Annotated in this window: 49 protein-coding genes (2 of these 49 cut by a window edge); 22 read left to right on the top strand and 27 right to left on the bottom strand. The window is 55.5% G+C overall.

Translation table 11 applies throughout. From position 1 onward, the window contains the following. The 4 genes in view from SH421x_RS03990 to SH421x_RS03975 are tightly spaced (at most 11 nt apart) and all read right to left on the bottom strand, a layout consistent with a single transcriptional unit that may run on beyond the window. Positions 1 to 1846 carry the 5' portion of a DUF1549 domain-containing protein gene (locus tag SH421x_RS03990; protein ID WP_488854105.1) on the bottom strand. Its footprint begins 914 nt before the window's first position, so 1846 of the gene's 2760 nt are visible here — the first part of the coding sequence; the start codon lies at positions 1844 to 1846; its stop codon lies off the left edge, out of view. A gap of 3 nt (positions 1847 to 1849) precedes the next feature. After that, positions 1850 to 2557 carry a hypothetical protein gene (locus tag SH421x_RS03985; RefSeq protein ID WP_488854104.1) on the bottom strand — a complete coding sequence of 236 codons (708 nt, stop codon included), beginning with the start codon at positions 2555 to 2557 and terminating at the stop codon, positions 1850 to 1852. Then, positions 2554 to 3123: a hypothetical protein gene (locus tag SH421x_RS03980; protein ID WP_488854103.1), complete on the bottom strand. Its 570-nt coding sequence runs from the start codon at positions 3121 to 3123 to the stop codon at positions 2554 to 2556. The genes SH421x_RS03985 and SH421x_RS03980 overlap by 4 nt, the downstream gene beginning before the upstream one ends. An 11-nt stretch (positions 3124 to 3134) precedes the next feature. After that, positions 3135 to 3692: an RNA polymerase sigma factor gene (locus SH421x_RS03975; RefSeq protein ID WP_488854102.1), complete on the bottom strand. Its 558-nt coding sequence runs from the start codon at positions 3690 to 3692 to the stop codon at positions 3135 to 3137. Positions 3693 to 3941: 249 nt separating this feature from the next. Between SH421x_RS03975 and SH421x_RS03970 the strand changes: the two genes are divergently transcribed. The 3 genes from SH421x_RS03970 to SH421x_RS03960 are packed head-to-tail and all read left to right on the top strand — an operon-like array spanning position 3942 to position 8083. Continuing rightward, on the top strand, positions 3942 to 5822 hold the full coding sequence (locus SH421x_RS03970; protein ID WP_488854101.1) for an ABC transporter permease subunit: 1881 nt from the start codon (positions 3942 to 3944) through the stop codon (positions 5820 to 5822). 30 nt (positions 5823 to 5852) lie between these two features. Then, the gene (locus SH421x_RS03965; RefSeq protein WP_488854100.1) at positions 5853 to 7118 is read left to right on the top strand and encodes a CNNM domain-containing protein; all 1266 of its coding nucleotides are present in this window, start codon (positions 5853 to 5855) and stop codon (positions 7116 to 7118) included. After that, positions 7115 to 8083 carry a CNNM domain-containing protein gene (locus tag SH421x_RS03960; protein ID WP_488854099.1) on the top strand — a complete coding sequence of 323 codons (969 nt, stop codon included), beginning with the start codon at positions 7115 to 7117 and terminating at the stop codon, positions 8081 to 8083. Before SH421x_RS03965 ends, SH421x_RS03960 begins: the two co-directional genes overlap by 4 nt. 9 nt (positions 8084 to 8092) lie before the next feature. Here the strand turns inward: SH421x_RS03960 and SH421x_RS03955 are convergent, their stop codons facing one another. Further along, positions 8093 to 8317, bottom strand: a complete 225-nt coding sequence (locus tag SH421x_RS03955; protein ID WP_488854098.1) for a hypothetical protein — start codon at positions 8315 to 8317, stop codon at positions 8093 to 8095. Positions 8318 to 8481: 164 nt separating this feature from the next. Then, a complete protein-coding gene (locus SH421x_RS03950) occupies positions 8482 to 9369 on the bottom strand; it encodes a tetratricopeptide repeat protein (protein ID WP_488854097.1) in 888 nt (295 codons plus the stop codon). A gap of 207 nt (positions 9370 to 9576) precedes the next feature. On the opposite strand from SH421x_RS03950, the gene SH421x_RS03945 reads away from it, so the two are divergent. After that, positions 9577 to 10014: a hypothetical protein gene (locus SH421x_RS03945; protein ID WP_488854096.1), complete on the top strand. Its 438-nt coding sequence runs from the start codon at positions 9577 to 9579 to the stop codon at positions 10012 to 10014. Between the two features lie 13 nt (positions 10015 to 10027). Here the strand turns inward: SH421x_RS03945 and SH421x_RS03940 are convergent, their stop codons facing one another. From SH421x_RS03940 to SH421x_RS03915, 6 genes are all read right to left on the bottom strand, one after another. Then, a complete protein-coding gene (locus SH421x_RS03940) occupies positions 10028 to 11737 on the bottom strand; it encodes a serine/threonine-protein kinase (RefSeq protein ID WP_488854095.1) in 1710 nt (569 codons plus the stop codon). Positions 11738 to 11745: 8 nt separating this feature from the next. Further along, a complete protein-coding gene (locus SH421x_RS03935) occupies positions 11746 to 12336 on the bottom strand; it encodes an RNA polymerase sigma factor (RefSeq protein WP_488854094.1) in 591 nt (196 codons plus the stop codon). 713 nt (positions 12337 to 13049) lie between these two features. Beyond that, positions 13050 to 13535, bottom strand: coding sequence for a hypothetical protein (locus tag SH421x_RS03930; RefSeq protein WP_488854093.1), 486 nt, complete (start codon positions 13533 to 13535; stop codon positions 13050 to 13052). 80 nt (positions 13536 to 13615) lie between these two features. Then, positions 13616 to 14371, bottom strand: coding sequence for a hypothetical protein (locus tag SH421x_RS03925; RefSeq protein WP_488854092.1), 756 nt, complete (start codon positions 14369 to 14371; stop codon positions 13616 to 13618). A gap of 738 nt (positions 14372 to 15109) precedes the next feature. Then, a complete protein-coding gene (locus SH421x_RS03920; protein WP_488854091.1) occupies positions 15110 to 16879 on the bottom strand; it encodes a DEAD/DEAH box helicase in 1770 nt (589 codons plus the stop codon). A gap of 76 nt (positions 16880 to 16955) precedes the next feature. Beyond that, positions 16956 to 17534, bottom strand: a complete 579-nt coding sequence (locus tag SH421x_RS03915) for a hypothetical protein (protein ID WP_488854090.1) — start codon at positions 17532 to 17534, stop codon at positions 16956 to 16958. A gap of 253 nt (positions 17535 to 17787) precedes the next feature. Here SH421x_RS03915 and SH421x_RS03910 point away from each other — a divergent pair, with 253 nt between their 5' ends. Together SH421x_RS03910 and SH421x_RS03905 are read left to right on the top strand one after the other, a co-directional pair. Further along, positions 17788 to 18240, top strand: coding sequence for a hypothetical protein (locus SH421x_RS03910; protein WP_488854089.1), 453 nt, complete (start codon positions 17788 to 17790; stop codon positions 18238 to 18240). Positions 18241 to 18414: 174 nt separating this feature from the next. Further along, positions 18415 to 19383, top strand: coding sequence for an alpha/beta hydrolase family protein (locus SH421x_RS03905; RefSeq protein ID WP_488854088.1), 969 nt, complete (start codon positions 18415 to 18417; stop codon positions 19381 to 19383). 386 nt (positions 19384 to 19769) lie between these two features. On the opposite strand, the gene SH421x_RS03900 is transcribed toward SH421x_RS03905, so the two are convergent. Beyond that, entirely contained in the window at positions 19770 to 20240 is a 471-nt protein-coding gene (locus tag SH421x_RS03900) for a hypothetical protein (RefSeq protein ID WP_488854087.1), read from the bottom strand. 22 nt (positions 20241 to 20262) lie between these two features. Further along, the gene (locus SH421x_RS03895) at positions 20263 to 21315 is read right to left on the bottom strand and encodes a DUF1559 family PulG-like putative transporter (RefSeq protein ID WP_488854086.1); all 1053 of its coding nucleotides are present in this window, start codon (positions 21313 to 21315) and stop codon (positions 20263 to 20265) included. A 557-nt stretch (positions 21316 to 21872) separates the two neighbouring features. On the opposite strand from SH421x_RS03895, the gene SH421x_RS03890 reads away from it, so the two are divergent. The 9 genes from SH421x_RS03890 (at position 21873) to trmB (ending at position 32677) form a co-directional block, all read left to right on the top strand. Then, on the top strand, positions 21873 to 23006 hold the full coding sequence (locus tag SH421x_RS03890; RefSeq protein WP_488854085.1) for a hypothetical protein: 1134 nt from the start codon (positions 21873 to 21875) through the stop codon (positions 23004 to 23006). Positions 23007 to 23247: 241 nt separating this feature from the next. Next, positions 23248 to 24687, top strand: a complete 1440-nt coding sequence (locus SH421x_RS03885) for an aldehyde dehydrogenase family protein (protein WP_488854084.1) — start codon at positions 23248 to 23250, stop codon at positions 24685 to 24687. Between the two features lie 95 nt (positions 24688 to 24782). Next, complete coding sequence (locus SH421x_RS03880; RefSeq protein WP_488854083.1) at positions 24783 to 25931, top strand: iron-containing alcohol dehydrogenase; 1149 nt, start codon at positions 24783 to 24785, stop codon at positions 25929 to 25931. A 220-nt stretch (positions 25932 to 26151) separates the two neighbouring features. Beyond that, the gene (locus tag SH421x_RS03875) at positions 26152 to 27510 is read left to right on the top strand and encodes a methyl-accepting chemotaxis protein (RefSeq protein ID WP_488854082.1); all 1359 of its coding nucleotides are present in this window, start codon (positions 26152 to 26154) and stop codon (positions 27508 to 27510) included. 295 nt (positions 27511 to 27805) lie between these two features. Further along, positions 27806 to 28204, top strand: a complete 399-nt coding sequence (locus SH421x_RS03870) for an STAS domain-containing protein (RefSeq protein ID WP_488854081.1) — start codon at positions 27806 to 27808, stop codon at positions 28202 to 28204. Between the two features lie 125 nt (positions 28205 to 28329). Further along, positions 28330 to 31218: an MMPL family transporter gene (locus SH421x_RS03865; protein ID WP_488854080.1), complete on the top strand. Its 2889-nt coding sequence runs from the start codon at positions 28330 to 28332 to the stop codon at positions 31216 to 31218. Between the two features lie 117 nt (positions 31219 to 31335). Beyond that, positions 31336 to 31434 carry a 50S ribosomal protein bL37 gene (locus tag SH421x_RS03860; protein WP_488854079.1) on the top strand — a complete coding sequence of 33 codons (99 nt, stop codon included), beginning with the start codon at positions 31336 to 31338 and terminating at the stop codon, positions 31432 to 31434. 76 nt (positions 31435 to 31510) lie between these two features. Continuing rightward, positions 31511 to 32005, top strand: coding sequence for a 3-hydroxyacyl-ACP dehydratase FabZ family protein (locus tag SH421x_RS03855; protein ID WP_488854078.1), 495 nt, complete (start codon positions 31511 to 31513; stop codon positions 32003 to 32005). 27 nt (positions 32006 to 32032) lie between these two features. Continuing rightward, a complete protein-coding gene (trmB, locus tag SH421x_RS03850; RefSeq protein ID WP_488854077.1) occupies positions 32033 to 32677 on the top strand; it encodes a tRNA (guanosine(46)-N7)-methyltransferase TrmB in 645 nt (214 codons plus the stop codon). A gap of 2 nt (positions 32678 to 32679) precedes the next feature. Here the strand turns inward: trmB and SH421x_RS03845 are convergent, their stop codons facing one another. Genes SH421x_RS03845 through SH421x_RS03835 form a run of 3 tightly spaced genes read right to left on the bottom strand, consistent with a single transcriptional unit; the run spans position 32680 to position 33569 of the window. Then, entirely contained in the window at positions 32680 to 33009 is a 330-nt protein-coding gene (locus SH421x_RS03845; RefSeq protein WP_488854076.1) for a PF20097 family protein, read from the bottom strand. Continuing rightward, complete coding sequence (locus tag SH421x_RS03840; protein ID WP_488854075.1) at positions 33006 to 33296, bottom strand: type II toxin-antitoxin system RelE/ParE family toxin; 291 nt, start codon at positions 33294 to 33296, stop codon at positions 33006 to 33008. Before SH421x_RS03840 ends, SH421x_RS03845 begins: the two co-directional genes overlap by 4 nt. Beyond that, positions 33297 to 33569 (bottom strand): hypothetical protein, encoded by a 273-nt coding sequence (locus SH421x_RS03835; protein ID WP_488854074.1) that lies wholly within the window; start codon positions 33567 to 33569, stop codon positions 33297 to 33299. 99 nt (positions 33570 to 33668) lie between these two features. Between SH421x_RS03835 and SH421x_RS03830 the strand changes: the two genes are divergently transcribed. From SH421x_RS03830 to nirB, 4 genes are all read left to right on the top strand, one after another. Next, the gene (locus tag SH421x_RS03830) at positions 33669 to 34685 is read left to right on the top strand and encodes an aldo/keto reductase (protein ID WP_488854073.1); all 1017 of its coding nucleotides are present in this window, start codon (positions 33669 to 33671) and stop codon (positions 34683 to 34685) included. A 133-nt stretch (positions 34686 to 34818) separates the two neighbouring features. Continuing rightward, entirely contained in the window at positions 34819 to 37065 is a 2247-nt protein-coding gene (locus tag SH421x_RS03825) for a S9 family peptidase (RefSeq protein ID WP_488854072.1), read from the top strand. Positions 37066 to 37103: 38 nt separating this feature from the next. Continuing rightward, on the top strand, positions 37104 to 38660 hold the full coding sequence (locus tag SH421x_RS03820; RefSeq protein WP_488854071.1) for a TrkH family potassium uptake protein: 1557 nt from the start codon (positions 37104 to 37106) through the stop codon (positions 38658 to 38660). Between the two features lie 261 nt (positions 38661 to 38921). Beyond that, positions 38922 to 41924 (top strand): nitrite reductase large subunit NirB, encoded by a 3003-nt coding sequence (nirB, locus tag SH421x_RS03815; protein ID WP_488854070.1) that lies wholly within the window; start codon positions 38922 to 38924, stop codon positions 41922 to 41924. Positions 41925 to 41949: 25 nt separating this feature from the next. On the opposite strand, the gene SH421x_RS03810 is transcribed toward nirB, so the two are convergent. The 8 genes from SH421x_RS03810 to SH421x_RS03775 form a co-directional block, all read right to left on the bottom strand. Then, a complete protein-coding gene (locus SH421x_RS03810) occupies positions 41950 to 42165 on the bottom strand; it encodes a hypothetical protein (RefSeq protein ID WP_488854069.1) in 216 nt (71 codons plus the stop codon). Continuing rightward, positions 42132 to 42722, bottom strand: a complete 591-nt coding sequence (locus tag SH421x_RS03805) for an ATPase (protein WP_488854068.1) — start codon at positions 42720 to 42722, stop codon at positions 42132 to 42134. Before SH421x_RS03805 ends, SH421x_RS03810 begins: the two co-directional genes overlap by 34 nt. A 52-nt stretch (positions 42723 to 42774) precedes the next feature. After that, positions 42775 to 44421, bottom strand: coding sequence for a multiheme c-type cytochrome (locus SH421x_RS03800; RefSeq protein ID WP_488854067.1), 1647 nt, complete (start codon positions 44419 to 44421; stop codon positions 42775 to 42777). A gap of 104 nt (positions 44422 to 44525) precedes the next feature. Continuing rightward, on the bottom strand, positions 44526 to 45689 hold the full coding sequence (locus SH421x_RS03795) for a DUF1573 domain-containing protein (RefSeq protein ID WP_488854066.1): 1164 nt from the start codon (positions 45687 to 45689) through the stop codon (positions 44526 to 44528). Between the two features lie 103 nt (positions 45690 to 45792). After that, positions 45793 to 48030 carry an O-antigen ligase family protein gene (locus tag SH421x_RS03790; protein ID WP_488854065.1) on the bottom strand — a complete coding sequence of 746 codons (2238 nt, stop codon included), beginning with the start codon at positions 48028 to 48030 and terminating at the stop codon, positions 45793 to 45795. Further along, positions 48027 to 49190, bottom strand: a complete 1164-nt coding sequence (locus SH421x_RS03785) for an MraY family glycosyltransferase (protein ID WP_488854064.1) — start codon at positions 49188 to 49190, stop codon at positions 48027 to 48029. The genes SH421x_RS03790 and SH421x_RS03785 overlap by 4 nt, the downstream gene beginning before the upstream one ends. Before the next feature lie 83 nt (positions 49191 to 49273). Continuing rightward, complete coding sequence (locus SH421x_RS03780) at positions 49274 to 49819, bottom strand: DUF4416 family protein (RefSeq protein WP_488854063.1); 546 nt, start codon at positions 49817 to 49819, stop codon at positions 49274 to 49276. Between the two features lie 135 nt (positions 49820 to 49954). After that, complete coding sequence (locus SH421x_RS03775) at positions 49955 to 51307, bottom strand: outer membrane beta-barrel protein (RefSeq protein WP_488854062.1); 1353 nt, start codon at positions 51305 to 51307, stop codon at positions 49955 to 49957. Positions 51308 to 51815: 508 nt separating this feature from the next. On the opposite strand from SH421x_RS03775, the gene SH421x_RS03770 reads away from it, so the two are divergent. Next, a complete protein-coding gene (locus tag SH421x_RS03770; protein WP_488854061.1) occupies positions 51816 to 52847 on the top strand; it encodes a DUF1559 domain-containing protein in 1032 nt (343 codons plus the stop codon). 98 nt (positions 52848 to 52945) lie between these two features. Here SH421x_RS03770 and proS read toward each other — a convergent pair whose 3' ends face one another. After that, positions 52946 to 54466 carry a proline--tRNA ligase gene (gene proS, locus SH421x_RS03765; RefSeq protein WP_488854060.1) on the bottom strand — a complete coding sequence of 507 codons (1521 nt, stop codon included), beginning with the start codon at positions 54464 to 54466 and terminating at the stop codon, positions 52946 to 52948. 269 nt (positions 54467 to 54735) lie between these two features. On the opposite strand from proS, the gene SH421x_RS03760 reads away from it, so the two are divergent. After that, positions 54736 to 55707, top strand: coding sequence for a 3'-5' exoribonuclease YhaM family protein (locus SH421x_RS03760; RefSeq protein WP_488854059.1), 972 nt, complete (start codon positions 54736 to 54738; stop codon positions 55705 to 55707). Between the two features lie 447 nt (positions 55708 to 56154). After that, positions 56155 to 56472 carry a glycosyltransferase family protein gene (locus SH421x_RS03755; RefSeq protein WP_488854058.1) on the top strand — a complete coding sequence of 106 codons (318 nt, stop codon included), beginning with the start codon at positions 56155 to 56157 and terminating at the stop codon, positions 56470 to 56472. Between the two features lie 321 nt (positions 56473 to 56793). On the opposite strand, the gene SH421x_RS03750 is transcribed toward SH421x_RS03755, so the two are convergent. Continuing rightward, positions 56794 to 57671, bottom strand: partial view of a DUF1501 domain-containing protein gene (locus SH421x_RS03750; RefSeq protein WP_488854057.1) — the 3' portion only. 580 nt of this gene lie beyond the right edge of the window; 878 of the gene's 1458 nt are visible here — the last part of the coding sequence; its start codon lies beyond the right edge, outside the window; it ends in the stop codon at positions 56794 to 56796.

Below are 57671 nucleotides of genomic sequence, written 5' to 3'. Positions count from 1 at the left end.
CGACGATTCCGACATTGAAATAGGCGGCCCACACTCGATTGACCAGTGCTTTGGCGAAGTAGGGATTCGTATCACTGCGAAGCCAATTCATCAGCGGCTCTCGGATATCTTCTACCTGCGAGAGATCAACTTGGGTTTCGCCCAGGATGTTGGCCATCATCTCCGGCTTCGGCATGTTCTTCGTTCGCTTGCCGCGATTGGGCTGACGGAAAACAGAAGCGGTCGGCAGCAAATCGACTTCTGGAAACGGCACCGTGTTTCCCTGCTGCAGCTTCTTGGCGATATTGCGACGAATCTCGCCACCGTTTCTCCCCTCAACGTCTAACTCTTTCATCATCGCCGTATATTCTTCAAACGCTGGGTCGGTGCGACGCGGCTGTCGCGCGAAACGAGCCTGCGCGAAGAAGGTTTTGAAGTCGTCAAAGTCCTGCTTCGACCAGACATCAAACGGATGCTTGTGGCATTGGGCACACTGAATTCGAATCCCCATGAAGGTGTAGGCAAAACCAATCGCGCGATCTTCCGGCGTGCGGAAGTTAAGCCGAGCCCAATAGTGTGTCAGCGTGTCACGGTCAGCGTAGGATCCATTTTTGCGATAGAGATCACTCATCTCTTCACAATATTCGCGATACGAATCGCCAGGCTCACGGCTGCGGGCCATAATAATGCCGGTGGCAAGTTCGTCGTACGGCATGTTTTGCTCGACGCGACGATAAACCCAGTCGTACCATTCCTGGCTTGGTCCCAGTCGAACCGGCGAGACGTTGTTTAATTGTTGGTCATTGTTGCCGGTGATGTCGCAAAGCAGTGTCGTCCACTTGGCGACATAGGCGGTCGTATCGAGCAATTCATTGATCTTGGCCTGGCGTTTGGCAGGATCTTTGTCGGCGACGAAAGCTCGAATTTCGTCCGGCGTCGGCAGCGTGCCTGCGATATCGAGATTGACGCGTCGTAAAAACTCTTCGTCAGCGGCGACCGGTGACGGCGTAATCCCTAACTTGCGCAATTTGCCGACCACCAGCTCATCAATCTTGGTAGTCGCGGCAACTTGCGGATAACTGGTTCCCACCAGATCGGTTACCGGACGAAGGACCGGAACCGAAATGACCGCTTTGTCATAGGCGACGATGACATGCGTGTCACCTCTTTCACCTGCGCTGATAACCCCGTCCCCATCGACTGCGGCGATTTCGCCATCATTGGTCGTATAACGGCAGAGCGGCGTGACATCTTCTCGCGAGCCATCGGCCCAGACGGCGATCGCTTTCAGCTGCGCCGTTTGCGATTCGGCGCCAAACAGCACTTCGGCCGGAGTCACTTCTAGGCGTTCCAGCTTGGCGACTTCGTCTTTGTCAAACTTGGCGCCAGCGGCGATCCAGTTTTTAAAGACGCGATGCTCCCAACTTCCTAGCTTGTAACGTTCGCCCCCTTCGTGGGTAAACTCATCGGTCGGTTTGGCGATGATCAGACTGTCGTCAATCGCAGCCGTGTCAACGCGAGGCGCGTCCCCTTTGGACATGGCATCATGGTCGGCTTGAAAGTCATAGCCAAACAGCGACAGTTGGAAACCGCCGCGTCCCTGGAACGAACCATGGCACGAGCGCCCGTTACAGCCCAACCGACTCATCAGCGGAATCACATGCCGTTGAAAGTCCGGTACTTCATCCACGTTTTCGTCGGCGAACCGCTGATCCAGCGTTGGTAGATCGGCAGCGCGGACCTCGGCAATGCCGAAGCAGCAGAGCCAAGCGAAGGTCAAACCGGCGAGGGGCGCGAGCAAGCGGTGCGTCATCGAAAACTCCTTGTTCGATTCGGTCGAACCGACGTCAGTCATTAAGGCGTGCATCGGTTATTCTTTCGGCGTTTCGCTGTTAGCAGGGGTCGTTTTACGTGCGCGAGATCCTTTTTTCGCCGCTGGATCAATCGCTCTTAGACGCTGTTCGACCATGGTCGAAACATCCCCGTCCATCCGTTCTAACTGTGAGTTAAGAAACTCAAGCCGCTGCGAAACGCGTTTTTTTTCTAGCTCTAGCAACTGTCGCTGGGACGTAATCTGCTGAGCGATTTCTTCGCGTAGGCGATCACGTATCGACTCATCGCTGGGGGACATTTGCAATTGAGCAGTCAGCAATTGAATCCGTGACTTTGATTTCCAGTTGGCCAGCTCCAACTCGTAACGCTCAGGTTGACGTTGTTCGATCAGGCTTAGCTTTTCGCTGACGCGAGACAGTTCGCGGATTGCAATGTCATACTGGCGCGGCTTCAAACGTTTCAGGGGGCGTAACAGGGTCGCCAGTTCGGGATGGTGCTTTTGCACCAGCGCGTATGCCAGTTGCTCACGACGCAATTTTTCGCTCTCACTTGCCGCAACATCTTTGACTTCTTTTGCCGGTTTCTTCTCTGCCGAATTCTTACTTGCCGGTGTTGTTTCGAGTGAAACGGTCCTTTGAGCAATAGCTCGAAGTCTCGTTTCGCCGGGCTTTTGGGCCGCAGCAGAAGAAACCATCAGCACGGTAAGCAAGCCTAACGAAAGGCTAATCAAGGGACGATCGCTCATTGCTGCACCTCGGCGGTGACCGCTTCGCGATCGAGATCGTCGTCTTGTTCCAGCGCGACGGCAGCCAACATCCAAGCCGGCGGCGTGTTCCAGGTCGTGTCGTCATCGCCATCCCAGACAGTAACTTCCAGCTGAATCCCTTCGAGCTGCGGATTTAACTCTTGTTCAGTGACAAGCAGATCATCTCCCCCCATCAGTTCATTAACAGCAACAGACGAATCAATCCAGGACTGCGCCAAGCGCGTGTCGGCGTCGTCATTCCAGGGAGCCAAGATCACCAATCCACCCGCGATCGCGAACACAATCGAAGCGGCCAATACATAGGGCCAACCCGAAAGAGAGCGGCTAGGTGTGACAAGCAGTGCAGAATCACCGGGTGTCGGCAGTTCAGCGGGTAGAGCCATCATCGCAGCCGTCAGCTCAACGACATCGGCTAGACGTTCGCATGCCGCGACATCCTGGGCCAACAGCAGCTCAAACGCTTCGGTCTCGGCCGGCAAAAGTTCGCCAGAGAGATACCGCACCGCGGTGAGATCAAAATCGTCTTGTTCCGAAAATTGGCTCATAAGTCTGGTGGTCAGTTTTCGCGTTTTGTTTGTTGATCAAGTTTGGCGAGTGCTGTTTTCAGTTTGGCGAGGGCTGTTCGCATTCGGCCCAGCGCCGTCCCCAACGGGATTTGCAACTGTTCGGCGATTTCGGCAAAGGTTCGTTCTTCGTAGGTTCGCAGATAAACGATCTGCTTTAAGTCATCGGGCAACCGGTCAATCGCCTGGCGAACGTGGTCGACCAATTCGGTGCGAACTAGTTCGGTTTCTGGTGCTGCAGAGTCCCAACCTTGGTGCAGCCACTGTAAACGCTGATCCACTTTACGACCCACGGCCAAGCGGCGGCGGATCGACAATGCCTCGCGGTAGGCGACTTGGTAGAGCCAACTCTTACGAGCAGTGGGCTCTACCGAACCGCCGTATGCGGCAAATTTGACAAAAGTGGCCTGAACCACATCCGCCGCAGTCGGCGCGTCACGCACCACACCCCAAACGAACCGTTGGAGACGTTCTGCATGTTCGCGGTAAGACGTTTCGACGACGGCAGCATCAATCGGCGCCTCTTCGAAAGCGGGTTCGTCGTTGCTCAAAGGCTCGTTCTGTCTTGTTGGATCGTCGCGATGAACCACAGCTAAGAGCCGCAGACCAGGATCGTTATTGGCGAAATCTGTCGAAATCGCACCAAAAAACCCACTTGGGGGGATTTAGCAGGGTGTGCAACAGGAAAACACCTGAGGTTTTAACACGCTAACCGTGTCGTCGGCGTCCTAATTTGCCGGGTCTCCAGCTATAATCGGAGCTTTCTCCGCTCACCGCTCCCTTCGACCAAGGACCGCACGTTGTTTATCGGGCCCGTCTTTACGCGAGAAGCCGCCGTTACACCGCGGCGGAGCAAGTTTTACACCTATCGCACGGTTTACGTGGCTGGCCTTTTTTTGCTGATGTGCACCGCTTGGCTGGTGATGGCCGGCACGCAGATCATCCGCAATGTGGGCGATATGGCCCGGTTTGGCGCGGTGCTGTTTCAGATTTTAGCGCCGATTCAGCTGAGCCTGGTGATTTTCTTTGCCGCTTTTTCGTCGGCCAGCGCCGTCGCGCAAGAAAAAGACAAAAAGACGCTCATCCTACTGCTGATGACCCGTTTAAATAACTCAGAACTGGTCCTGGGCAAAATGCTGGCCAGCTTACTGAACGTGTTAGTGCTGATTTTGGCGGCGCTGCCGCTGTTTACGGCAGTTGTGCTGTTTGGTGGAGTTTCGCCTTCGCAAATCTTCTATGTCTTTCTGGTTACTTTTGTCACAGCAATCGCCGCAGGCAGCTTGGGATCGACGCTGGCATTGTGGCGCGAGAAAACGTTTCAAACGTTGTCGCTGACCGCGCTCGCAATCGTCTTTTGGCTTGGATTTTGTGAAGCGATCGCTGCCGGCGCATTGAACTGGCTGATCGGCGACCGACCGCTAGGGATGGCTCCTGACACGCTGGCCACCGCGTTGAGCCCGATTCGGGCGGTCCTGGAGGCGGCGCGGCCTTTCCCGACGGTGTCGATCGAACTCGGAGCGCTCGGCAATCCGATTTGGCTCTATCTGGTAATTGCCGCCGGAACCACGCTGGTGCTTAACGGTCTTGCCATCGCACTGGTTCGCGTCTGGAATCCTTCCAGAGAAGCTCGGCGAGACTTTGGTCCCAAGGCCGAAACGCAAGAGTCCATCTGGGGCGCCGAACATGACCTAGCCCAAAAACAAGGGAAACCTACCGCCGACGCCGAAGAGGCCCGCCGCTCTGAACATGTTGACGCGCGGACGCGGAAGATGCAGTCGAAACATCGCGAAGTGTGGGATAATCCCGTTTTGTGGCGTGAAACGCAGACCTGGGCGTACGGTCGCAAAGTGATCATCATCCGAATCGCCTATCTGCTGCTAGTCGCAGCGGCGGCAGTTGCGTTGCATCAATTGATCCTTAGTAATGCGGCCAAGTCGATCGTCGATCAAATGGGAGCAATCATTCCGGACGCAGCCCAAGCGCTGACGCCGCTGTATCTGGTCAGCATGGTGATTGTTAACGCATTGGCGGTCACCTCAATCACTAACGAACGCGATGGACGCTCCCTGGATATTTTGCTGGTGACTGATCTGACTCCGCGCGAATTTATTTTTGGCAAACTCGCAGGCGTCTTGTGGGTGACCAAAGAAATGGTAATCGCGCCAATGCTGCTAACGCTTTATCTGTGGTGGCAAGGCGGAATGTATACCGAAAATCTCGTCTTCCTAACGCTTGGTCTGGCGGTGATGTATCTGTTTGTCACGACGCTCGGCATCCACTGCGGCATGATTTACTCCAGCAGCCGGGTCGCGATCGGCGTCAGCTTGGGGACGGTCTTCTTTCTGTTCCTGGGGGTGATTACCTGTATTTTGCTGATGATTTCGTTTAGTGATTCGTTTCACTTCCAACTCTTCCCGTTCCTGGGATTTATCGCCGGTGGCGGACTCGGCCTGTATGTGGCGATCGGCCATCGTAATCCATCGCCGGCGATCGCAACGGCGGCGTTTGTGGTGCCGCTAGCAACGTTCTACGCGATTACGACGTTGCTGCTGAACAAAAATTTGGAAGTCTTTCTGGTGACTGCCTTCTCCTACGGCTTTACGACATTCGCTATGCTGATTCCAGCGATTTATGAATTTGACGTCGAAATGGGGAGAACGTCTGGGCAAGATGACTCGTAACGAGAATCGCCCTCACGCCGGAGACAGGTCATGGATTTAATTTCGGCGATGACGCCGTGGTTGATCTTCATGGCGGCGTTGCTCGCGCTCTCAGCAATTTTTTCGGCGGCCGAAGCGGCTTTCTTCTATCTTAAAATAGAGGATCGGCGGAAGCTCGCTTCGGGGACTGCGACCCAGCAGATCGCTGCCCAACTACTTAACGATCCTGATCGCTTACTCTCGGCCGTCCTCTTCTGGAATCTGGTCGTTAACGTGCTGTACTTCAGCCTGGCCTCGGTCGTCGGCATTCGGATCGAAAGAGAATTTGGGGGCGCCGCAGCCGCTGGGTTCGCCGCTGGATCGCTGATGGTGATTATTTTCTCCAGCGAGATGCTGCCGAAAAGCCTCGCCGTGTTGCGTGCTCCGGCGATCGCAACGCTGTTAGCGCTGCCGGTCACTTTGGCGGTTCGAGCCGCCGATCCCATTCTGCCGCTGCTGCGCACCGTGATTACGCTCTCGCGCCGGCTGATCTGGCCAGGCTTCAAGCCTGAACCTTACTTGCAAGTCTCTGACCTGGAGCGGGCGATTGTGTTTTCAACCGAAAACGCCACGTTGCTCGAACAAGAACAAGTCGCGTTGCAAAACATCGTCTCGTTATCAGAAATTACGGTGAACGAGCTGATGCGACCGCGAAGACAATACCGTTCGTTCCGTCCGCCGGTCTCTCGCGCCGATCTAGCGGGAGAAGTTCCGCCGAGCGGCTATCTACTAGTGACCGAGTCAGACTCGGAAGATGTTGCCGGCGCCTACAATTTGATGACTGCGACCGAGCTGCCTGAAGAAAACCTAGAGCGACTCGCGTCGCCAGTCTTGTATGCTCCCTGGTGCACCAAAGCGGCGGTGGTGTTGCAGCAGATGATTACGCGGCAGCGCGAAGTTGCCGCCATCGTCAATGAACTGGGAGAGGTGATCGGCGTGCTCACGCTAAGCGACGCGGCCGAAGCGATCTTCTCTTACCATTCGGGACGCAGTGAACGGCTGCTGCATCGTCAAACATTTCAGCAGATCGAGCCGGGCGTGTGGCTGATCCCCGGCATGACCAGTTTACGCCGCTTGGCGAAACGCTTTGGGGCCGACGTTCCACAGATTCGTCCGACAACGGTCAACGGCCTGTTGCACGAAGAGCTTGAGCAACTGCCGGAGCCCGGCGATGAAGCGACCTGGGGCCCATTTCATTTTCATGTGGTCTCGGTTCCGCTGCGCGGCCAACCGATCATTCGACTCTCTTTGATCGAAAGAGAGGAAGATTGGACATGATCTGGATCCTCGCCTTATTTGCGTTCGCCGTTTTCCTCTCGGCATTTTTTAGCGGAACCGAGACCGGCTTTTATCGGGTGACCCGGATTCGCTTGGTATTGGATGCGCTGGACGGAAAGTTCTTGGCGAAGTTCCTGTTGTTTCTCACCAATCATCCAGCGCTGTTTGTCGCGACCACATTGATCGGCAACAACCTGGCGAACTATCTCGTTTCACTTTCGATCGTGTTGGCGGCCGGCATTTTTTTCCCTGGCAATTCGACGGCCGAACTACTGTTGCCCACGCTGCTGGCTCCGGTGCTGTTTGTCTATGGAGAGTCGTTGCCCAAAAATCTGTTCTTTCATGCTCCCAACACGCTGCTGCTGCGCGGCAGCCCGTTGTTTTTTCTATGCACGATTTTGTTCTCGCCATTCGCTGCGGTGCTTTGGGTGATGGGGCAAGGATTGCAGTGGTTGTTGGGCGAATCACCGACACAGGTTCGACTGCAGTTGGCTCGTAAAGAACTAGAAGATGTCTTGGACGAAGGGGGCGAAGCAGGCATCTTAAACGCGGGACAACGGCGCCTGGCGCAAGGGCTGTTCGCTGTCGCCAATCAGTCAGTCGGTACGCTTGCGCTGCCGCTGGCGAAAACCTACGTGGCGATCATCGGCGCCGAAAAAACAAGCGCGTTGGCCTATGCGAAAAAGCACAAGGTCACGGCTCTGCCGGTGGCTAAGACTGCGTCAGTCAAAAACGAGGTGATCGGGTACGTGCGCACTTGCGACTTGATCTTGACGCCGGATAAGACGATTCAATCGTATCGCGTACTGCCAGTGGTAGCCGGCAGTGATACTCAAATCGCGGCGCTGCTCCGCATGCAAAGCAGTGGAGAAAGCATGGCCGTCGTGAAAGCGCGCGACGGCAAGACGCTGGGAATCGTCACTCTCGACCAACTAATGCGGCCGATCCTCTATAGTGAAAGCTAGGTTAATCGACTACTTGTGATAGCCGAGCGATGCAATCACTTGGAAGATCTCTTCGTAGGTTACGAAACGACGACGATGCTGGATTTTATAGCCATCAATCGCGTCAGCAATCTCACGTGCCGCGTCCGACAGTTCGCTATGACTGTTCGTAAATTGGCGACGTTCGAGTGGCTGCGAAGCTTGTCGATTCGGATCTCGCCGATCAACAAAGTTCGCATCGAGCACATGCGACATAATAAAGCCCCAGTTCCCCGTGTCAGTTATTCATTTGCCAAATTTGGCGTATCTACGAATAACCTAGGACCGTTCCGACGCTTGTCAAACGTGTTACAGACGTTACGGCGCCCACATTTTACGCTGCTCGTGATCGGGTCATAACGATCCTAGCGGTTATAGGACTAGCGCTGCAGCGTCTGCTCCATTCGCTGCCGGGCAAGGGGGATTTGTCCGGCGATCTCTCGACCTCGAACATTTTGCGGATCCATCGATAAGGTTTGCCGCAAAGCCCACTCTGCCCTTGCGATCCGACCTGCCGCCAGTTCGCATTCTGCTAATCGTGACATAAGGTCGGGATTTGGTTCCCCTCGCTCCATTGCCGCTACCAGATGATCGGCGGCCGCTTCGTAGCGTCCCGCCGCTTGCAGGGTCAGTCCTTGCTCGACTAGCAGATCAACCGGAGCTTCTCCCTGGGGGTAGGCACGCTCAGCACGCGTCAGACAAGCGAGCGAACGGTCAGGCTGAGCGAGATGTCGCTGGGCGCGAGCCAAGCGGATATGCACCGGCGTTAGATCTTCGGCGAACGAGGCGCACCGCAAGTAGCTCGCCTCCGCATCTTTCCAGTCATTGCGATGTTCGGCCAAGTCCCCCGCCAATAGCCAGGCGTCAGCGCAACGAGGATACTTGGCGATCGTCTCTTGCGCCTGCTGATCCGCCTCGGGTAGCCGACCGGCGCGATAATAGATCCGTCCCAGCCGAACCATAAGATTAGGATCGTCGTTAGAAATGCGAATCGCTTCTTTCATTTCGACGATGGCGCCGTCGATATCTCCTTTGCGATGGAGCGCCTCGGCGTACTGCGAGCGGGTATGCACATCGACCGGACAGGCCTTTTTTGCTTTTGCCAGCAAGGTCTCGGCCCTTTCAATATCGCCTCGCTGCAGCGCGTCGACGCCTTGCTGAGCCAGTTGTCGGCCGTTGACCACGCGTTGATGTTCGGCGGTCTGCCGTGAGAAGGCGGCGCACCCCGTCATTGCTAGCAGCATGCACCCCAAGGCCAGGCGCAGCATCGCCGGCGTGCGACTTGGGCACGAAAATCGGTTTCTGGATGGGCCGAAAAGCCGCGTCATAAGCGGTAAATCGAGGGGTAAGTAGATCGAGGCGCCAAACGATATCAAAACCAGCTTCGTCCATCCAGAGCGGCGCCGGTTACGTTTCTCACTCAGTACGGTAAAATCGGGTGTTTAGAGAACCAAAAAACGCTGGGAGCCCTTCTGATGGCGGCCATTTATAATAATTTTGGGGTCAGCTTCTCCTATCCCGAGAACTGGAAGCTGGTTGAAGAACAGGCTCAAGAGTGGCCCCGCTCGGCTTCAGTTTATAGTCCCAGCGACGCTTTTTGGAACGTCACGGTCCATCCCAGCGATACCATTTTGCAGGACGCAGTCGACGCCGTCGTGGCCGCAATGGACGAAACCTACGACGACTTTGAGTACGAGACAACCACCGAAACGTTCGCCGAGTACGAAACGTTCGGCTGCAACATGCACTTCTATTGCCTAGACATGCTGGTCCAAGCCCAAGTCCGCGCGTTTGACTTTGCCGACGCCAAAGTGCTGGTGATGTTCCAGGGAGAAGATCGAGAGTTTGATCGGCTACGCGATGTCTTCTCGGCGATTACCCATGACTTGGTGAATCGGCAAACCAACGCATGAATAGGTGTCGCAGCTAATTAGTGCGTCCCAAATACCGTTCGCGTCGCTGAACACGAATCGCATTCAGCAGCAAAATCAGCAGCACTAAATGCGTGAAAAAGATCAGAGAGAAAACCAGGAAGCGAGCCATAATGTTGTCGCTGTAAACGGTCTTGTGGACCGATGGCTGTTCACCGATCGAGAGCAGCACCATGACAACCGGCAGCAGAGCATAGAACGTTCCGACGTATAAACCCCACACCTTGTCGAATAAGATCGCCATACCAGCGGCGAACAACGGCAACACCGTCGTGACGAGAATCGTCATCGAGGTAATCCATTCAGTAGGGATATCGGCATTCTCGAAACCTAACTCCTTGGGCCAAAATAGCAGCGACGCAAAGCAAGTCGCCAGCATCCAGGTCGCCATGCAAACCGCTAGCCAGCATGCGACTGCTCCCGCTTCGTAAACACGTTGTCGTTCGTTGGCCCATTGAAGCAAACGTTCTGCAGGATTCGGCCGGCGGATACTGACACGTTTGCCGTGCAGGGCTTGCCTCAGGTCGCAGGCCAAGTCATCGCAACTCTTATAGCGATGCTGAGGATCGCGTTCGATACAGCGTAAGACGATCGCCGCCAGATCTCGCGTTACAGCAGGGTTTAAACGCCGCGGCGAAACAACCTGACCGCGCATCACCGCGTTTGCTACATCTAAATAACTATCCCCGGCAAACGGCGGCTTGCCGGTCAGCAATTCATACAGAATGACACCCAGTGCATATACATCCGTATGGACGCCGGTGGGACCGCGACTGCGATATTGCTCAGGAGCCATGTAAAGCGGAGTTCCCATCATCATGCTGCTGCTAGTCTCGCGCAGGCGCTGCTCTCCCAGCTTGGCCAAGCCAAAGTCCGTAATCTGCGGCGTAATCGGAAGATCGCCGCATGGCTTGTCGGTCAGCATGACATTGCTGGGCTTTAAATCGCGATGAATGACTCCTCTCTTATGCGCATGCTCCATCGCTTCCGCTAAATGTATCACGATTTTAACTGCGGTTTTCACCTCACAAGACGGTGAGTGCGTCGATAAATACTGCGCCAAGTTTTGGCCGGGACAATAGGCGGTCGCGATGTAAGCTATCTCGTCGATTTGCCCAGCGTCATAAACGGTAACGAGATGGGGATGCTCGAGCGATGCGGCCAACTCGGCTTCCTGGAAAAAGCGTTTCCGTTGTTCATCGGTCAAATCTTCTAGACGTGGGGTCTTGAGCGCTACCTCACGATTCAATTGCGTATCAGTCGCTTGATAAACGACGCCAAAACCGCCGGAGCCAAGCAGTCGTTGAACGCAATACTTCCCAAGCTGCTGTCCGTTCGCTAGTCCCAAGGTCGCCGGTCCCCGCGAACCGCCAGCGCTCGTATCGGCCAAGCCGTGACTAGAATCCTTGATCGATTGAATCGCGTCATGTAAACGCAACTGCCGCTCAAGCCGCTGCGCAAACTGGGGAAAACGGGTCGCCAAATCGTGCAGGTTAAAGTCTGCTAACAACGTGCGGCTTAGTTGCAGTTCGTTGTAGACCAGATCAAAGAGATCCTCTTCGTTGTCGCTCAATTCTGGATGCTTTGACCAGAACTCTTCCACCGTTGTTCGATTTCCTGCGCGCCACTGACGCGTTTGATCACGACAAAGCTGATCGATGAGGCGATATTCGGAGTACGAAAGTTCGTCTTCAGGCTTATCCATCAGCAATTCTAGAACCAAGGTGTCAGTGTGCGACCAACGCGTTCTACCGCACGTTGAAAACGTTTACGAAGCGCTTCCGGCGATTCCCCTAGCTTTTCTCCAATCTCTTCCCACTGAAAGCCCTGTCGCCGCAACGACGCCAGCTCAAACTCGTGAGTCGACAACTGACGCTCTAGTTCTTCCAGCAAATCGCTCAGTTCCGCTGCGTTGATCGCGACTTGGTCTTGCCGCGGTTGCTCACCTTGGGCATCGACTTCGGACAACGGACGAACGCGTCGGACGTCCCGTTTTTCGGCTAATTGGGCTCGGTAGGCGTCATGTGTCTTATTGCGAGCAATTTTCAGCAACAGTCGCAACAACTCTTCGGGCTCGGCGATATCATACTGACCGGCGCCGACCCGCAGGAAGAAAGAGATCATCACTGACTGACAGATATCTTGCGAATCGACCACTCGGCGAACTGCCGCACTTCGCAAACGATACCGAATCTCGGCCCTGATTTCTGACTCATAACAGCGAAATAACTGCTCGGCCGCCGCTGGCTGACCGATGCGGATCTGGCGGATCAGCTCTGCGATATCAATCGATTCTTCGGCCATCACTGTTCGCGCTGCCGTCATCAAAAGGGAGGAAATCTCGCAGCGCGTCGATTCAATAGGCCGCCGCTCCATTGTAATCCGCAGCCCACCAAAAAGAATGGGCAATCACCTTCCTTTCTTATGGCGAAGGCCAGGGTTTATTCCCCAATCCTCTCCTTAAACGATCCAAGCTCGGACTGTTGAAGTAACCGGCGGAAAAGACCGTCACTAACGGCAATTCAGGTTTTTTTGAGACCAAAACGGTGAGAGATCCTTGTTCGCCAAGCGGCTAAATTGCCATTCTGGCAATTCGGCGTTCTGCCAGCATTTTTTTGAAAACAACCTTCCCGGACGGCAGTCGCAAATTCACAAGCTATACATGAGTAGCCAACTTGCAAATCGAACGCAAACTGGACCCGCCGCCGAGAAGGGAAGTTTATGTGCCAGACATCCACTTGTAACCATTTGTTCCATTTTTGTGGGAAACAAGTGAGTCACGCCGGTGATGCATTCTGCCCCTGCGACGGTTGCCTGTCAAAGTTCAGTTGCCGCGGCTACTGGAGCATGCCCACCAAAAAACCAGCCGCGTCCGAAGTCGCATTGCCAATCCTTCTAACCCTAAACGGCGACCTTCATTCGCGCGTTGACCCCTCGCACAATGCTTTAGAAGTACACGAGAATAGCTTTTGCACGATCGTGTAAAGTTACATTCTTGGCGGCGTACTCAGTCAGGTTTAATACGACCAATAATATTCCAAAAAGAAATAGCCGGTTCGCTCTGAATAGCACGCCGTTCCCCCGAAGCTTCTGCCAGACTGAATGCCATTGAAGGGCATCGGCCAATAGTAGTCAGACGGCGCGAAAGCCGTTCTGGCGTTCGGCTCTTCGAGCAGTAAAGCAGACATCTTCCCCTTCAGAACATCCGCGCCGGGAATCCCCTCGGCTCGCAGCAACGGAAACATCTGCAGGAGTTGGTCCTTGCTCTCGACGATTCCTAGAATCTGAACTCTCGCGCCATGCGGAGCAGACGTTTCGCGGATCACGCACCGAATCGCTTGCGGCGTCGCGGTAAGTTCGCCAATCTTCGGCGCTTCGTTCAGCGTGCCGCGGGTGATCGTAACGGTGACTCGGATGGCCAGATAGACGCAAATAAAACAGGCGACCATAAAGGTCGCGAAGAGGAGGAGATTTCTGATTTGGTTGCGATTTGTGGCCAACATCAGCTCCGCGTGAGGCAGGCGATTCTCATTACGATCGTACTCTAATCACTCAGCCGCTTTTCGTCAGACCACAGGCTGACCTATACTCCCACAGCTGCATAGATTCGCTGCGCCGCTTCTTCTTCATGCGGCAGCACCATGATTTCGCCTTTGTCGGCGCCTGTCACCATGCAGGCCAAGACGCGTGACAGGGCGACATGATCCGGCAAGCGATCCCGTTCGATCCAGATGTCGGCCATATAAAGGACGCGACCGCTGGTCATTTCGAGCGGCACTCGGTTGCGGCGCCCTTCGCGGTAGTTGTGGTCTTTGATCAACTCGGCGGTTCGCTGTTGATACGGCGCCAGCCCGGCGATTTCGGCAGGCTCCGCCGTATAAAGCTCAAACAGCTCGCTCGCCACTTCACGCATTGCGTCGGCCAGTAATTTCGACGGAGGCTCATGCGAAAAGATCGAAAGCGCCGGCGCCGACGCAATGCGTTTCTCTTGCAAGAATTGAGAGTTGGCCATCACCAGAACTGCCAAAACCGGCTTTCCCTCTTCCCGGATGCGCCGCTGAGCCGCCGCGTCGCAATAGGACGAGTAGACCAACAGCAGCACGACCGCCAACACCAATAACAGCACAACGCCCAAACAGACCGCGCCGCCAATCGCCAACCAAGTCATGAATGTCGTCTCGCCGAGAAGAGGAAAGGAGAAGCATGAAACGGCTCCCATCGTAGCGAATGCAATCCGTTTTACAACTTTTTCTCGGCCGCCGCATTTCTTCCCATAGGACTCCCCTTCTCCACCCAAGTCGCCGTCTGACAACTGCGGCAGCTGAACGCCCGGGACCAAGAAAATCGCCCGCACAAATCAAAGTGGTTTCACCAAAGCAGGCGCCACTGACTGGCTTCCCCAATCCCTGATCGATGAGCGTTCCGACCTGCCGGCCGAGGGGGAAGCTTCTGCTTTCTTGCTTGACAATGCCTCAGTCTTTACTTACAATAGACAAAGACATTAACTTGAGGATCGGACAGGAAAGGAGATATAGTGTGCCAGGCCGAAGACAACCACATTTACCTCATTGGAGGTACAAATGCCCTCAATCGTGAGCTTGGCGGTCCAATTACGCAAACCTCCAGCATGGCAAGATAGGTAGCCTTGTCGAAAAAACGCGTGCGATCCAGTCCACACCGCGTGCAAGTCTACACAGTGAAATAAATCACGAATGGCGAATCCAGCACAAAACACCAACCCCCGTAGGCACGGACCGTTAAGAGGAGAGGACCGCATGTCCCACGCCTGCGCATTGGAGGATGAAGAAGAAAACGATCCGGTCCGGTCCACTCAGAACAAACCACCCAGTAGAAAAAACGTTGTGGTCCAGTCCAGTCCTATAGTCCAGTCCAGTCCTATAGTCCGGTCCAGTCCTATAGTCCGGTCCAGTCCTATAGTCCGGTCCAGTCCTATAGTCCGGTCCAGTCCTATAGTCCGGTCCAGTCCTATAGTCCGGTCCAGTCCTATAGTCCGGTCCAGTCCTATAGTCCGGTCCAGTCCTGTCCGTTTATCACGGTTTCCTGATTGAATCCGCGATTATGCCGCCAGACGAATCGGGCCCTTGGGACTTCGTAAATTAAACAGACCGAAGATGTCATCTTTCGACAAGCCGCTCGGCGCTGGAGAGCCTGCTTCGGCGAACAGGGCGTTGAATAGCTCGCGTTTCTCACTCAAGACCTGATCGATACGATCCTCGATCGTGTTCATCGCTAAGTAACGCGAGATTGTCACCGCTCCCTTGGCGCCGATGCGGTGAGCACGATTGATCGCCTGGTCTTCGATCGCCGGATTCCACCACCGATCAAACAAAAAGACATACTCACAAAACTGCAAGTTCAAACCAACGCTACCGGCGCCGTAGCTCATCAAGATGACCTGCTTGGTCGGATCATGCTTGAACTGATCAATCACGCCGTCTCGTTTTTTACTCGGGATTTTGCCGTGATACTCCAGCGGTCCAAATGGTTCTAACTGACGTCGAATCTGTTCGATCGTCTGCGTCCACTGGCTGAAGACGATCGCTTTTTTGCCGCTCGCCGCGACTTCTTCCATGTCGGCTCGCAGCTGATCCATTTTGGTGCTATCGCCGGTTCGCGGATCAAAGTTGCAAATTTGTTTGAGCCGCAGGACTAGCTCAAACACATGCTGTACGGTCAACTCTTCCCCCATTTTTTCGAGCCGGACGATTCCTTCGTTCTCGGCCAGCTCGTAGGTCTCTTGCTGCGCCGGCGACAACGTCAGATCGGCGTCGCGATAGAGTCGCGGCGGCATGTCTTCGAGCACCATATCTTTAGTGCGGCGGATGATGTACTCGCTGGTCGCGGCGCACAGCTGCTTGAGCGGCATCCCTTTGTACAGATAGCCCGGCACGAGAAACTCGAAGATGCCGACCAGATCGTCGGTGCAGTTTTCGATCGGCGTACCGGTCAGCGCCCAACTGCGATCGCGAGGGATGGCCCGCACGATTTGCGCGGTGGTGCTGCCCGAGTTTTTGATCCGCTGCGCCTCGTCCAATACAACCAGATCAAAGCGGAGCGACTCGTCATTGACGATCTGTTGATCGCGCATCAGCAGTTCGTAGTTGGCGATCCGAACCGGCGATTCGGCCGATTGCCATTGCCAGGTGCGGCGTGCTTGATCCCCTTCGATAATCGAAACCGGAATCTCCGGCGCCCAGAGCGCAAACTCACGTTTCCAGTTGGTCACCAACGGCTTCGGACAGATCAGCAAAATGTTGCGTGCCTCGCCGGAGCGGATCAGCATCCGAATGGTCGAGATGGCCTGCATCGTTTTGCCCAACCCCATTTCGTCGGCCAGCACGGCGGCATGCCGGGGGAAGAGGAACGCGATTCCTTCAAACTGATACGGGAACGGCTCAAAGGGAAATTCGAGCAAACCCGAGCTAACCAGCGACTCCAGCGATGGCTGCAACAGATAGTAGAGCCGGTCCTGCAGCTTGATCACGTCCGTCGGCGGTTTGATGCGCGTCGCCTGATTTTTGGCGGTGCGCGGCGGTTGCGGTTCCTCAGGATCTGCGGCGCCAGCCTTGTTATCAGCCAACGGTTTCTTCGCGGGGGCATTAACCGCCCATTCTGGCGCTTCCGGAAAGACATAAGTTTTGACAGCGACACGCGGCGCACGACAAGGGATCGACACCACTTTGGGCGCATCAACGCCGATCGAAGTCGAGTCAATCGTCATCGGCAAATCGGCGCCAAACGTTTCACTGTGCGTTTCGACAGCGACTGTCAGGTTAGAGAACGAGACAATCGACGGCGCCGCGACATCCGCTTCCGGCAGATTCATTTTCCCATCCTTGGGTCATGAGGAACGTGGCGTCGACGCAAGGTCGACGCTTCCGTTCGAAATACTCAACCGTCTGCTAACCGCGTGGAGCTTGCTGGGCTTCACTGATCGCCTCATGGATGCGACCGAATGGCTCGGTCAAATCAATCCGCCCCGCAAACGTTTCCCAAACCCCAGCCACATCATTTCGATCTTGCGGAAACGCATCAGCGATCATCACCTCGACGCCGGCCAATGCAAACCAAGCTGGCGCTTTGGGCGCGGCGATCGCATGCGCGTTATCGACTCGCCAAACCTGACCTCCGGCATTGTCGGCAGACTCGGCATCTGGCGCCGTTGACTGCTTGGCGGGTGTCGGAGCGACGGCAATTACCGGCACATCCACATGCTGGCGAACGGCAAGCACTTCGATCATGTCCGTGCAAATTATCCGCGGAGCTAGATTTGTCTTGCGAACCAAAGCGGCGGCAATCTGCTCTCCACACAGATATTCGCGGAGCGTCGGACCGTACAAAATCTCTTGGGCACGATTTGCACGCACAGGCGTCGTACAATGAAACTCGAGTGGGCGACCGTTGGCATTCAACAATAGGTACCCGCCGAACAGCCCATGCTGCTCGTCTTCGACCACCGTTAAGTATCCTACAGTCGGCACGGAACTTTTGTCCCTCGCAGTCACAGGCGGCTTTCTCTCAGGGTGCATTTCCAGGGGTGCTATCACATCGCCGGTAATCCCTCACGCAACGATGCTTCCTTCACAATCGGTGCTGCGCGGCGGTCGACTTTAACCATCGAATCGAACGCGACAGAAGGGGGATCTGCTAGCGTTCTACACAAAACCCGCAATTGCTCGACAATCACCGGAAAGCGTGACTATACTTGGAGCATCAAATCCGGAGTCATAATTGATGTCGAACCCGAACAACTTCCCCTCCCTATTTACGCACGTCGACGTAACTGCAGGCTCCCCCTCAGGTAACGACGATGCGTCCGCCGGCAATATCACCCTGCTGTTGCAGCGAATGGTTGCCCTACAAGAGCGGCAAGCAGAGCTATTAGAAGAAATGCTGCAGCAGCAGATTTCGCAGCAAAAGCAACGCCAATCCGAATTGGCAGCTTGGCGGAAGGCTAACCCCCAGTTAGCGGACAAGTGCCGTAAAGCAGCCGAAGCTCTCAGCAAGGTCCACACCGAATTCCTTGGCTCGATCGCCGACGAAATTGACGACAGCGGTGAAGATATGGCCGATAGCGAATTCATGCTCAATGAGTTCGTCGATCGCTTTGGGCCTCGCATTGCCCACCTGAACGGCGTACTCCAGATGCTAGCCCAGTTAGGCAGCCCGCATCCGCCAGCGAAGTAAGACAGCACCCAACTGCTGTCGTCGATTTTCGCCGAACCTCCAAGCCCCACTCAGATTGGGGCTTTTTTATGCGCCCACCCCGCCGGCCTTTGGCGCCTATCCTGAAACCTGAATGCCAGCAGTGAAGTAGCTTTCTATGTACGCCCTTCTGCTGATCTCTTCTGGGAACTTGCCATGACGCTGCAACTTCGATTTTCGCTCACCTCCTTACTTTTGGTCAGCTGTTTACTGGTCCCCGCCGCGACGGCCGAAGAAACCAAAGTCCGGATGATCGATTTCGAGCCTAAAGATGCTTCCCGGGATCGCGTAGTTCCCCTTCGCGTTTATCTACCTGAAACCGACAAGCCGCTGCCGGTCATTTTGTTTTCGCACGGGCTCGGCGGCTCTCGCGAGAACAGCCCTTACTTGGGTAACTTTTGGGCCAGTAACGGCTACGTCTGCGTTTTCATGCAACATGCCGGCAGTGACGAAACAGTCTGGAAGGGAGTCGCACGCCGCGAAATCTTGCCCGCGATGAAGGCAGCCGCCAGCGGCAAGAGCTTGATGGATCGGATCAAGGATGTCCCGTTTGTGATCGATCAATTAGAAATTTGGAACAAGCAGCCCGACCATCCGCTGCATGGCAAACTGGACCTAGAACATATCGGCATGACAGGGCACAGCTTTGGCGCGGTCACTACCACGGCGGTCGCCGGTCGCAAGTTTCCGCTGGGTCGCAACAGCGCCGAACCACGGATCGACGCGTTCTTGCCGATGAGCCCGCAGACCAGCGAAGGAATGTCGGCCGAAAAGTCTTACGGCGAAGTCAAAGCGCCGATGCTGTGCATGACCGGCACCAAAGACAGCAGCATGATTGATTCACGCACGACGCCCGAGTCGCGTCGCGAAGTCTATCAAGGCCTGCCGCCCGGCGACAAATATGAGCTAGTCTTTGAAGGTGGAACGCACGGCACCTTCTCGGACGTCCGCGGCATGCGGATCGGCAATCGAGACCCCGACCATCACCCGGCGATCCAGCAAATCAGTCTGAAGTTCTGGGACGCGTATTTGAAAGAGGACGCGGCGGCGAAGCAGTGGCTACAGTCGGATGCGCCGCGTAAGGAGGTGAAGCTGAAGGAGGAGGATGTTTGGCAGTGGAAGTAGATCTCTGCCGCGAATTGGAGCTTCGAGCTCCGTGCTTCGATCGTCATTCTGGTTTCAACATTTGACCTACCGTTGCGTCCGCTTTTTCCTCGCTTGCGCATGTTGAAGTTGCGATCTTCAGCAGGTTCGTAAAAATAGAACGCGGAGGACACGGATCAGTCACGGTGTTACACGGCAAGAGGGGAGATTTGCATTTTCCCATCACGTCAAATTTGTTTACGAACCACAACAATTTGAAAATGCCAGCTTGCGGCACAAACAACGATTTCTGACCGTGAAACACCGTGATTTATCCGTGGTATCCGTGTTCCATTCTTTCTTTGTCCTCCAATAGCGCAACTTCAAAGCTTGCGCAACGGGCTACGAAGATAGTTCTGCTTTTCTTCCTACTCTTCCAGCGCAAACGTAAACTGGTTCTCCCCCGGGTCTTTTACTTCCACGCTCAAGCCGCTGGTCTTCTCGCTGCTATAGCGTTTTGGCAGCAGATGCCTGGGATTGCCAGAGAGGGCGGCGTTCATTTCGCGGGAGAGTCGGTTGTATTCGGCAGGACTGACCGTATCAGGATCGGGCAGCGCCAAGGTTTCCAGCTTGCGGATTGCGATTTCATACGAGCCAGGGATCACGCCGTCCCCTTCTTCAAACGTCCATAACTCTACTTCCCCCCGGCTGTTGGTATGCCCCACCGCGCCACGTAGTTCGGCGCCGGCAAAGACCACGGTCGCGCCTGAGACCGGCTGGCCGTTGAGCGTCACAATCGCGGTCACAGGAACCGTCTTGGGACGATTTGGATCGACGGTTCGACTGCAGCCAATTGCTGCCAACAGGCATACCAGTGCGGCAAGGTTTGCTCGGCTCATCTCTTTATCCAACCAGTCATGCTTACAGACTTGAGGTCGCTTCTTGACCGGCGATCGATCCCATCGCGCCCCAAACGCCAAACGGACTTGGGCCGCCGCTCACTTCGGTCGCGGTCGGATTGCCGCTATCGATCGTATCGGCAACAAAGTGGGTCGAACCATCAGCAAACCCAACATTCACGCCGCCGGGATGAAAGCTGCTAGGAGTCCAGACGCCCCACGAATTATCGGTCGATGCGGTCGTACAGCGCGGCGCATTCGGAGGAAGCACCGTGCTAAACCCGCTGAAAAAGACGCGACCTTCCGCCCAGCGACTACCAGGCGCTCGATGTACGTACGACTCAGCCGTCACCGCGACGGCCGAGTTAACCATGCCGTTGGTCCCGCGCGCCGCCCAGCAATCGGCAGGACTAGAAGGGTTCGCGTTAATCCCCGGCGTGACTGCGACGTTTCCCTTCATCGTACGTGTGATGCTATTGGGGCCGACCGTCACTTCTGACACGGCGGCAGTATTGCTGGATCCGTCGGTCAAGTCACTGAAATCACGATTGATCTGAACGACAAACATCCCGCGCTTCGTAGAGTTTGTCGAGTCATTGCTTCGAATACTATCGCCGACACAAAGATGATAACTACGAGGCTTACGATCATTGGTGTTGGTCCGGGTCACCCAGTTAGGATCCGAAGGGCAAGCCAGCTCCGGGATCATCGTGTTTTGATGCGTCGGATTCCAATCGGTCGAGCCATACGGCGGGCTCGCGCTGGTCATTCCGTCCCAAACCGCCGATTGCTCTAGATAAGGTAACAGCGAGACAAACCCGCTGGGCCGGGCCGGCGCCGCTTGAATTTGCATGGCAGGGAATGCCGAGTAGGTGTCGTGATAGGTATGCAACGCCAAACCAACTTGCTTCATTCGGTTAATGCACTGCATCCGCCGCGCTGCCTCACGGGCTTGCTGCACCGCCGGCAACAACAACGCGATCAAGACGCCGATGATCGCGATCACGACCAAAAGCTCAACCAGCGTGAACGCAAATCGCCGATCACACGCGAAACCGCTTCGTGAGACGTGCATGGGCTTACTCTCTCTTCTAGGTATGAGCGAAAGAAAAATGCCGCGTTGCTAGGCCAGAGAAGTGATCACTGGTATGAAGGGATTACACCCCTCGCAGGGGTTTAGTAAGTCATTTCCCGCACTTAGTTTTATAAAATTAAAGCCAGAGATGGGTCAAGGAAATAACCAGCTTGAGCTGCAATTTCCCCATCGATATGCCAGCTTATTGGCGCCCATTTTGAGTAGCGATCGCGATGCGGATCAAGAGTAAAAATACCGTTGCGATCGAAGAAAAGTGCTACCCAAGCGTGTTGCCTACTAAGCCGAGGTCTACTCCTTGGCTGGCCGAGTTACTGCATCCTATCCCCTTTTCAATCCTGCATTTTCCGACGTTTGCATCTAATGGAACCTGCCCCCTACTGAGTCCCTTTCCTCATTTATTCCGTCCCACAATGGTTGTCGAAACAACCTTTCCTCTCTATCCTGATAGAAACAGACCCGCGGTTAGTCGTTTCTTCCCTCCACTTGCCTGCCGCGCGGCGATTTTACTGCCCCCTGTTCCTGCGTAGGTGGTGAAGATGAATTCTGGCGAAAGCGTCTTGTCGGCTGACATTCAAACAAAAGCCCAGGCCGCCAAGGACAAGCTCGACCAACATGCGTACGAGACCGTCCAGTGGCACTTTCACGAGTCGACCGGTTGCCCGTTCTGGCTCGAGAAAAAGAAAGAGCTCTCCTTCGATCCGTTGACCGAAGTCAAGAACTACGAAGACATCCAAAAGTTCCCGCTGTTCGAGGACGAATGGCTTCGCGGGGGTCCCGTGCGTCGCTGGGTTCCCAAGGCGTTCGAGAACGATCCGGTCTACGTCTTTGAAACCGGCGGCACCACCGGCATTCCCAAAAGCCGCATCGCGATCAACGACTTCCGTACCGACTACGAGAACTTCAGCCACACGCTGCCCGATCAGTACTTCCCCAAAGGCTCGAACTGGCTAATGCTGGGCCCGTCTGGACCGCGGCGTTTGCGTCTGGCGGTCGAGCACTTGGCCCAGTATCGCGGCGGCATCTCGTTTTGTATCGACTTGGATCCCCGCTGGGTGGTCAAGCTGATCAAGAAGGGCTGGATGGAGCATCTGGAAGAATACAAAAGGCATTGCATCGATCAGGCAATCAGCGTGCTGACCGCCGGTCACGACGTGAAGTGCATGTTCGGCACGCCGAAGCTGATCGAATCGCTTTGCTTGGGCTTGGAAGAACGCGGCACTTCGCTGGCCGAAGTCGGCATCACCGGCATCTTCAGCGGCGGCACCGAGTTCACGCCGCAGTGGACTCGCTACTGCGTCGAAGAACTGTTTGGCGGCTCGCCTGAGGAAAGCGGCATTTACATGACGCCCACCTATGGCAACACGTTGATGGGACTGGCCTGCAGCAAGCCGGTTTCGGCGGCGGACGGCTACAAGATCAGCTACTACGCTCCGCAGCCGCGGGCCGTGACCGAAGTGGTCAGCTTTGATGATCCGATGCAGACCGTCGCTTACGGTGAAACAGGCCGCGTCAAACTGACGACGCTGACACAAGAGTTCTTCGTTCCCGGATTCCTAGAACGTGACGAAGGCGAACGCGAGATGCCGTTCGAGAAATACCCCTGGGACGGCGTCAGCGGAGTTCGCCCTTTCCATGGGACCGCATCTAGCACCACGGTCGGCGTCTACTAACCGCTTTGGTACGATCGATTTGGACACAAGCCCGCAGCGCCAGCAAGGGAAAGCGGGCAGCCAGTCCAATCATTTCGAGAGCCACTGTTAACTTTTAATTTTGATTACAGACGGTTCGACATAACCCAACGCATTCCCTCGCTGGCGCTGCGGGCTAGTGTTGAATGGATCCGGTAATTCGGCATTCTGGTTTCGACATTCGTCATTATCCCTGCTCCCCGTTTCAACTGCGAGAATCGTGATGCTCAAAATTCCAGCCATCCGTTGGGGCAAGCCGTACGAATCGCTTGAGTTCGAAGATGTCGTTCACTTCGCTACCGGCGAGCCAATTGCTCGCTTGAGCCAGGTAGGCGGCGGTCTGTTGAAACGGGATATGCGGTTCGCTCAAAAGGCTCGCGACGCGCTGCGCGAAATCCCTTCAAACGAGTTGCTAGAGATCCTGAAGAAAGCGGCCGACCTGTTCATGACCGCGACGTTGCCGATGGGAGACGGCACGCAGTCGCCGGCCGAGTTTGTCCATGCTCAAAGCGCCAGCACCGGCCTGCCGGAAAACATGTGTCGCTTCAACATGGAGAAAAACGCCTATGCGCTGTCGAACATGAATTTGATCCTCGACTCGCTGACGCGCGGCTTGGATCTTGAGATTCTCTCGCGCGGCTACGGCAAAGAAGATCGCGGCGTGACCGTCAGCTATCAGGCCCAAAGCCCGGTGCTGGGCGCTGTGCTGCCGTCCAACTCACCCGGCGTGCATACGCTGTGGCTGCCGGCGATTCCGCTGCAGTTGGGTCTCGTGCTAAAGCCAGGCGGCAAAGAACCTTGGACTCCCTATCGCATTTACTATGCGATGGTCGAAGCCGGCGTGCCGGCCGAAGCATTTGGCTTGTATCCCGGCGCCGGTGGCGATGTAGGCGCCGCATTGCTGGCGTCGTGCGATCGCTCGATGGTCTTCGGCGGTCAACAGACGATTGACCAGTATCATGGCAACCCTCGCGTTCAAGCGCATGGCCCCGGCTTTAGCAAGATCTTGCTGGGAGACGACGTGGTTGACGACTGGGAACGTTATCTCGATCTGATGGTGCAAAGCGTCTTCGCCAATAGCGGTCGCAGCTGCATCAACGCTTCCGGCATCTGGGCTTCGCGTCACACCAAAGAAATCGCCGCGGCGATTGCCGAGCGCATCGGCGGCGTCGAGCCGAAAGACCCGACTGATCCGACCGCATCGCTGGCCGCCTTCACTCAAAAAGGGATGGCTCCAGCCGTGTGGGGCATGATCGAGCAAGATCTGGCAGAGTCAGGCGTCACCCACATGACCGAAAAGTTTGGTCCGCGTCTGGAAGAACATGAACTTTGCGACTATCTGAAGCCGATGGTCATCCATGCCGACAGTCCTGAACGCGCCGTCGCTAAGAAGGAATACATGTTCCCCTTTGTGAGCGTTGTGCAGTGTCCCCAGGATCAGATGATCAAGCAGATTGGCTATACGCTAGTCGGCACGGCGATCACCGGCGACGAGGGTTGGGCACGTCAGTTGACCGACGCGACCAACATCGATCGCTTAAACATCGGCCCGATCCCAACGATTAAGCTCGACTGGCTGCAACCGCACGAAGGGAACTTGATTGAGTTCCTCTTCCGCAACCGCGCCTATCAAATGGCGCCGTTGGAAGTGGCCACGGTTTAAGTGGTTCAATCAGCTTCGCCCGCCGTCGATGACCGCGGGCGATTTCGTAGCTACACGCGGGTAAGTCGAGTATCGCTGGAACGTAAGAGGCTTGCATGATCCCGTTCGATTTTCAACCGCGTACACGCATCGTCTTTGGCCCCGGCGTCGTCGCCCAACTTGGCGACTTGGCGGCTGAGCTGGACGCCAAACGCGTCTTAATCGTCAGCGATCCCGGCGTGGTGAAAGCAGGCCATAGTCAAAAGGGAATCGACGCACTTCGTGCAGCCGGGATCGAAACGGCGTTGTTTGACGGCGTGCAAGAGAACCCAACCACGGCCAACGTTGACGCCGGTGTTGCGATGGCGAAAGCCAATGATGCGCAGCTGATCGTCGGGCTTGGCGGCGGCAGCGCGATGGACTGCGCCAAAGGGATTAACTTTCTGCTGACCAACGGCGGTCGGATGCAGGACTACTGGGGCGTCGGCAAAGCACAGCATGAGATGCTGCCGATGATCGCCGTTCCCACTACCGCCGGAACCGGCAGTGAGACACAGTCCTTCGCACTGATCTCTGATGCTGAGACCCATGTAAAGATGGCGTGCGGCGATCCCAAAGCCAGCTGCAAAGTTGCGTTGCTCGATCCCGAACTGACCGTCACGCAACCGCATAAAGTCACCGCGCTGACCGGCATCGACGCAATTGCTCACGCACTTGAGACCTACGTCACGCGACGTCGCAACAGTTGCAGCCTGGCGTTCAGTCGCGGGGCTTGGCGGATGCTGGCCAGCAACTACGCGCAGGTCCTCAAAGATCCTACCAATCTGGAAGCTCGGGGGGGGATGCAGTTGGGCGCGTGCTTCGCAGGCTTGGCGATCGAAAATTCGATGCTAGGCGCAGCTCATGCGCTGGCCAATCCGCTCACCTCCAAATTTGGCGTAGTGCATGGTCAAGCAGTCGCAGTGATGTTGCCGCATGTGATTCGCTACAACAGTGCAATGGTCGGCGATTGGTATCGCGAACTACTGCAAGTCGACGTGCCAATTGCTGGATTCCCCAGCGGGGACCATCCCGAAGCGTTGGCCGACTTTGTAACCCAGCTGGTTGCGGAAGCCGATTTGGCGACCGATCTAACAGCCCTGGGAGTGGATCCCGACAGTACGACCGAGCTAGGTATCGACGCCGCCAAACAGTGGACCGGGACCTTCAATCCCCGCGAAGTTGATGCGGCTTCGCTGAAGTCGCTGTACGACGCCGCGCTCTAATCGGCATATCTGACACGATGCGGCGCGGGGCCAACCACACCCCCGCCGCTTCCCCTCTTCTGCCTGCGGCATTCAGCAATAATCGGGCGAATCCAACGATGGGCAGCGCCGCGATCCATTTTGTGTTCCATATATGTCTGTGCGGCTAGTTGCGTGAAACGTACCACCAACACGTCACCATGACTTCGCTGCGCCGTGGAATCAAGAGAAGGTAGAGATAATGCTGGGAATGATCGCGTCACGCTGGTTCTCGTCAAAGCGTCCAGCATCCGATTTGACTGACATGCAAACCGAACAGCATGAACTGCGGGGGCTGGTGACCGCAATCAATCGCTCCAGCGCGGTCATCCACTTTGCCCTCGACGGAACTATCCTGTCTGCGAACGATAATTTCCTGCAGACGATGGGCTACACGCTCGACGAACTCCGCGGCCAGCATCATCGCATTTTCGTCGATCCGCAATACGCAAACTCTGTTGAGTATTCGCAGTTTTGGGAAAAGCTGCGTAGCGGCGAAGTCCATGCCGATCAATACAAGCGAATCGGTAAAGGAGGACGCGAGGTTTATATTCAAGCCTCGTACAATCCCGTCTTTGCCTCTGACGGCCGACCGGCCCAAGTCGTCAAGTTCGCTACCGATATCACCCAGCAAGTCCTCGCCCAACAAAAATCGGCGCAGGCGATGAACATGCTGGAGAATCTGCCGATTAACATCATGTTCGCCGATCGAGACTTGATCATTCGCTACATGAATCGCTCCTCGCAAGCGACGCTCGAAAAAGTGCAACACTTGCTGCCGATTCCGGTCAGCAAGATTCTCGGGGCCTGCATTGATCAGTTTCACAAAGATCCCCGGGTACAACGGAGGCTGTTAGCGGACCCGCAGAACCTGCCGATCAAAGCTCATTTTCCACTCGGCCCCGAAATGATCGACCTGATGGTTCACCCCATCTACGACGACGCACAAAATTACATCGGCGCAATGGCGAGCTGGAACATCGTCACAGAACAAACGCTGCTCCGCTCGCAAGCCGGGCAACTCGGCCAGGTCGGCCAGACCGTCGCCGGCAACGTCAACGACATGGCTGCTGCAATGCGCGAAGTTAGCCTCAACGTCAGCCGCACGGCCAACTTGGCCGCTAGTGCAGAACAACAAGTGGTCGCCACCGGCAATTCGATTCAGCAATTGACCGAAAGCAGCGGGCAAATTGAAGAAGTGATCGACCTGATTCGCGAACTCGCGGATCAAACCAATCTACTTGCTCTGAACGCGACGATCGAAGCGGCTCGCGCTGGGGACGCCGGTCGCAGTTTCGCCGTTGTCGCGGGTGAAGTGAAATCCCTAGCTAGTGAAACGGCGAAAGCAACTCACACCATCGCTGAACGGGTCAGCGGGATCCGAGCAAACATCGAATCGGTTGTCTCGGCCACGCGTAAGATCTCAGGCAGCGTCGCCGAAGTAAGCCAAAACAGCTCCTCCGTAGCTGCAGCAATCGAAGAACAATCGACCATTATCTCTGGGATGAAAACAACAGCCGAGGATCTGGTGCAACTCAGCGCCCATCTACAAAAAATGTAGACCCAGAACAAAACAAGCTGTGAGAGGCTCAGAGCGGCGTCCGAGGCAAAGTCGGCGCCGCTCTTTTTTTGCGCCCCCCCATTCTGAAGTAAGAGGGGCGGCGTGCGGCAGCGGCTATCGCCTGGCCTCTTCTGCGGTTTCTCTGCTTCGCGCTGTGGATTTCGCTGGCAAGCCGATCAGATTCAGTCCATGTTTGTCTAGAGATGAGCGATTTTGACTATTCATGGGGCTTCCCCTCGAAGATACTATTAGATATCAGCAAACACCGATGCGTCTCAGCACGGAGGACCCAGCTATGAGCTTCAAATACAGTTATTTACGCGTCCGCGACAACAGCGAGGTGGTCGTCGCCGACTTCCAGCAGTCGTCCATCTTGGACGAAGGGGCGATCGAACGGATCGGCGTCGAATTCGATCGCTTGGTCCTGGAGGCGGTCACCGCCAAAAAGCTACTCGTTAATTTCCGCGGCGTCGAATACATGTCTTCGGCGATGATCGGAAAACTGATCCATCTGTCCAAGAAATGCAAAGAGGCCAAGGTCAAACTAAAATTGTGCGGGGTCGGCCCCAAAATCAACGAAATCTTCCAGTTGATGAAGCTGAATAAGGTGTTTGACATCCAGAAGGATGAAAAAACAGCGATCGAAGCCTTCAACAGCCCATCCTTAAGCAATTGGTTTGGCCTGAAAACGTAAGACAGACGCTAGCATGGGCGCAGTTCGCTCTTTCCCCTACGAGACGGTCTAACTAGAATCCCCCGCTGGCGTTCATCGCTTGCGCCGATTCCCTATCTGTCGTACGTAGTCCTGAAAGTTCGTTCATGTCGTCCGGATCGCCTGACGAGACCGATGCCGACCGCTCCATGCTGGCGATGCCGCTGGCTGAGTTAACGCGCGTCGTCGTTCGTAATCCGGTCACGGTCATCGTAATCGGACTGTTGGTTGCCGTCGCTTCGGTGTTTGGCACGGCCCAATCGCTGGGCTTCAAAACAAGCCGGCTTGATCTGATCAATCCTGACAGCAACTACAACCAGCTGTGGCTCGAATATCTCGAACAGTTTGGCGCGGATGACGACGTAGTGGTCGTCGTTGAAGGAAACGCCAAAGAGCACGTCTCCCCAGTGCTAGAGGCGCTGTACAGTCGACTCTCGGCCAACCGCGAATCGTTTTACGCCGTACTGCATGAGCGAGGCCTAGCCAACGTGCGGGCCAAAGGTCTGCACTATGTGCCGCCTGACGAACTCGCCGAAATGGAGGGCGAAATCGCCGCGCTGCAGCCGGTGCTCAGCGGCAAGTGGGAAGCGATCTCATTTGATCGGCTCCTCTGGGGCGCCAATCAGCGATTGCTGGTCGATTCACCCCAGCAGAAACAAATGGCCGCCGTCGAGTTAAATCGACTTGCTGATGGCCTGCTGCATGCCCTACGCGAAGATGGCGACAATCCCTCGATCTGGGCCGAACCGCACGAATCGCTCTCGGTCATGAGCCAACTCGATTCAGAGTATTTCACCGCCAATGAAGGACGAATGGGCTTTGTCCTATTGCGTCTGGTTAAAAACGAATCGAGTTTCTCCCAAGGTGGCGAAGCAATTCGCCGCTTGCGCGGGATCATCCGCAATGTGCAAGCCAACTACCCTGAAGTTCAAATTGGCCTGACTGGTTTGCCGGTCATGGAAAATGACGAGATGGAGGGGAGCCAAAAGGACATGATCCTATCGAGCGTCCTTAGCTTGATTGGGGTCGCAGTCCTGTTTATTGCTGGCTTTGGCGGCTTGCGACATCCGCTGCTGGCCGTCGCGACCCTGATCATCGGCTTGGCCTGGAGCTTCGGCTTTGTGACGATCTCGATTGGGCACCTGAACATTTTAAGCGTCTCTTTTGGCGTAATTTTGATCGGTCTGGGGATCGACTTTGGGGTCCACTATGTCGCAAAGTATCTACAATTACGCCAACGAATTGGGGATAGCGGCACAGCGTTAATCGAAACGTCACGCAGCGTTGGGCCTGGGATTGTGACCGGCGCTGCAACAACCGCAATCGCGTTTTTCACCGCCGCTTTGACCGAGTTCACAGGCGTCGCCGAACTGGGCGTAATCGCCGGCGGCGGAATTATTGTCTGCCTGATTGGCGCGTTCACGTTGCTGCCGGCGATGATTGTCTTGGCCGATCGCAATCGCAATCGTTATCTGTTGCCAAATCCGCTGCGGATTGATGGGTGGATCGCTCCCATGATGCAAGCGCCCCGAGCGACGCTCATCGGGTCGTTAGCGTTTTGCATCTTCCTTTCGCTGGGCGCTTCAAGACTTTACTACGACCACAACCTGCTGAACTTGCAAGCGCAAGGACTCGAAAGCGTTGAGTGGGAAAAGAAACTGCTGGAAGAGACCGACCGCAGCGTTTGGTTTGCACTCTCGATCGCCGGCAGCCGCCAAGAGCTGATCACGCGGAAAAAAGCGTTTGAAAAACTACCAAACGTCGACCATGTCGAAGAGATCGCCTCGTTGCTTCCCCCTTCGGACGAGCAACGATCGGCACAGATTCAGCGGATTCGTTCACGCCTAACTAACCTGCCCGAGTATCCCCCGACCCTGCCGATCACGCCGGCGCCCCAATTAGCGCAGATTTTGGCCCAAGCCCAACAACTGCTGCCAGGCGACGACGCGACCGCACTGCAAGCACGACGCCTGATTGGCCAGGCCCGCGAGTTATTGCGCACCATGCCCCAGGCACACTACGAGGCGCTGATGCGTTCGCTGCAACAGCGTTCGGCTGGCGAATTGCTGACGCGGATGCATTCGCTGCATGCGGTATCCGACCCCGAGACGCCAAATATTGATGATTTTCCAGAAGCGCTAGTGACGCGATTTGTCGGCAAGAACAATCAGTACCTGCTGCGAATCTATCCCAATAGCGATATCTGGGACATGGAATCGCTGGCGAAATTTGTCGCCCAAGTGCAGTCCGTCGATCCACAAGTCACCGGCCAACCGCTGCAAACGTTTTACGCTTCGCGGCAAATGCAAAAGAGCTATATCCATGCGGCGATTTACTCGCTGATTGCCGTACTGATCGTGCTGATTCTCGACTTCCGCAGCTTGCGGCACTCGCTGCTGGCGCTGACGCCGGTTGGACTAGGAAGCGCGATCATGTTCGGCATTCAGGGGTTCATGGATATTCCGCTGAATCCGGCCAATATGATCGTGCTGCCGCTGATCCTGGGGATCGGGATCGACGACGGCGTCCATGTGCTGCACGACTACCGCTGCCAAGCGGGCAAAAGATATCGAATCTCGGCATCAACCGCCGCGGCGGTGCTGATTACCTCGCTGACAACTATGATCGGATTCGGCTCGCTGATGCTGGCCGATCACCAAGGACTGCAAAGCCTGGGACGCGTGCTGACAATTGGTGTGACCTGCTGCTTGTTCACCTCGCTGATCGTGTTGCCGGCATTCCTCTCAACGATCACTAGCCACTTAAAAAATGAAGATTCCAATCGCAAACCAAAACCGGAAGCGACACGTAAACGAATTCGTCCTGGCCTGTTGAGTGAATTTGGCAAAGATTCTCCCCCCAGTAGCGGGCCTCGCAACTCCGAGCCAGCGTCGGCAGCGCAACTGGACGCTTCATCGAAAAAACCAGGGGGAAACGCCAGCGACCATGACTCGGACCGCACCATCATTGTCCCGGTCCGCCGTCCGCCCCGCTAATCCACCCCGACAGGGGATTTGCCAAGTGGTCCTTTCCCCCAAGGGAAAGCAACGCTAAAATCTGGGATTCGTAACAACCGACCTGCAAAAGCTAAGCAGTAACCCGAAAGATAGAAAATGGCCAAGCCGCACCGCAAACTGAAAAAAGCCAATCACGGCGCTCGTCCCGCCAGCGCCAAAGCTCGTAAAGCCAAGCGTCGCGCCATCAAGACCTAGTCTCGTCCCGCTTGCTGCAATGAAGATTGCCGGGATTTTTACGTTTCGCTGACCGCCTGCGGAGGAGTGTGGCGCCGTGCCGCGCGAAGACTACATCCTCGATCCCGCGACGATCGATTGCAACCATGTGATCGCTGACATCGAAGCGATTCGCGAGTTGAACCCCCAACGCTTCGAAATGGAGCAGTTGACGGCGATCGTCTACGAAGACACCGAGAAAGACATCTGCGTCGGATACAAAGATCTGGCCGAAGATGAATTCTGGGTACGTGGGCATATGCCCGGCTTTCCGCTGATGCCCGGCGTGATGATGTGCGAAGCGGCCGCTCAGGTCAGTTCGTGGTATGTCACGCGCCATAACCTGATGGGCGACTATCAGCTTGGCTTTGGCGGGCTTGACCAGGTCAAGTTTCGCGGCATCGTTCAGCCTGGCAAACGCTTGGTGATCGTGCTGCAAAAGACGAAGGGTCGCGCTGGACGGATCATCGTTTGTCGTTTCCAGGGCTTCATTGACGAACGCCTGGTTTGTGAGGGGGAGATTCGCGGCATTCCTCTTCCGAAAAATCTGTAATTGGCCCTCCCTCTTTCGTAGTTCATCATGGGCCGCAAAACGCTACCGAAACTTAATCCCAGCGTCGATCTAAGTCGCAACTTTCGCACCGCCGAGCTTGTGCCGCGCCCCTGGGACCCCGAATCAATTTTCGGGCGAATCGCGCCGCTAGAGATCGAAGTCGGCTGCGGCAAAGGACTGTTCCTGCGCAACGCATCCGGCGGAACTCCCGAGCGAGATTTTCTCGGCATCGAAATCGCCTTCAAATATGCCGAATACGCCGGCTATCGCCTGGCGAAGGAAGCACGCACCAATGCCGTGATGGTTCATGGGGATGGGCAGAAGCTCTTTCCCGAAGTTTTTCCGAATGAATCAGCGGCCGCAGTCCATGTTTACTTCCCCGATCCATGGTGGAAGAAACGTCATCATCGCCGCCGCGTGATGAACGAGACCTTCTCGCAAGAGATCGAGCGAGTCCTGATCCCCGGCGGTATTCTGCACTTTTGGACCGACGTCGAAGAATACTTTGACATGACCGTCGAACTGCTGCACGAGCATACAAAACTAACAGGCCCACTGCCGGTTGCAGAACGCGAGGCCGAGCATGACCTCGACTATCGCACCCACTTTGAACGCCGTATGCGGAAGAATGACCTGGACGTCTTTCGCAGTGAGTTCCACAAGCCGGCCTAGCGTCACGCTTTCTTCGACTCTTTGTCAGGCTGCACATCGCGCGGCGCGATGATAATCATTCCGCACAGCCGGCAGCGAAAGCTATCGCTGCGAAACGGCCCCAGACGCAGTGCGAAGTCCGATCCCACCACCGGTTCGTCGCCGCCGGCCAAGATTCGTTCCAACATCGAACGATCAAGAATCCGCCACTTGATCGGCGCGTAAGAGGTGACCATCCCGTACTCCATCGGCGACGCACAGTCCGGGCAATCGCGCACCGGTCGATCGGGGGCATCTCGGCTGGGCGATGCGAACGGGTTCTCGGCGTCAGAGTTGGAAGCAGAGTCGGTCATGGCTTTTGCATTATGGACTCAATGTCGCGATTCCCATGAAGGATGCGCACAATTTCTACGCCGTCTGACATTGGTTCATAAATGATCGCGTACATTCCCAAAACGCTGCAGCGAAGATCCTGGAACCACTCTAATCTAGCCCCCAATAGCGGCTGCGCGGCCAAGAGCTCGAAACGCTCTTGCAAACGATCCATCATTCTAGCGGCTGATTGCGGACTATCGCGGTCAATGTAGTCAATAATCTGCTTGAAGTCCGTTCTCGCAAGCCGCGAAAGTCGATGTGACATTTAGCCTGCCTGCTCGCGTTCACTACGAATTTCGTGCAATATCTCTTCTTGAAAGGCCTTCGCTTCCGCGGGAGTGCGGATCTCCACATAGCGTCCTGCTCGCAGGTCATCGACGCCGGCCTGAATCTTTGCTTTCACCGTCGCCCAATCGGCCGCTTGTTGGTCAAACAGCGTCAGCGCTGCTTCCACAATCTGCTGCGGGCTGTCGTAATTGCCGCTAGAGAGATGCTTTTGAATTATCGACTCGGTCTTTTCGTTTAAAGGTAGGTCCATGCCAACACTCATCCAAACCGGGAATTGGTAATTCTGCTCTTACTATTCTATGCTAAACAGCGTATTCCGCCGAATCTTCATCGCAGGTAAAGCTCTCTTATGCAACTTCGCCCTCTTGGTCATACCGGAATTCAAGTCAGCGAACTCTCACTCGGTGGACTTTATACATCGTCGCTGGCCGGCGGTGACTCCGAAACCACTCGACTATTGTCAGCCGCCGCCGAACTAGGAATCAACTACTGCGACACGGCGCCTGCCTACGCCGATAGCGAAGCGACGCTTGGCAAAGCACTTCAGGCTTCCGGCAAGCCGTTTATTGTATCGACCAAATTTGGCGGTCGGCCCACGCCGTTCGATCCGCAAAACATCGACCAGCTAAAGGCGTCGTTCGCCGAAAGCTGTCGCGTTCTGGGACGCGACCAGATCGATATTCTGCTAGTTCACGAGCCCGATCGTCCGCTGCAATACAACTGGTGGAACAGCTTTCGTCCGCTCGCTGGCCCCGTCTTGGATCTGCTACAAGAGCTAAAAGCCTCAGGCCGCGTCAAAGCGATCGGCTTGGCCGGCACCACCGTCGCCGAAATGACGTCGCTGGTTAGAACGGGTCTGTTTGATGTGCTGCTGACGGCGTTCAACTACAACTTACTGTTTCGCGAAGCAGAAGAAGAACTACTGCCGGCCGCCAAAGAGCAAGGAATGGGCGTCATCGTCGGCTCGGCACTAGGCCAAGGTTTTTTGAGCCGACGGTTCGACAAAGAAGTGCTAGAGCGCCCCTACTGGATGAGCCGTCGCCGTCGCGAACAATTACTGCGGTTGTATACGTTTGTCGAAGAAACCGGTTTCGATCTGCCGGAACTCTGTCTCCGTTTTGTGCTGAGCAATCCCGACATTTCGACGGTGCTAATCGGCGCCAAGACGCGTGAACAACTGGAAGCCAGTGTTAAAGGAGCGAAACTAGGACCGCTAGAGCCAGAAACGCTGGAACAACTGCACGAACTTGCCACCATGCTCCCCCATCGGCCGTATGAAGAACCGATGATCTTGCCTCTGGGGAAGGAGTATTACGGCCCCGGCATCGCCAATATGGGCGGCGCGGTGCAAGTTGGCAAAGGTTAGCGTCCCACAGAATATCGTTCCCTCCGTTGGCTTGCCGCTTGTGATCCCTTATCCTGATAGACGCTGCTAGTTAGGTAAAGTTGAACGGGCCGCCGATCTATTTGCGGTCGGCCATCACGGAAGGGAACTCACCATGACTGCTCTGCAACGGCTGCTCCGTAACTTCATGCTCGGGATTTTGGCGATCGCAGTTCTCTGCGGATGCACGCCAAAGTCCGACAAAGTCGCTGCTCCGACTTCTAATGTCAGTACGCCGGAAGGGCCTCAAGACAAAACAGCCAAACCGGCCGAGACCACTCCCGCTACTGCAAAGAAACCCGCCGAAGATAAACCGGCTGACAAGCAGCCCGCAGAGATGAAGCCAGAAACGACCCCAGCGGCAGCCGCTTCTCCCGCTGCCGATAAGAAAGCCTTTGACATGAGCGACGTGCCGCTGATCCCTCGCCGCAAGTTTTTTGGCAATCCCGAAAAAGCACGGGCTCGCTTAAGCCCCGATGGAACCAAGCTCGCCTATCTAGCGCCGGTCGACGGAGTGCTCAACGTCTGGGTCGGCTCAACCGAATCGCTGGGCAAAGACGCCAAGCCGATCACCAAAGACACGCATCGCGGCATTCGCAGCTTTAGCTGGGCGTACACCAACAACCACGTCCTCTACACGCAAGACAAAGATGGGGATGAAAATTTCCACATCTATGCCGTGAATCTAACGACAGACGAAATCAAAGATCTGACGCCGCTCGAAAAAATCCGCGCCGAAATTGATAACGTCAGCGAAAACTTCCCCAATGAAATCTTGATCGGGCTCAACGATCGCGACCCGCAGTTGCACGACTTGTATCGCCTGAATGTGGAGACCGGCGAAAAGGAATTGCTGCAAGAAAACCCAGGTTTCGCCGGCTTTTTGACCGATGACAACTATAAGGTCCGCTTTGCGATGACCTACACGCCGGACGCCGGCCAAATGTATCTGACCCCGACCGAAATGGACGGCAAAGAAGACTGGAAGCCGTTTTTGAAAATCGACGCCGCCGATGCAATGACGACCGGCATCGCCGGCTTTGATAAAAGCGGCGAAGTCGCCTATTTGTACGACAGCCGTGATCGAAACACCGCCGCACTCAAGTCGCTTGACCTGAAAACCGGTGACGAAAAACTGATCGCCGAAAACGACAAAGCCGACATCTCCGGCGTGTTGACCCACCCGACCGAAAAGACGATTCAAGCCGTCGCGTTCAACTACGAACGCCAAACTTGGGACATTCTGGACGAAACGCTGAAAGCCGACTTTGCATTTCTCGAAAAGCAAGAAGATGGCGAAATCCAGATCACTAGCCGCACGCTAAATGACAACCTCTGGACGGTCGCCTACCTGCGTGACGATGGCCCGGTCGATTTTTATCTGTATCATCGCGGCGACGAAAAGAAGGCCGAGTTCCTCTTCTCCAGTCAGCCTGAACTGGCCGATCTGCCGCTGGTGAAGATGCACCCGGTGGTCATCGACGCGCGTGACGGCTTGAAGCTGGTCAGCTATCTGACCTTGCCAAAAGGCTCCAATCCCGACGGCGGGATCAAGACAACCCAGCCGTTGCCGCTGGTGCTGGACGTGCACGGCGGACCTTGGGCCCGCGATGACTGGGGTTTTAACCCGATGGCTCAATTACTGGCCAACCGCGGCTACGCCGTCCTTTCGGTCAACTATCGCGGCTCGACCGGTTTCGGCAAAGATTTCTTAAATGCCGCCAACAAAGAGTGGGCCGGCAAGATGCATGACGACTTGCTGGACGCGGTCGATTGGGCGATCGCGCAGGGGATCGCTGATCCTGACAAAGTTGCAATCATGGGGGGCAGCTACGGCGGCTACGCCACGTTAGTCGGTTTGACCTACACGCCTGACAAGTTTTGCTGCGGCGTCGATATCGTTGGCCCGTCAAGTCTGGTCACGCTGCTGAACAACGTTCCGCCCTACTGGATGCCGTTCATGCCGGTAATGAAGGACCGCGTTGGCGATCATGAAAGCGAAGAAGGGATAGAATTTCTCAACAGTCGATCGCCGCTCAACTTTGTTGATAAGATCACCAAGCCGCTCTTAATCGGCCAAGGCGCCAACGACCCGCGGGTTAAACAGGCCGAAGCGGATCAAATTGTCAAAGCGATGGAAGAGAAGAAAATCCCGGTCACTTACGTGTTGTTCCCCGAAGAAGGACACGGTTTCGCCAAGCCCGAAAATCGCTTCGCGTTCAACGCCGTGACCGAAGCCTTTTTGGCCGAGAATCTGGGGGGCCGCTTTGAACCGATCGGCGACGCGTTTGTCGGCGCCAAGCTAGAGATCCCTGCCGGTGCTGCCGACGTACCCGGCGTTGAAGCAGCGTTACAAAAATAGCCTAGCCACAGGCTTTCGCCTGCCGATATGATTCTACGATGAATCTACCGCTGCTTAGCAAGTATCTGGGCGTCGTCACTCTCCTTTTGGCGGCGGCGATGCTATTTGCGCTGCCGTGGGCTTTCCCCTGGCTCGGCCACGGACAGCAGTTTGATACGCGAGGTTTTTTCGCCGTGTTGTCGGCGGCTGCCATCGCGGGGGCTCTCGGCGGCGGGATGTTACTCGCCGGGCGAAACGCCAGGGGACAACTCTACCGTCGTGAGGCGATCGCGATTGTCGGGATTAGCTGGCTGATCTTTACCACCGTCGGCGCGCTTCCCTTTATCCTGGGACATGTCAGAGGGAGCGAAAGCAACGAGCGGATTGTGCGTCTGATCGTTGACGACCTGTTTGAATCCGCGTCTGGTTTTACCGGAGCCGGCGCGACCATCATGAACGACATCGAAGATGAGAGCATGCTGCCAAAGTGCTTGTTGTTTTGGCGCAGCGAAACTCACTTTGTCGGCGGCCTAGGAATCATGGTCCTGTTTGTCGCGTTGCTAGGGCAAGGCTCGGCCGGTAAGGCGCTGCTGATGACCGAGTCTGTCGGTCCGCAGGGAGAAGTCGGAACTTCCCGATCGCAACATAGCGCCTGGATTTTCGCCGGCATCTATGTGGGACTCAACGTCATTCTGACGGCGCTGCTATTGATTGAAGGGATGAACCTATTTGATGCGCTCTGCCACTCGTTTGGTACGATCGCCACGGGTGGGCTGTCGACCTACAACGCCAGCGTCGCACATTTCGAGAGCGTCACGATCGAGATGACGATCGGCACCTTCATGGCGATCGCCTGCGTTAATTTTTCACTTCTGTATGCTGCGCTGCTAGGCCAATGGGCGCGTCTGTGGATCAACACCGAGCTATGGGCCTATCTCGGGATTTTGTTTGGCGTCATCGCGGCGGTAATGTTCGCCGGACTCTGGCATCATGATTTCCCGGATGTGATGACAGCGTTTCGTTTCAGCTATTTCAACGTCATTTCGGTGCAAACCAACACCGGATTTGGTACTAGCGACTTCGACCGCTGGAATGAATTCAGCCGCGGGATGCTGTTTGTTCTGATGTTTGTCGGCGGTTGTGCCGGCAGCACCAGTTGCAGCTTGAAGGTGATTCGCCATGTCGTGCTGTGGAAGTCGCTCTACATCTACATCCTCAAGACTTTTCGCCCCCGGTTGATCAGCACGATGCGACTCAATGGCAAAGCGGTTCAAGACTCGAACGAGCTGACCAACGAAGTCTTTATCTATTTTGGCATGATCGGCTTTGTCTTTATCGTCGCGTGGCTCGCGTTGTTATTTCTAGAGCCGGACAAAGCTTGGCTGGAAGCCGGACACTCGGCGCCTGTCAAAATGCTCGACTGTGCAACCGGCGTCGCCGCTTGCATCAACGGAGTGGGGCCTGGTCTTGGCGCTTTGGGCCCGTCAAAAAACTTCTCCGGCTTCTCGATCGGCAGCAAGCTGGTCTTTACCGCACTGATGCTGCTAGGCCGGATTGAGATTTTTCCGCTGCTGGTGATCTTTACGCCCGGCTTGTGGCGGCGATCGACGCACTGATCGTCCACCAAACCGCTGCACAACGGCGCGGCATTCGCAAAATCGCAGCGCCCTTTAATTCTGAGCATTCCGAAGTCACCAGCGACCATTCTTTGCTCGCCTCGTCGCAACCTCTTTCCCTAGCGATAGTTAGCAATCTTTCTCGCAACGCGTTATAAGCCGGTTTTCTGCGGCACGTGACTTGCTTTTCCTAGCGCTGAGTCTGACGGTCCTTGCTGCTCGTCCTCCCCTTGGTCCCCTCTTTCGATACGAGCGAGAGTTATGATTGCTTCCGATCCGCAAACCATTGTTGTCGTCGGTAACGGCATGGTTGGTCATCGATTTGTGGAGAAGATGATCGAGCTGGACATCGCGCAAAAGTATCGGATCGTCACTTTTTGTGAAGAGCCGCGCGCCGCCTACGATCGCGTCGGGCTGACTTCTTTCTTTGCTCATCGCGACGCCGAAAAGCTGATGCTCGCGCGGATGGACTGGTATCAACAGCACGAGATTGAGTTGCATATCGGCGATCGCGCCAATCGCATCGACCGCGCTGCGCAAATCGTCTATTCGGATCGTGGAGCGGCGATTCACTACGATCACTTAGTGATGGCGACCGGCTCGTATCCGTTTGTCCCTAACATTCCCGGCGTAAAACATCATGGAGTCTTCGTCTATCGCACCATTGAAGACCTCGAACGGATTATCGAATACGGCAAAAAAAGCAAACGCTGCGCCGTCATCGGCGGCGGGCTGTTGGGATTAGAAGCGGCCAAAGCGGCACATGATCTAGAGCTAGAAACCTACGTGGTCGAATACAACGGCCGAGTTATGCCGCGACAGTTGGACGACGCCGGTTCGGAAATGCTGATTAAGAAAATCTCAGCGCTGGGTCTGCACGTCTTGCTCAACAAGGGAACCAAAGAGATCCGCGGCGATGGCCATGTGCAGCAGATTCAGTTTACCGACAACACGACGATTGATGTCGACATGGTCATCATCTCGGCCGGTATTCGTCCGCGTGATGAACTCGCCCAAGAATCCCACCTAGAACTGGGAGAGCGCGGCGGCGTGCTGGTGAATGATCGTCTGCAATCTTCCGATCCTAACATTTATGCGATTGGTGAAATTGCGTCGCATGCCGGCATGGTCTATGGCTTGGTTGCTCCCGGCTACGAAATGGCGGAGATCGTCGCCGCCAACTTCTGTGGAGCAGAACGTCAGTTCACCGGCGCCGATATGTCAACGAAGCTTAAACTAATGGGCTGTGATGTCGCCAGCTTTGGCCAGTACGATTTACCAGCCGAACAAGCGCGCCCCTTGATCTGGGAAGACCCGTTCAAAGGGGTCTACAAGAAGCTGCTGTTTACGCCAGACGGAACACGCTTACTGGGCGGCATGTTGGTCGGCGACGCTTCAGACTACGGCACGCTATTGATCCTCAGCAAAAGCGAGGCTCCCCTTCCCTGCGACCCAGCCACCTTGATTGGCGCCGGCGGCAGCGGCGACAAAAACGCCCTCGGCGGCGTGGCCGACATGCCTGACAGCGCTCAGATTTGCTCGTGCAACAACGTCACCAAGGGACGTATTTGTGAAGCGATCCGCGAAGAAGGAATCGACACCATCGGCGCATTGAAAATGTGCACCAAAGCGGGCTCCGGCTGCGGTGGCTGCCTACCGTTGGTCACCGATCTGCTGACCGCCGAGCTGAAAGCGGCTGGCAAAACCGCCAACACCGACCTGTGCGAACATTTCTCGTATTCGCGACAAGAGTTGTACGAGATTGTACAACTGAAAGAGATTAAAACCTTCAACGAGTTAATCGCCCAGCATGGCCGCGGCCTCGGCTGCGAAATTTGCAAGCCGACAGTCGCATCGATCTTGGCCTCGCTCTGGAACGATCAAATTCTGGAGCCGCAGCATGCAACGCTGCAAGACTCGAACGATCGCTTTTTGGCCAACATTCAACGCGGCGGTTCTTACTCGGTCGTACCGCGGGTTCCCGGCGGAGAGATCACGCCAGAGAAGTTGATCGTGCTGGGAGAAGTCGCCAAAAAATACAAACTGTACACGAAGATCACCGGCGGCCAGCGCGTCGATCTGTTCGGCGCCCAAGCCTACGAGCTGCCAGATATCTGGGAAGAACTGATCAACGCTGGCTTCGAGAGCGGTCATGCCTACGGCAAGTCGCTGCGCACGGTGAAAAGCTGCGTCGGTTCAACCTGGTGCCGTTATGGGATCGGCGATGCGGTCGGCTTTGCGATTACGCTGGAAGAGCGATATCGCGGGCTCCGTTCACCTCACAAGCTGAAATTCGCCGTCTCAGGCTGCGTTCGTGAATGCGCCGAAGCCCAATGCAAAGATGTCGGGCTGATCGCAACCGAGAACGGCTATAACCTTTACGTCTGCGGCAACGGCGGAACCAAGCCGCGACATGCCGACCTGCTGATCGCCGACATTGATGAAGCGACCGCGATTACCTACATCGATCGCTTCTTAATCTACTACATCCGCACGGCGGACCGACTGATGCGAACCGCGACTTGGATGGAGAAGCTAGAGGGAGGCCTCGATCATCTCAAAGCGGTCGTAATCGACGATAAGCTGGGCGTGGCGGAAGAGCTGGAAAAACAGATGCAATATCTGGTCGACACCTACCAGTGTGAATGGAAAGAAGTGGTGAATGATCCAGACAAACGCAAGTGGTTTCGTCAGTTCGCGAACACCGAAGACCATCAGCTGGACATTGAACTGATCAATCAGCGTGATCAATCGCGGCCTGCGGATTGGCCCAAAGAAAACGTCACCCTTGTCGAACTCAAGGGCTTAAACGGAGAAACAATCGATCACAACGGACAAGCGAATCTGCGCAGTTGGGTTCGCGTTGGCGCCATCACCGATTTCCCCATCGATGGCGGCTCGGCGATCAAGTATGGTCAAACGCAGATCGCGGTCTTTAACTTTGCGAGCCAGGGCAATTGGTACGCTTGCCAGAACATGTGCCCCCACAAAAACGCGTTCGTGCTGTCACGCGGGATGATCGGCACGGCAGGAGAAACACCCAAGGTCGCTTGTCCCCTGCACAAGAAGACTTTCTCATTGGAATCGGGAGAATGCTTGAGCGGAGAAGAATACTCCGTGAAGACCTTTCCCGTGAAGATCGAAGGAGACGGCGTCTATCTCGAACTGCCGCCAGAAAAGGTCCTGGACTCTGAACTGGGGACCGACAAACATTGCATCCGCGGCTGCGATGCGGTCAACGCGTTGCAACTAGCAGCGACGTAACGAAGAAAAGAGGAAAGCAGCGAGATCATTCAAAATCGGCGGCGTCGGGAGGCAACGTCATCTCATGTACGACTTTGCCATCCCGCCAAGTAACGTAGGGAACCCCTTCGCGGATGTGCGCCTTCATCGCTTCGATCTGCGCTTTGCGGACCAAGCGCATCCAAGTGGGGCGATCGGCCCACTTGCGCGCGATGTCATTCTCCGCATCTAGCGGGTCGATTGAGCTTGAATCGTTTGCCATATTCCGTTCGCTTGAATCCTAGTTTTCAGCTGTGATCCGCCGCTGGCAATTGATTCACCCACGGGGCTCACCCCATTTATTATGTCCCATTCATCCATATTCGGAATGTATAAATTGATAAGATTCTTCATACCGGAATGATAACGACGCCGAATCGTTTCCTCTGGAATATCATGGCCACCACGAGCTACTCTGGCCGCTACCCGCTGAATCGCTGTCTTTTCGTCGGGCAACCAAACGAATAACAAGTAGGTAATGTAGCCGCTGGACTTCAACTCTTTCAGCCATCGAGCATAGCTTCGCGACGCCAGCGTTGTTTCTAAGGCGAATGATTTTCGTGATGCCGCTAGTTCATGCAAACGGGCCAGCATGATTCGACCCGCTTCAAAGGCGGCGCCTTCGGGCGCGTAAGCTGAAAGACCTTGGGCGATCACATCGGCGTTTACGAACTCGCGAACGTTGAGATGATCTCGCAGCAAGTAAGGAGCAAGCGTCGATTTGCCGGCGCCATTAGGACCGGCGATCACGATGACACTAGGTGCTTGCTTCCTACTCATTCACAAACTCATCGCAACAAGTGACACCGCGGCAGGCCCAGGCCTGCCCTACTTAATCGACGCCGTAGTGTTCGACCTTTTTCCAGTATTCCTCGAAGGCGCCCTCGTGATGGAAGTCGGGGCTGTTGTCAATGTCGTGGCACTGGATGCACGTCTGTCGCGCGGCTTCTAGCGGCAATTGCATTGACTTGCGCAGCTCGGCGATTTTCTCGTCCGAAAGCATCAAGTCGCCCTGTTCGGCGGCGACGTGATCAGCGCCGGGTCCATGACAGTTTTCGCAGCCGACGCCGGTCATCAGCGGCGTTTCTTCGACCGAGAGATAGCCCGTCTTATACGGCACATACTGCGACTGGTTCCAACCGACCGCGTGACATGCGATGCACTCGGGGTCAAAATTGCGCGCTACTTCGTACCGCTCGGGCGGATGAATCAGAGTTTCGGTCGCATGGGCATGCGGCGTCTTTTCCCAGATTTCCATCGCCGTCGTGTGGCACTCGCCGCAGGCTTGGCTGCCGACAAAATTGCGGCCGGTGGGATGTTCGATCGGCTTGATGCCGAGACCTTCCCAGCCGAGCGCTTCGAGCTGCTGCTGATAGTTGGCCAGCAGCGTCATCATCTCGTCTGAATCAGGGAACCGTGCGTCAAGCGGAACGCGTTCGTATTTCAGCTCTTCAGCATGGTCGCCATAGATGCCAACAACTCCGGCAAACATTCCCTTCACGCCGACCTGCACCATTTGCGAGTCGGTTCCGGCGATCTTTTCCATCTCCAACGTCGGTTCGCCGGCGCCACCGGCGGTGACGATTAGACGGAAGCCTGGGAACTTTTGTGCATACTCACGACTCTCCTCCAGCGAGGCGCTTGCCAATAAAACGTAGAGATCGCACTGAGCCGCTTCTAGCTCGGGCCAAACCGCCGCCAGACCTTCCAAAGCCGGCATAAATTCGACTTCGTTATTCGCAACATCCGCGCGGCGACTATCTCCAAAGACCCCGGTGACGCCGATCTTCAAACCCCCTTTTTCGATAATGCGAAAACGGGGGGTCTCTCCTAATAAACTAGCGTTGGCCGCCAAGTAACGAGTCTTCTCAGGATTTTCGTCGGCGACAGCAACAAAAACTTCGTCCACTGCTAGCCGCAGGTCATCGGGCCCAAAGGTGACCGCTTCGTATTCCATCTGTTTGATCGCATTGGCGGTCGTTTGAAACTTGATCTCGGCCTGACGACCAAAGCGGCGGACCTGGTTGCCGGCGTCCAGCGCCACCACATCCCAGCCGCGCTGCTTACGCAGTTGATTTAGAAAAGTAAACCGGCGGTTGAGCCCCCCTTTTTGATTCGTAAGTCCGGTGCACCCGCACGGCTCGATGTAGCCATGCTGTTCGCCGGTCAAAAAGAGTGCGAGCTTCGGCTTGGCCCAACCGGCAAACAACTCGCGCTCCGGCAACGGCGGAGGATCATCGCTCGCAGCAGCGTTATCGGTCTCAGCAGTTTTTTCTTCGGGCGAAGTCGGCGGCGATTCTGCTTTCATCCCCGACGGCTCAGACGGCTCAGTCTCGGGAACTTCAGCAGGCGAAGCAGCGCGAGTTGGCGGTGCTTCAGGCCCACCTTTTTCTGTCTTTTGGCAACCAAGCACCAACGAAACGGTGATTGAAATAAGAGCCAGAGTCGCTGAAAGAGTGCGGACTGGGATCGTCAACATGAATGGGCCCTGTTTGCCAAAAAATGCGAGTTTGGTGCAGACCCTGCTCCTGCCCGAGCGCTGGCTGGGTCAACAATCCCTTTCTTCTACTGCATTTGCCCGATTTACTCCACCGCGAAATAGAGCCGGAGGCTGACTTCCTCGGTTTGGGGATTTCCCTTCACTCCCAAGCGAATTTCACCCAATTTGCCTGTCTCCCCACCCAACAACGATGCTGGCGCCGTCCCGGGGGGGATCGAAAGCTTTAGCGGATAGAGGACGGCCGTTTCGTTCAGTTTCTTCCGTTCGCCCAATTTTGCTTGCAGGAATTCGGGGAAAACCTTCGCAACGCTCAACTCGGTTTCCTCCCGATAGGGCCCTTTGATCAAGACGTTGACCAGCACGTCTCTCCCTTTTTCGCCGTTGACGGTCCCCAGCATCATCACATTTTTATCTTGGTCAATTCTGACCGCCGAAATGAAATTGATGTCGCCCCCGATCTGAACCGAGATCATCAACGTCAGCATTTTTGTCTCGGGATCATTGGTCGAAATCTCGGCGCGCATCTTGGTGATGCCGATCGGCAAACCTTGGGGAAGAAAGATTTCGATTTTGTTTCCGCTGCGGCCGCCATCGGTTGCTTTCAATTCCTCGGCGCTGAGCGGCAGAATGTTCGCTTTTGCTTTGCCCGACTCGTCGCCGATCAGTTTCACATCGGTCACTTTAAAGTCGTCGCCCACCACCGAAACCACATCGACGGCGGCCGAAAGTTCGTCGCCGGCGGTGACGTGACCAAAGTTGACTTCGGCGGGGTTCATATAAATGGCCCGCACTACCGCGCCATGAATCCGTAGTTCCAACTCTGGTTTGCGCGGATCGTTGGTGCGCAGCGTTGCGGTTTGCATGAACGATTCCGCGTAGGCGATGGGATGCCATTCCAATTCGACTTCAACCGTCTCGCCAGGCGGAATCAACTTCTTGGCCAACGTGCTGAGCGTGCACTTGCAGGTTGTGCCGGCTTCTTCCAATTGCAGCGGCGCATCGCCGTCATTGCGAATCAAAAATGTATGCTTCTCGGTCGCGTCGACATTCATCTTGCCAAACTCATAGACGGCATCCCCCACGACAACCGCTTTGGGCATCGGCTCGTTGGCCGATTGGACACGTTCCACCAGCGGATGGCTGATCGATCCAAATTCGTTGGTCGCCGACCATTGCGGCAGCGTAGATGCGGCGCCAATGGCGACACCGGCCAGCAAACTAACAACCAAAACAAGCAAAGGTCGCATTAGACTCATCTCCAGCAGCGGGAGGCGTTCAGAACAGATCAAGGAAGAGCAGCGGCAATCCCTCTAGGATAACTGAGCCTTACATAAATGAGGACTTCAGAACTTAATTTTTCTCTACGACGCTTGAATTGGCCAGCTCTTGCATGACCTTCAAGACCGACCGATCGTCGCCAAAATAGCGATTTTCAAACTTTAGTTCCGCATGATCATGCATTCCGTCGAGCCGTAACGCTTCGGCAGCCTGGGTTGCGGCTTGCTGATTTTCGCCCGCGGCGGCGTACATTTGGGCCAGCTCGGCATGATAATACCCCCGCGTAGGGAAGTCGCGGCAGACGCTTTCCTGTCGCTCGATCGCCAATTTTAAAATCGCCGGATCTTTATATTTTTGGTAGAGCTCCCAATAATTATTCGCAATCCAGCTTTGCAGACTGACGCTGCGCGGACTGCGTCGCAAGGTTTTAGCAACGGCAGTTTTGGCTCCCTGGATGTACGGAGGATCAGGACGCAATTTCCACGCTTGGAAATAAATGTTCGCCAAAACCTGCGGACCTTCGACACTGTACGGATCGGCCGCAGCAGCATCTTCGGCACGTCGAATTTGCGTCGGTAGATCGGCGTTCACGACGCCATACAGATGGGTATAGGTGGCCATGACGGGAAAAAGCGCCGTCGTCGCCATCGTGTATAGCAGTACAACGGCTCCCAACGCCACGCCGGCGCGCGGCGCAAAACCGGCTATCTGCGACGTGCGATCCTGGTCTTCCCCAAACGTCAAACCCCAAACGAGCCACAGCCAGAGCGAGACCGCAGGAAAGCTAATCCCGCCGGCCGCCAATAAGTTGATCATCAAGACGATCGCTGCGATGCGCAACGTCAGTAAATCAAGTTTTCCGCGTTGTGACCAACCATAGGTAGCCGAAGCAACCGCCAGCGCCGGCAGTAGCCCAACCCAAATCGTCCAAGTAACGGACTCGCCTTGCATTAGCGCGCGAATCGGGGGCGCCAACAAAACGGCGCTCAGCGCGCCTACAAAGATCGGCGTGATGTTCGTATTGCCCGTTTCGACTTGCGGTTCCTGTGTTGACTGCGAGGCCGCTGCAAGCTCCTGCTGCTCTGCGTCACCCGTCGGAAAACGCAGCAACCAGACGGCGATAAAGCCCAGTAAACAAAGCACCGCCGGCACCCCAGCCGATGCCGCGATCTCTAACAAAAAGTTATGCGGATCGGCGATCGTTTCACTGGCCGAAGCCGGCATATAGCGGGGATAAAAGGACTGAAAGTTGCCGAGTCCGCAGCCAAATAGCGGATGCTCGGCGGTCACGTCCAGTGCGCCTTGCCAGTATTGCAAACGATAGAGCACCGACTTCGGCGCTTCGGTAAAGACTTCCCGATCGAGCAGTCCGCTGGCGAATCCGCCCCCCACCGTGATCATCAATACCAATAACCCGCCGACCAGATATTTCCAGGGCAGATGTCGCCGCAAACTGCTGGCCAAGATTCCCCACAAACCAATTCCTGTGACGACCGCTAAGACGGCAGTTCTACTTTTTGTCAGCATTAACGTCCCGCAAAGTAGACCAAGGACGACCGCCAAGAGGGCGGCTTGCCAATAAGAGCGATCACGCACTTGATGAATCGCGACGCCAGCGGTCACGATCAAACCAAACGCCAAAAATCCGGCCAGAGAGTTGGTCAGCGTGAAGGTCGACGCCGGTTCGGTGCTCATTAACCGTGACTCAAAATTCTTTACTTGCGGATCATCGTCGTCTCCCATGATGCCCGCTTCACGCCGCCCTTTTTCTTTGTCGACTTGATAGTCGGCCTGCATCTGCGGGATATCGACCCGGTATTGATAGATCGCATAGGTCGCACACAAAGTCACCGTCGCGGCAATGATCGCGATCAAAGCACGCTTGCGCGCCGCAGAGCGAAACAACTGCCGGTACATAAAGTAGGCGATCACGAGAGCCGTGTAGGTCCAAAACTGATTGATCGCCGGGCGAACTTCTCCGCTGCCTGCGACCATCGGCACGCCGAGCGCCAGCCAAGCGAGCAGCGCCAGCAGCAGCGTTTCCCATGGGGTCCAGACAACGGTCAATTTGCCGCTTAGGACTCCGCTGATCGCCCACAGAGCCAACGCCCAAATCCACATCATGACCCACGGTAGTTCAACTCCGCGGCCCACCGGGCCTTCGCTGCCAATCAGCGGCGTTAGCACCGTCAGGCAAGCCACGTATCCGCAGAGCAACAGCGCAAACCAATCAGAACTGGGTGGGGCGGCAGCAGCGGTTTGCGGCGTTTGATCACTGGTAGCAATCAAATTCGACTTGCGGCGTTTCATGGATCTTTTCGAGAGCGTCTGGCGGTCGATTCAATGACGCCGATCAGCGCCAAAACGCAAAATACCATCAACAGCACGACTACGGCGCCGATCCAATCGACTCGATGCAGTAATATGGCTCCTAGCCCGCAGGTCGCCGTCATCAGATATATCGTCAGCACGGCCTGAGTTTTGGTGAAACCGAGTTCCACAAGTCGGTGCGAGACGTGACTCTTGTCTGGCTGAAATGGACTTCTCCCTTCGCGAATGCGAATCGCCAACACGGTGACCAAGTCAAACAAAGGCACCGCCAAGATGCACAGCGGAGCGAGAACCGCATGCCGTGAGCCTTCGCCGTAACCAGAAAAAGTCGCGATGATTGTCATGATGGCGATGCAAAATCCGATGAGATAGCTGCCGGCGTCCCCCATAAAGATTTTAGCGGGAGGGCGATTGTGCCACAAAAATCCGAGCATCGAACCGGTGAGCACTAACAAGAAACCGGCCGTAAACAATTGCGGGCCGGCCGAGCCGGGATCGGGAGCAATCAACAACACCGCGGCCATGATCGATGCGGCGATCGTCGCAACTCCGGCCGAGAGCCCATCCATGTTGTCGAGCATGTTAAAAGAGTTAATCATCGCGACGATCCAGAGAATCGATACGACATATTGCAACCACGGCAGATCCAGATAGAAGCTCAGCTTCCAGTCAAAGCCAATGACAAAGATAGCAGCGACCGCCGTCTGCACCGCCAGACGAATTTTCCACGACAAGCCGATGCGATCATCGATTAAGCCGACAATCATCAGGACAGTAGCCCCGGCAACCAAGGCCCAAAGCTTAAGCGACTGCTGACCAAATCCGCTTGCGTGCAGCCGGGCCATCTCGACCAGGGACTCAATCACCGGCGGAAAGTCGCCTGCCGAAACCGACAGATTTCCGATCAACCCGACAGTCAAGTGGGCCAGCGCAAGCGTGCCGATCAATCCCGCCCAAATGCCGATACCGCCACCCAGCGGAGTTGGTGTGACGTGTACTTTGCGCTGGTCCGGCTGATCCATCAAACCCCAGTTTTGCGCATTCGCTCGGACGATCGCCGTCGCCACCAGAGCGATCAGAAAACTGGGAAGGATCGCAGCGGCGATCAGCGAAAAAGCGACAAGCGGGCTCCAGGTCACGCGTGAAACCGATCAGTAAGGGAAGAGTGACAAGTTGGCTTGTATTTTAATTGGCGTCGCCCTGCGCTTATACCTCCCCCGGCTCACGCAGGGTTTTGACGCAATTGCTGTCGCAAATAACCGCGACATTCGTCAAAAAACGCCTGAAAATCGGCTCGCTGGTAGTCGGGATAGGTCCACTGGGCGCCGGTCCATCGCTTTTGATAGTACTGCAAGGTGATCTCGGCGAAGATGCCGTCGCGTAAATAAATCCGATGACTGCGATCTTTGGTGGTGGCCAACACCAGCTTTGCTTCGGTGATATAGCCGGGATCAAGGTTGAGCGGTCGGCTTTCGGACCAACGAGCCGAGTTTTGACATTGCCCCTCTAATGCATTGGATTGATGCTTCCAATCGGCGAGCGTCGAACTATCGGCCAGGGTGGCGAACGCCCAAAAGCACTTCTTCAGCTGCTGTCCCATCTCTTCGTCGTAGTAATTGGTTTCGACCAGATCAAAGTGAGGGCTCTCCAGCGCGAGCGGTCCCCAAAGGGAGACCAATTCCGATTTGCCCCATTCCAGAGCTGCGGAATGTCGACTAAATGCGGCGACGATTCGCAGGACGAAGCGCGGAGGTTTGAGATCGCCCATGTGTCTCGAGCAGTTGGAGGCAAAAATAAATTTGGTTCTGTCCGCACTAGTCTACGCCAAGAACGAAAAAAGCCGCCAGGGGGACGGCCCTAGCGGCTTTTTCGATTTGTCGTCTGACAGCTAAGCGGCAGTCGCTTAGTACTTCAGGATCACGTCCATACCGCCGAAGAAGCCGTTGTCCTTGGCTCCATCGTAGTACGGGGTGGCGCCCGTGTTGTTGTCAAACTTGTCCCAGCGAATTTCGGGACGAACCATCAGGTTCGCGTTCGGGGTCCAGTTGGCTCCAACGCTGAAAGCGTAGTAGCTACCCGGTCCGTTACCAACGCGCGATCCGTCTTCGTCATCGAACCATTCAACACGGGTACCGACCTTCCAGCACTCGTTAATTTCTTTAAACAAGTATTGGTTGATGCCGTACCAGTAGTTGTTCTCGGTAGGAGCACCGTTGTCGTCGAACAGGTTGTACTGAACGCCCAAGTCGTGTTGGAAAACGTAGCTGTAGCCGCAACCAATGTCGTAGTTGAATACCCAGCTGTTCATGTACGAGTCGCCGCCGTTCTTTCCGAACGAACCGGCAACCGTCTGCCAAGTCAAGGTCGCTTTGTCGCTCAGCGTAACGCTGGCGCCGCCTAGGAACATGCTTCCAGCTTCATAGAAGTCGAAACCCGTGTCCCAAGCCGCAACCCAACCGCCGTTCAACGTGACATGCTCAAAGCCGCTGTAGGTGGCCATGGCGCCGGTGTGGGTAAACGGTTCGCCATAGTTCATCGTGTAAGCGTGCGAGTAAAAGAAGTTGTCAGGAGCGGTAACGACTTCGTAACCAATCGTGGTGTAGAAGTGACCGACCTTGACTTCCCAATCGCCCCAAGCAGCGGTTCCGTACAACTGCGGAATGGCCGAACCATACAGCGCGGTGCCGTCACCGTTGTCGGTAGCCGTGTTCCAACGGTTATCCCAAGCGAAGCGGTCGCCATGACCGAACGATTGCGTATCCGGGCCATCAGCACCCCAGATAAAGTCAGCACGGTAACCTAGATCGAAGCAGTAGGTCTCGGCATCGGCGAGCTTTTCTGCATAGATGTAGGCCTGATCCAACGTCGGCGTGTTGGAAATATTACGGAACGCAACAGGAGCATTGCCCGTGTTCGACCGCACGCCGCCGGCGTTTGAATAGAAACCGCCCGAAACCCAGCCACCAATCGTCAAGCCGCAATCGTTGGTGCCAAACAGCGACCAGGCTTCGCCATGTTCGCAGCAAGGGAACCAGTTAATTCCGCTGCAGCAGCTTTGACAACCACATGAGTCGCCGCCACCGCAAGAATCACATGCCAAATCCGTGGCACTTCCGGCATCGCTGACGGTGACCTCTTCGCCGACGTAGCTCACTTTGCCGGCGTTATAATAGCCAGGCTGTTGAGCAACGGCAAACGAGGTCGATCCGACCAGCATGCCGACGGCGAGCATCGCCGTCTTCCAATCCGTTTTCATCTGAACTCCCTCCAAATCCCAGGATTTACATATTCGACGCATAGGATCCGCTTCCACGAATCCAATTAGGCTGCTTCAGCTTGAACGCTACGCCTCCGATTCTCCGCTTCGGAGGCGCCGCCGTTAGCATTCCGCTTCGAGCGCAGCCATTCGCACCTGATGCAGGTTTAATGGGTTTATCGAGATCAATCGCCACAGAATCTAAAGAACTAATTGGCGCTGTAACTCCTCCACCTAATAGACAGAGTCAACGCAGTTAGCCCAGCCACTCATTTTCTGCCTGAAAACTTCATAAACGGCCGATTATCCACCACTACAGGGGGACGAAAGGGTGCATAGATGCAAGATTCGGACGACAGGAGGGGGAGCAAGTTCTCGCTGCGGCAAACGTCTGCTGGCATTTCTCTTGTGGAGAGCGAATAATTGGGGCACAATAATAAGTTCAAGGACCAGCTCCTCTTCCACTCCTCATCCGATGTTCACTAGATTTCTCGGAAGGCTCCCAGCTATGAAGCGCCACGTCTCAGGTTCCCCCCTGCGCGCCGGTTTTACCCTTGTTGAACTTTTGGTCGTGATCGCGATCATCGGTGTCCTGGTTAGCTTAACGCTTCCAGCAGTTCAAGCTGCTCGCGAAGCGGCCCGGCGTGCACAGTGCTCCAACAACCTAAAGCAATTGGGATTGGCGCTGATCAACTACGAATCAACCCACAAAACGCTCCCCATGGAATCGACGGTGTCGTCGGGCTCCGGAGCCCACCATTTCAGCTGGATCGCTCAGATCTTGCCCCAACTAGAGGCCAGCGCGCTGGCCGACTCGCTGAATACGACCACAACGGTTGGTAATTCGGTCAACGTTCCCTTCCTTAAGGCCAAGTTGGAATTCCTTATTTGTCCTTCGGATCCCAACGGGGATCCTGCTGACGAGTTGGGGGGAATTACCGTTACCAATTACTCAGGTTCCGAAGGATACTATTCCTCTATCTTGAGCAATCAAATCGCCAAGAACTCGGCTGGCCCCGCAGGCCTTTCGGGGACCGCAATCGCCGCCAACGTGTCAAAGAACCGCGATTTGAGTGGTGTCTTCCGACCGGGCCGCTCCACTCAGTTTGCTCAAATCAAGGATGGCTCTTCCAACACGATTCTCGTGGGGGAAACGACGATTTCTGGCTATGGTGGCGGAGAACCCCGCTTCCTAAGTAGTGCGATTTCGCATTCCGCTATTCCAGGCGCTTACCATTCGGCAAGTGGAAGCGACGCATCGAAGTCGGCAGCGCCTTTTTCTTTCGTCGATTACGATGGTGGCTCTAGCTTCAATGGCTATCCGACAGGAGTTAGCGGTTCTACCGCCATCTTGCATACCCCCGGGTATCAGTCGCAATTTGCGATTAATACCGAAGGATACGGAGCTTCGACGCCTCACAACGTTCTGCAGGTAGTGATGGGTGATGGGTCTGTCAAAGCACTGCCTATGACGATGGACTTTAGCGTCTGGGTTCAAATGAACGCGATTGCCGACGCCACCGTGTTTGAATCGCCGTAACCGCTGCTCAACAACACGTTCAAGAAACAACAGAGGCCGCAACCATTGGTTGCGGCCTCTTTGCGTTGATAGACTCGCTTGCTTGGCTTGCGGCAGCCTTAGTACGCTTTGGCGATGACCGCACGTCGCTGGGTTGGCTGGCCGGTGAAGATGCACTTGCCCGGTTCATCTTCGCCTTCGATCGGAATGCAGCGAACCGTCAGCTTGAGCTTCTTTAACTCTTCTTCGACCGCTTTATCATCAGCACAGTGACAATAGGCGAAGCCGCCGTGAATCTCCGGGCGATCTTCGTTTTTCGGCGTGAAGTAGGCGATTAGATCCTCTAGCTTGTCGATGGTGCGACTGTTGTCGTCACGCAATTTCTTGGCTCGCTCAAACAGATTGCTTTGAATCTCGTCTAGCAGCTTCGTGATGGTCGCAACTAGTTCGGCCTTAGGCGTTCCCTGCTTATCCTTCGGCGATTGATCACGCCGCGCCAAAAAGACACTATCGCTAGCAACATCACGCGGGCCGATCTCGGCACGCAGCGGGACTCCCTTTTTGATGTGCTGCCAGGTCTTCTCACCGCCGCGGATGTCGCGATCGTCAATCAGCACGCGAATCGGAGCGCCGTGATACTGAATCCCCTTGAGAGCCGCATTCAACTGATCCACATAAGCAAGCACAGCGGCTCGTTCTTCGTCACTGCGATAGATCGGCAGCAGCACAATATGCTTTGGCGCCAGACGCGGCGGTACGATCAGTCCGTCATCGTCGCTGTGCGTCATGATCAAGCCGCCGACCAAGCGGGTCGAAACACCCCACGAAGTGGTCCAAGCGAATTCCTCGGTCCCATCCTGGGTTTGAAACTTGATCTCTTGCGCTTTCGAGAAGTTCTGACCCAAAAAGTGAGAAGTCCCGGCCTGCAACGCTTTGCGATCTTGCATCATCGATTCGATGCTCAGCGTCATCGCTGCGCCCGGGAAACGTTCCCACGACGTCTTCTCTCCTTTAATAACCGGCATCGCCATGTAGTTTTCGGCGAAGTCGGCATAGACCTCCAGCATCTGCCGGGTCTCGGCGATCGCTTCTTCTGCGGTCGCATGCGCCGTGTGGCCTTCCTGCCATAAGAACTCCGTCGTCCGCAAAAACATGCGGGTTCGCAGTTCCCAGCGAACCACGTTGGCCCATTGATTGATCAGGATCGGCAAATCGCGATACGATTGAACCCATTTGGCGTACATCGCGCCAATAATCGTTTCGCTAGTCGGGCGCACGATCAGCGGTTCGTCCAGCTTGCCGGCGGGAACCAAACCGCCGTTGGGGCCCGGCTCCAAGCGATGATGCGTAACTACGGCGCATTCCTTGGCGAAACCCTCTACATGCTCCGCTTCTTTTTCGAGAAAGCTCATCGGGATAAAGAGAGGGAAATAGGCATTTTCGTGCCCCGTCTCTTTAAACATGCCGTCGAGAACCGATTGCATGTTTTCCCAGATCGACCATCCCCACGGCTTGATCACCATGCAACCGCGCACCGGTGAAACCTCGGCCAGATCGGCCGCTTTGATCACCTGCTGGTACCATTCGGGGTAGTCATCAGCCCGCGTCGGAGAGATCGCGTTTTGAGGAGCTTTGGCCATTATCTAGTTCTAACCTTGCGATTTTATTGAATGAGCAAAGGTCGCATTCTAGGGGATTTAAGTTCGCGCTGACAACGCGGCTTCTCGGGCGACAGTCGCCTGCGATTATGCGCATTCCAGCGTAAATGCCACTCTTGGGCAGGGTTACGTCCTTGAAGGAATACCAGCCCCCCCCTAAAATCCGGCGGTTTTCTCGTCCGTTGTCTGCCGGCAGGGCGAAGCAAAGATCGATTGAGACGGCCGCTTAGGCCCCAAGGAAAGAGAGATAGATGGCGCGACGCGAAATCGCCAAATTGGGCGAAAATGAAAATATCGACGAGGTCTATCTCGTTTCCAACAAACAGCTTCGCCCCAATCGCCAAGGCAATCTATATCTGCAAATGCAGATTGGTGACAAATCTGGCCAGGTGAACGGCATGATGTGGAACGCCAACGACCACGTCTATCGCAAGTTTGACGATGGCGATTACGTGCGCATTCAAGGAACCTCGCAGTTCTACAACGGCGCGATGCAGATCATCGTCAACGGCATCGAACGCGTTGACGCCAAGGAAGTGGACGAATCCCACTTTGTGCAGCTCGGCGGCGCCGAAATCGACGGTCTCCGCGGACAACTGTCCGAAATGCTCCGCGGCATGCAGAATCCTCACCTGCGAAATCTGGCCGAATGTTTTCTGATCGATGAAGAATTCATGCAGCGGTTTTGCCGCGCTCCGGCCGGTGTCAAGCAACATCACGCCTATTACGGCGGACTGCTAGAGCATGTCGTCAACCTGATGAAGGTGACGCAGGCAATCGCCCCTTTCTATCCGCAGATCGACGCCGACCTGCTGCTGATCGGCGCGTTTACGCACGACATGGGCAAGCTTGACGAACTGACCTACGACAAAGGATTCGCCTATAGCGACGAAGGTCAACTGATCGGCCATCTTGTGATGGGCGTATCGCTGATCGACGAGAAAGCGCACGAGGCGGAAAAGCTCGGAGGCGAACCAATTCCTTACGAGCTCATTCTTCGCGTCAAGCACATGGTGGTCAGCCATCATGGCAAGCTCGAATTTGGCAGCCCGAAAGTGCCGATGACGCTCGAAGCGGTGGCCCTCAATTATCTCGACACGCTCGACGCCCATGTAATTAGCTATGGCAAGCTGATTGAAGAAGATATCAATACAGACAGCGCGTGGACAGTCTTCCACGCACCGCTCGGGCGCAAGCTTTACAAAGGTGAACCGCGCTCTTAGTGCGAACCTCCACAAAAAAGTGCAGCTGATCCCTCGCCAGGGGCTACGTTCCTGAGCCGATTGTTTCAAACTCGTGAAAAACAACGCACACAGAGGCCGGATTAAGATCCAGCCTCTTTTTTTATGCGCGAAACTTTTCACCTGCCCCGCGCACCAGAACCATAGCAAACCTCCATCTATTCCGTGGTTTCTGCAACTCGGTCGCTGCACAACGCGGTCAGGCAAGTTGGCGTGCCGGTGATCAGCTTGAATCACTAAGAGTTTCTACTCGCTTACGACCTCTCGACGTTGCCGCGCGGACAGCAGCGGCATGCTTGGCTGATGGGATTTGTCGTCCAGTCGCAATGAGTGAATTGTTCCGAAAGGATCGTCTCTTCCCTGTTCACCTAGCCGCTGCGCCCCGGCGGGGAAAGAGTCACCCTGGTTGGCCCGCTGCTCCGGAAAGAAGTGGAGCAAGCGCAAACCAGTGAAGGTGGTTACCTTCTTTCGTACGTACGACCCTCGATGCCGCTGGAAGCGATCTACCTAGGCAATCCGATCTTGGCGCTGCCAGAAAAATCGCATCACGTGCAAAGGATCAACTCACATTTCTTGCGACAGATGGGGGGCGGAGATTGGCCGACGATCGAGAACTTCTCAAAAAAGCATTTCATCAGTTTCCTGGGGCGTCTCTCCCAGTTCCGCAAAAATCTGGCGAACTTCCGCGGCCAAATCAACGGCAACCCAACAGCGCTGGCCGCGATCCAACGGCATCTACCGGCGTAGGAATATGCGGAGCCAATTCTTCGTAGCCCGCTGCGCTATTCAGCAGGTTCGTAAGAAATAGAACGCGGAGGACACGGATCAGTCACGGTGTTACACGGCAAGAGGGGAGATTTGTAATTTCCCCTCACGTCCAATTTGGTTACTAACCAAAACAATTTGAAAATACCAGCTTGCGGCACAAATAACAATTTCTGGCCGTGAAACGCCGTGATTTATCCGCGGTATCCGTGTTCCATTCTTTCTTTGTCCTCCAAATAGCGCAACTTCAAAACTTCAAAACTTGCGAATCGGGCTAAGAAAGAAAAGATTCGAACGGCTCATTTACGCCAAGATCGGATGCAGTACTTCCCCCGCCACATCGGTTAACCGAAAACGACGACCGTTGTACTTATAGGTCAGCTTCTCGTGGTCGATCCCCATCAGGTGCAAGATGGTCGCATGCAGGTCGTTGACATGCACTTTGTCGATCGCCGCTTTGTAACCAACTTCGTCTGACTCGCCATAGCTGACACCGCCTTGGACGCCGCCGCCTGCCATCCAGGCGCTAAAGCAATGCGGGTTATGGTCGCGCCCCGGCTTTTCACCGGTCTGAGCGATCGGCAATCTGCCAAACTCACCGCACCAGATCACCAGCGTTTCATCCAACAATCCGCGCTGCGCTAGATCGGTCAACAGCGCCGCGATAGGCTGATCAGTTTCGCCGGCAAATTGGCGATGATTTCCTTCGATATCAATATGGCCATCCCAACTGCGTTGATTTTCCATTCCGCCAGAATAGATCTGCACGAAGCGCACGCCCCGTTCGATCATCCGCCGCGCGACCAGGCACTGCTTGGCGAAGTGTCCGCACTGCTTATCCTCTACGCCGTACAGCTTGCTGATCTGTTCCGGCTCTTGCGAGATGTCAATCGCTTCTGGCGCCGCCGATTGCATGCGATAGGCCAGTTCAAAGCTTTCGATCCGCGCAGCAAGCTCTCCCTCGGCCTGATGCTGGGCATAATGCTGTTGATTCAGTTGCTTCAGCAGATCAAGCTGCGCCCGTTGGCCGGCTTCGGACAGCGCCTCGGGGCGCGAGAGATTATCAATCGGCGCGCCGCTGGGACGAAGATGCGTTCCTTGATAAACGCCAGGCAAAAAAGCAGCGCCCCAGTTGGCGGCGCTTCCCTTTGGCAGACCGCGGCCCAGCGGATCGCTCATCA

The organism is Blastopirellula sp. SH421 (assembly GCF_057808535.1).
This window is presented reverse-complemented; position numbering and strand designations above follow the sequence as displayed.

What these genes read in the sequence shown, in the direction of transcription:
- SH421x_RS03985 (WP_488854104.1), bottom strand. Translation starts at nt 2,557, where the DNA reads ATGAGCGATCGTCCCTTGATTAGCCTTTCGTTAGGCTTGCTTACCGTG.
- SH421x_RS03980 (WP_488854103.1), bottom strand. Translation starts at nt 3,123, where the DNA reads ATGAGCCAATTTTCGGAACAAGACGATTTTGATCTCACCGCGGTGCGG.
- SH421x_RS03965 (WP_488854100.1), top strand. Translation starts at nt 5,853, where the DNA reads ATGGATTTAATTTCGGCGATGACGCCGTGGTTGATCTTCATGGCGGCG.
- SH421x_RS03960 (WP_488854099.1), top strand. Translation starts at nt 7,115, where the DNA reads ATGATCTGGATCCTCGCCTTATTTGCGTTCGCCGTTTTCCTCTCGGCA.
- SH421x_RS03955 (WP_488854098.1), bottom strand. Translation starts at nt 8,317, where the DNA reads ATGTCGCATGTGCTCGATGCGAACTTTGTTGATCGGCGAGATCCGAAT.
- SH421x_RS03950 (WP_488854097.1), bottom strand. Translation starts at nt 9,369, where the DNA reads ATGCTGCGCCTGGCCTTGGGGTGCATGCTGCTAGCAATGACGGGGTGC.
- SH421x_RS03945 (WP_488854096.1), top strand. Translation starts at nt 9,577, where the DNA reads ATGGCGGCCATTTATAATAATTTTGGGGTCAGCTTCTCCTATCCCGAG.
- SH421x_RS03940 (WP_488854095.1), bottom strand. Translation starts at nt 11,737, where the DNA reads ATGGATAAGCCTGAAGACGAACTTTCGTACTCCGAATATCGCCTCATC.
- SH421x_RS03935 (WP_488854094.1), bottom strand. Translation starts at nt 12,336, where the DNA reads ATGGCCGAAGAATCGATTGATATCGCAGAGCTGATCCGCCAGATCCGC.
- SH421x_RS03930 (WP_488854093.1), bottom strand. Translation starts at nt 13,535, where the DNA reads ATGTTGGCCACAAATCGCAACCAAATCAGAAATCTCCTCCTCTTCGCG.
- SH421x_RS03920 (WP_488854091.1), bottom strand. Translation starts at nt 16,879, where the DNA reads ATGAATCTGCCGGAAGCGGATGTCGCGGCGCCGTCGATTGTCTCGTTC.
- SH421x_RS03910 (WP_488854089.1), top strand. Translation starts at nt 17,788, where the DNA reads ATGTCGAACCCGAACAACTTCCCCTCCCTATTTACGCACGTCGACGTA.
- SH421x_RS03905 (WP_488854088.1), top strand. Translation starts at nt 18,415, where the DNA reads ATGACGCTGCAACTTCGATTTTCGCTCACCTCCTTACTTTTGGTCAGC.
- SH421x_RS03900 (WP_488854087.1), bottom strand. Translation starts at nt 20,240, where the DNA reads ATGAGCCGAGCAAACCTTGCCGCACTGGTATGCCTGTTGGCAGCAATT.
- SH421x_RS03895 (WP_488854086.1), bottom strand. Translation starts at nt 21,315, where the DNA reads ATGCACGTCTCACGAAGCGGTTTCGCGTGTGATCGGCGATTTGCGTTC.
- SH421x_RS03890 (WP_488854085.1), top strand. Translation starts at nt 21,873, where the DNA reads ATGAATTCTGGCGAAAGCGTCTTGTCGGCTGACATTCAAACAAAAGCC.
- SH421x_RS03885 (WP_488854084.1), top strand. Translation starts at nt 23,248, where the DNA reads ATGCTCAAAATTCCAGCCATCCGTTGGGGCAAGCCGTACGAATCGCTT.
- SH421x_RS03880 (WP_488854083.1), top strand. Translation starts at nt 24,783, where the DNA reads ATGATCCCGTTCGATTTTCAACCGCGTACACGCATCGTCTTTGGCCCC.
- SH421x_RS03875 (WP_488854082.1), top strand. Translation starts at nt 26,152, where the DNA reads ATGCTGGGAATGATCGCGTCACGCTGGTTCTCGTCAAAGCGTCCAGCA.
- SH421x_RS03870 (WP_488854081.1), top strand. Translation starts at nt 27,806, where the DNA reads ATGAGCTTCAAATACAGTTATTTACGCGTCCGCGACAACAGCGAGGTG.
- SH421x_RS03865 (WP_488854080.1), top strand. Translation starts at nt 28,330, where the DNA reads ATGTCGTCCGGATCGCCTGACGAGACCGATGCCGACCGCTCCATGCTG.
- SH421x_RS03860 (WP_488854079.1), top strand. Translation starts at nt 31,336, where the DNA reads ATGGCCAAGCCGCACCGCAAACTGAAAAAAGCCAATCACGGCGCTCGT.
- trmB (WP_488854077.1), top strand. Translation starts at nt 32,033, where the DNA reads ATGGGCCGCAAAACGCTACCGAAACTTAATCCCAGCGTCGATCTAAGT.
- SH421x_RS03845 (WP_488854076.1), bottom strand. Translation starts at nt 33,009, where the DNA reads ATGACCGACTCTGCTTCCAACTCTGACGCCGAGAACCCGTTCGCATCG.
- SH421x_RS03840 (WP_488854075.1), bottom strand. Translation starts at nt 33,296, where the DNA reads ATGTCACATCGACTTTCGCGGCTTGCGAGAACGGACTTCAAGCAGATT.
- SH421x_RS03835 (WP_488854074.1), bottom strand. Translation starts at nt 33,569, where the DNA reads ATGGACCTACCTTTAAACGAAAAGACCGAGTCGATAATTCAAAAGCAT.
- SH421x_RS03830 (WP_488854073.1), top strand. Translation starts at nt 33,669, where the DNA reads ATGCAACTTCGCCCTCTTGGTCATACCGGAATTCAAGTCAGCGAACTC.
- SH421x_RS03825 (WP_488854072.1), top strand. Translation starts at nt 34,819, where the DNA reads ATGACTGCTCTGCAACGGCTGCTCCGTAACTTCATGCTCGGGATTTTG.
- SH421x_RS03820 (WP_488854071.1), top strand. Translation starts at nt 37,104, where the DNA reads ATGAATCTACCGCTGCTTAGCAAGTATCTGGGCGTCGTCACTCTCCTT.
- nirB (WP_488854070.1), top strand. Translation starts at nt 38,922, where the DNA reads ATGATTGCTTCCGATCCGCAAACCATTGTTGTCGTCGGTAACGGCATG.
- SH421x_RS03810 (WP_488854069.1), bottom strand. Translation starts at nt 42,165, where the DNA reads ATGGCAAACGATTCAAGCTCAATCGACCCGCTAGATGCGGAGAATGAC.
- SH421x_RS03805 (WP_488854068.1), bottom strand. Translation starts at nt 42,722, where the DNA reads ATGAGTAGGAAGCAAGCACCTAGTGTCATCGTGATCGCCGGTCCTAAT.
- SH421x_RS03800 (WP_488854067.1), bottom strand. Translation starts at nt 44,421, where the DNA reads ATGTTGACGATCCCAGTCCGCACTCTTTCAGCGACTCTGGCTCTTATT.
- SH421x_RS03795 (WP_488854066.1), bottom strand. Translation starts at nt 45,689, where the DNA reads ATGCGACCTTTGCTTGTTTTGGTTGTTAGTTTGCTGGCCGGTGTCGCC.
- SH421x_RS03790 (WP_488854065.1), bottom strand. Translation starts at nt 48,030, where the DNA reads ATGAAACGCCGCAAGTCGAATTTGATTGCTACCAGTGATCAAACGCCG.
- SH421x_RS03780 (WP_488854063.1), bottom strand. Translation starts at nt 49,819, where the DNA reads ATGGGCGATCTCAAACCTCCGCGCTTCGTCCTGCGAATCGTCGCCGCA.
- SH421x_RS03775 (WP_488854062.1), bottom strand. Translation starts at nt 51,307, where the DNA reads ATGAAAACGGATTGGAAGACGGCGATGCTCGCCGTCGGCATGCTGGTC.
- SH421x_RS03770 (WP_488854061.1), top strand. Translation starts at nt 51,816, where the DNA reads ATGAAGCGCCACGTCTCAGGTTCCCCCCTGCGCGCCGGTTTTACCCTT.
- proS (WP_488854060.1), bottom strand. Translation starts at nt 54,466, where the DNA reads ATGGCCAAAGCTCCTCAAAACGCGATCTCTCCGACGCGGGCTGATGAC.
- SH421x_RS03760 (WP_488854059.1), top strand. Translation starts at nt 54,736, where the DNA reads ATGGCGCGACGCGAAATCGCCAAATTGGGCGAAAATGAAAATATCGAC.